This is a genomic window from Pseudomonas sp. AM4(2022), assembly GCF_036346515.1.
GTDB lineage: Bacteria > Pseudomonadota > Gammaproteobacteria > Pseudomonadales > Pseudomonadaceae > Aquipseudomonas > Aquipseudomonas paracarnis.
The window spans coordinates 285,551-342,550 of the sequence record NZ_JAOTNW010000001.1; the positions used below are offsets into that span (position 1 = coordinate 285,551).

Below are 57,000 nucleotides of genomic sequence, written 5' to 3' on the forward strand. Positions count from 1 at the left end.
TGAAGACTGGGCCTCGCAGAACTTGCTGGCTGTGGAAGTGCAGGGCCCCGAAGCGGGCGCTGCAGCGCAGAAGGTTGAAGCGAAAATTTGCACACGCAACGTATTTCCAAGCGGTGGTCAGCAGACCGCCCAACTCGGAAAGTGAGGTTACCTATGCAAAAGTTATTGCTCCCTGGCCTGCTGGGCCTGGCCATGTTCGCAGGTTCCGTCAATGCGGCGGCGCCACTGCGTCCGCCCCAGGGCTATTTCGCACCGATCGAAGCGTTCAAGACCGGCGACTTCAAGAATGATTGCGACAGCATGCCAACGCCCTACACCGGGCCGTTGCAGTTTCGCAGCAAGTACGAAGGTTCCGACAAGGCCCGTTCGACCCTGAATGTGCAGTCGGAAAAAGCCTTTCGCGACAGCACCGCTGACATCACCAAGTTGGAAAAAGACACCAGCAAACGCGTGATGCAGTTCATGCGTGATGGCCGCCCGCAGCAGCTCGAATGCACTCTCAACTGGCTGGTGTCATGGGCAAAGGCCGATGCGTTGATGTCCAAGGACTTCAACCACACCGGCAAGTCCATGCGCAAATGGGCATTGGGCAGCATGGCCTCGGCCTATGTGCGCTTGAAGTTCTCCGAGTCGCAGCCACTGGCCAAGCACCCGCAGGAAGCCCAGCAAATCGAAGCCTGGTTCAACAAGCTGGCCGACCAGGTGGTGAGCGACTGGGACAACCTGCCCCTGGAAAAAACCAACAACCACTCCTACTGGGCCGCTTGGTCGGTGATGGCAACGTCCATCGCTACCAACCGCCGCGACCTGTTTGATTGGGCGGTGAAGGAATACAAGGTCGGCGTGAACCAGGTCGATGACCAGGGTTTCCTGCCGAACGAATTGAAGCGCCAGCAGCGCGCCCTGTCGTACCACAACTACGCCCTGCCGCCGCTGTCGATGATCGCCAGTTTTGCGCTGGTCAACGGTGTGGACCTGCGCCAGGAAAACAACAGCGCGCTCAAGCGCCTGGGCGACAAGGTGCTGGCCGGGGTGAAAGACCCGGACATCTTCGAGCAGAAGAACGGCAAAGAGCAGGACATGAAGGACCTCAAGGAAGACATGAAATTTGCCTGGCTTGAGCCCTTCTGCACCCTCTACACCTGCGCCCCGGAGGTGATCGAGCGCAAGCATGGCATGCAACCGTTCAAGACCTTCCGCCTGGGCGGTGACCTGACCAAGGTCTACGACCCGGCGCATGAAAAAGGCAACAAAGGCAGCTAGTCGCTGATCGTTCCCACGCTCTGCGTGGGAATGCAGCACGGGACGCTGTGCGTCCCAAAGCGTGGCGCAGAGCGCCACAAGAGGCATTCCCACGCAGAGCGTGGGAACGATCACAGCCTCCCCCGAAATCGTGGGGGGGTTTGGGGGGGGCTCTGGCCCTTGACTGTTGGTTAAACATGGAGAGATCGGGATGGTTTTCTCGTCCAATGTGTTCCTGTTTCTGTTCTTGCCGATCTTTCTCGGCTTGTACTATTTGAGCGGGCAACGCTATCGCAACCTGCTGCTGCTGATTGCCAGCTACGTGTTCTACGCCTGGTGGCGAGTGGACTTCCTGGCGCTGTTCGCGGCCGTCACGCTGTGGAACTACTGGATCGGCCTCAAGGTCGGTGCCGCCGGTGTACGCACCAAGCCGGCGCAGCGCTGGCTGTTGCTCGGCGTGGCGGTCGACCTGTGCATCCTCGGCTACTTCAAGTACGCCAACTTCGGCGTCGACAGCATCAACGTGATGATGAAGTCGGCGGGCCTGGAGCCGTTCATCCTCACCCACGTGCTGTTGCCGATCGGGATCTCGTTCTACATTTTCGAGTCCATCAGCTACATCATCGACGTGTACCGTGGTGACACGCCGGCAACGCGTAACCTGATCGACTTTGCGGCGTTCGTGGCGATCTTCCCGCACTTGATTGCCGGCCCGGTGTTGCGTTTTCGCGACCTGGCCGACCAGTTCAACAACCGCACCCACACCCTGGATAAATTCTCCGAGGGCTGCACGCGGTTCATGCAGGGTTTCATCAAGAAGGTCTTTATTGCTGACACCCTCGCGGTGGTGGCCGACCATTGCTTCGCCCTGCAAAACCCCACCACGGGCGATGCCTGGCTCGGCGCGCTGGCCTACACCGCGCAACTGTACTTCGACTTCTCCGGCTACAGCGATATGGCCATTGGCTTGGGCTTGATGATGGGTTTTCGCTTCATGGAAAACTTCAAGCAGCCCTACATCAGCCAGTCGATCACCGAGTTCTGGCGGCGCTGGCACATCAGCCTGTCCACCTGGCTGCGTGACTACCTGTACATCACCCTGGGCGGCAACCGCAAAGGCACCCTGACCACCTACCGCAACCTGTTCCTGACCATGTTGCTCGGTGGCCTGTGGCATGGTGCGAACATCACCTACATCGTGTGGGGCGCCTGGCACGGCATGTGGCTGGCGATTGAAAAAGCCATCGGTCTGAACACCGCGCCGCGCAGTTTCAATGTGCTGCGCTGGGCCTTCACCTTCCTGCTGGTGGTGATGGGCTGGGTGATCTTCCGCGCCGAAAACCTGCACGTCGCCGGGCGTATGTATGGTGCGATGTTCAGCTTCAGCGAGTGGTCATTGTCGGAACTCAACCGCGCCAACCTTACCGGCCTGCAAGTGGCAACGTTGGTAGTGGCCTACGCAACCCTGGCCTTCTTCGGCCTGCGCGACTTCTACACCAACCGCCCTGCCGACAAGGCCAAGCCAGCCGACCCGAGCCTGATCAAGGCCGTACCCGGCGATAACCCTGGCAGCATCTACGAGCCCGGTTTCAGCGTGGGCCGTGACGCTGCCGTGCAACCGGCCTACTGGACGGCTGACTGGCCACGCTACGCCATGCGCGCTGCGGTGCTGCTGCTGTTCGTGGCGTCGATTCTCAAACTGTCGGCGCAGAGTTTCTCGCCGTTCCTTTACTTCCAATTCTGAGGGAGCCGACCATGACCCGTTCATTACGCGTCCTCTACATAAGCCTGTTCCTGGTGCTGTTGCTGGCACTCGGCGCCTGGTCGCTGCGCAGCTTCTTTGGCTTCAGCACCAACGCCGATGCCACCGTGCTCAACGGTCGCTGGACCAAAGCCGTCGAGACCCACTACGACGACGAGTTCCCGATCAAGCGCCTGGGCACCAACCTGTGGGCCGCGCTGGACTACAAGCTGTTCAATGAAGGGCGCCCTGGCGTGGTGCTGGGCCGCGATAACTGGTTGTACAGCGACGAGGAATTCAACCCCGCCGTCAACGAAGACCAGAACCTGCAAGGCAACTACGCGCTGGTCGAAGGCGTACGCCAGAAGCTCAAGGCCCAGGGTATCCAACTGGTGATGGCGATCGTGCCGGCCAAAGTGCGCCTGTATCCGGAGCATCTGGGTGAAGTGAAACCGGCCAGCGTGCACGCCAACCTGTACCAGGACTTCCATGCCCGAGTGGCGGCGGACAACATTCCTGCTCCAGATCTGCTCGGCCCGCTGCAACAGGCCAAGCTCGCCGGCAAGCAAGTGTTCCTGCGCACCGATACTCACTGGACACCGGACGGTGCCGAAGTCGCCGCCAAGCAATTGGCCAAGGCGATTGCCGACAAGACCCCACTGAGCGGCGAGCCGCAGCGCTTTGTCACCGAGGCTGAGAAAACCGAGCCGCATAAAGGCGACTTGCGTTTATTCCTGCCCCTGGACCCGCTGTTCGAAAACCTGATGCCGCCTAAAGAGCCGCTGGAAAAACGTGTCACCCACCTGGCCGAAGAGAAAGGTGATGACGCGCTGTTCAGCGATAGCGAAACCCCGGTGGCACTGGTGGGCACCAGCTACAGCGCCAACCCCAACTGGAACTTCGTGGGTGCGCTCAAGCAAGCCTTGCACAGCGACGTAGTCAGCTACGCCGAAGACGGCCACGGCCCGATCCTGCCGATGCTCAGCTACCTCAAAAGTGACGACTTCAAGAACAGCCCGCCCCAGGTGCTGATCTGGGAATTCCCCGAACGCTATCTGCCCGTGAATAACGAAATCGGTGATGCCGACCCAGCGTGGGTTGCGCAGCTTAAACAAGCCGGTTCGCGCCAACAGAACATGGCAATCAATACATCTAAATCCGAGACGCCCGACCGGGCGCAAAACTGAAAGAGAGGTAACTCACATGACTTTCACTACAACTCCTCGTCGTCTCGCCAAGACCCTGGCCATCGCTGCCGGCCTGAGCTTCGTATCGATGTCCGCCTTTGCCGGTGGTGACGCCGCCCTCTACGGCCCAACCGCGCCAAAGGGTTCGAGCTTCGTGCGCATCTACAACGCCAGCAACCAGGAAGTCAGCGCCACCGTCGGCAGCACCAACCTCAGCGACGTTGCACCGTTGGCCAGCAGCGACTTCAGCTTCATGCCGGGCGGTGACTACAGCGCCAAGGTCGGCAGCCAGACCGTGCCGGTCAAACTCGCGGCCGACCACTACTACACCCTGGTCAACAGCGGCAGCGGCCAGCCGCAACTGATCGAAGAACCGCCGTTCAAGAACAAGCAGAAATCCCTGGTGCGCGTGCAGAACCTCAGCGACAAGGCCCTGACCCTGAAAACCGCCGACGGCAAGACCGACGTGGTCAAGTCGGTGGCTGCCAAGGGTCGTGGCGAGCGTGAGATCAACCCGGTGAAAGTAAGCCTGGCGTTGTATGACGGTGACAAGAAAGTCGGCGATGTGAAGCCGGTGGCGTTGGAACGCGGTGAAGCGGCGGTGCTGTACGTCACCGGTTCCGGTTCGAGCCTGTCGCCAGTCTGGGTGAAACGCCCAGTGTCGACCCGATAACTATTTCCCTGAGTTGACACGCCCCCTTGTGGGAGCTGGCTTGCCTGCGATGGCGGTCTTGAAGGCGCCATCGCAGGCAAGCCAGCTCCCACACTGACCGGGGTACAACTCAGGACCGAGACAAAAACAAGAGTGAAACGACAAACCTTCGTAGCTCTGACCCAAACTGATTCAAGGAGACACACCCATGATCCCAGTAATCCTTTCCGGTGGTAGCGGCTCACGTCTTTGGCCGCTTTCCCGTAAACAGTTCCCCAAGCAGTTCCTGGCCCTGACCGGCGAACACACTTTGTTCCAGCAAACCCTGGAGCGCCTGGTGTTCGAAGGCATGGACGCCCCCATCGTGGTCTGCAACAAAGACCACCGTTTCATCGTCAACGAGCAACTGAGCGCCCGCAAGCTCGAATGCCAACGCATCCTGATGGAGCCCTTTGGCCGCAACACCGCACCGGCCGTGGCCCTGACCGCGATGATGCTGGTCAACGAAGGCCGTGACGAGCTGATGCTGGTGCTGCCCGCCGACCACGTGATCGACGACCAGAAAGCCCTGCAACGCGCACTGGCCCTGGCCACGGTAGCCGCCGAGCGTGGCGAGATGGTGTTGTTCGGCGTACCGGCGACCCGTCCGGAAACCGGTTATGGCTACATCAAGTCCACCAACGATTCGCTGCTGCCTGAAGGCGTGAGCCGCGTGCAGCAGTTCGTGGAAAAGCCCGATGAAAAACGTGCGGTCGAGTTCGTCAAAAGCGGTGGCTACTTCTGGAACAGCGGCATGTTCCTGTTCCGCGCCAGCCGCTTCCTCGAAGAGCTGAAAAAGCATGATCCGGACATCTACGACACCTGCGTGCTGACCCTGGAGCGCAGCGAGCAGACCGCCGACACCGTGACCTTCGACGACGCCACCTTCGCCTGCTGCCCGGACAACTCCATCGACTACGCCGTGATGGAAAAAACCCAGCGCGCCTGCGTCGTGCCATTGGCCGCCGGCTGGAGCGATGTGGGCTGCTGGGCTTCGCTGTGGGCGGTGAACGATAAAGACGCCAACGGCAACGTCAGCAAAGGCGACGTGGTGATCCAGGACAGCCGCAACTGCATGATCCACGGCAACGGCAAGCTGGTCTCGGTGATCGGCCTGGACAATATCGTGGTGGTGGAAACCAAAGACGCGATGATGATTGCCCACAAGGACAAGGTCCAGGGCGTCAAGCAGATGGTCTCGACCCTCAATGACCAGGGCCGCAGCGAAACCCAGAACCACTGCGAGGTCTATCGCCCGTGGGGTTCCTACGACTCGGTGGACATGGGCGGGCGCTTCCAGGTCAAGCACATCTCGGTCAAGCCGGGCGCGTGCCTGTCGCTGCAGATGCACCACCACCGCGCCGAACACTGGATCGTGGTCAGCGGCACCGCCGAAGTCACCTGTGACGAGAACGTGTTCCTGCTCTGCGAAAACCAGTCCACCTACATCCCGATCGCCTCGGTGCACCGCCTGCGCAACCCGGGCAAGATCCCGCTGGAGATCATCGAAGTGCAATCGGGCAGCTACCTGGGCGAGGACGATATCGAGCGCTTCGAAGATATCTACGGGCGCTCGACACCGGTTGAACGTGGTGTATCGGTGAAAACTATCGCGCAGTAAAACAGTCGTACAAGAAGCCCTCGCCCAGCCCATTGCGTCCCCTATCCGCAGTGGGTTGGGTGGGGGCTTTTTATTGGGGATTTGTAGTGACGGTGCGGGCCTCATCGCAGGCAAGCCAGCTCCCACCTTCAACCGCGTATCCACTTTAGAATGTGATCAAAGGTGGGAGCTGGCTTGCCTGCGATGGCGCCCGTGCGGCCAACACAATGCTCAAGCTAACCAATCCCACCTACGCTTAAGTTAGGATGCTCGTTCCCTATTCGAGGTGGCCTCCATGTTCTTCGGCGTTCTCCTGATCATCACCTGGCTGATCCTGCTGCTGCGCTACCCGGCCAAGGCGCTGCCGGTTTCGCTGGCGGCTGCCGTCGGCCTGGGTTTCGTCGCCGTCTGGGTGGTATGGCTGGACAACCGCGAAGCCGCGCAATTGGCTCGCCTTGAGCTGCGCATTACTTACGCCCCGCAGGAATGCCCGGCCGACCGTCCTTTAAAACTGACCCTCAACAACGGCAACGACGTACCACTCACCGAACTACGCTGGCGCGTGGCCGCCTACGCACCGGGCGATACGGTCAACCTGGCCGACAACGTCTACGCCGCCCCACGCTATCGCGGCCCCGGCGAGCTACAGGCGGGCGCCACCTGGGATGACTGCCTGCCCACCCCGCCGCTGCGCTCTGGCTATCGCCCACAAACCCTGGAATTTCGCGCCGAGCACCTGCAAGGCAGTTTCTCGGACTGACAAAGGATGGACCCATGCCCAACGTACTGATCACCGGTTGCTCCAGCGGCATCGGCCGCGCCCTCGCCGATGCCTTCAAAGGCGCAGGCTTCGAGGTATGGGCCAGCGCCCGCCAACCCGATGACGTCGCCGCGCTTACCGCCGCAGGCTTTAATGCCCTACAACTGGACGTCAACGACAGCGCCGCCCTGCAACGCTTGTCCGAGCAGTGGGGCGAGCTGGATGTACTGGTCAACAACGCCGGCTACGGCGCCATGGGCCCGTTGCTCGACGGCGGTACCGAAGCGATGCAGCGCCAATTCGAAACCAATGTGTTTTCCATCGTCGGCGTGACCCAGGCGCTGTTTCCCGCCCTGCGTCGCAGCAAGGGCCTGGTGGTGAATATCGGCAGCGTTTCCGGGGTGTTGGTGACGCCGTTCGCCGGCGCCTATTGCGCATCCAAAGCCGCTGTGCATGCGTTGAGCGACGCCCTGCGCATGGAGCTGGCACCGTTTGGCGTGCGCGTGATGGAAGTGCAGCCCGGTGCGATCAATACAAGCTTTGCCAAGAATGCCGGCGCCCAGGCCGAATTGCTGATCCACGAACAGTCGCCATGGTGGCCATTGCGCGAGGGCATTCGTGCACGCAGCCAAGCGTCCCAGGACAAGCCAACCCCGGCCAATGAATTTGCTGCAGACGTGCTCAAGGCGGTGCAGCAAGTGCAACCGCCGCGCCTGTTGCGCTCGGGCAACGGCAGCCGGGCGCTGCCGCTGATGGCGGCGCTATTGCCCAAGGGGTTGCTGGAGAAGGTGTTGAGGAAGCGCTTTGGCTTGGGCGGTACGCTCTAAGCCTTCATGAAATCAATAAACGCCCGCACCTTCAGCGGCAAATGCCGCGTGTCCGGATACATCGCGTAAACCCCTTGCGGGGCAAAGCGGTGGTCCGCCAATAGGCGCACCAAGCGTCCCGCGTCAAGATCCTCCTGCACCAGCCATTGCGGCAAAACCGCCACACCGTGGCCACGCACGGCAAAGGCTTGGAGGACCGCCGCACTGTCCGCAACCAAGGCAGACGGGCCGGCTCGATAAGGGTGTTCGAGACCTGCCGGGTCGGTCACGCTCAGTTCGGTCAAGCGGCCGTGGCCCAGCCTGGGCAGCTGCTCCAACTCATCCAGGGTTTGAACTGCGGCAAACTGCGGCGCCGCGACGGCGAACACGTCGAATGTGGACAACTGCATGGCGCGGTGATTGGAGTCCATCAAGCGCCCAAGGCGAATCGCCAGGTCAAAACGCTCGGAGATCAGATCGGCGTGGGTGGAGGAGGTGGATAAGTGGATATTCAGGTCCGGGTGCAGGCGTCGAAAGGCTTCTACCGCCGGAGCAACTACGGCCAAGGCATATTCGACGGTGGTGGTGATGCGCAGGGTGCCTTTGAGCTGGGCATGTTCGCTACGGGCTTCTTCTATCGCCAGACGGGCCTCTTCGAGCATACGCGTGCAGCGCAGGTAGAAGCGTTCGCCGGCATCGGTGAGCGCCAATTGACGAGTGTTGCGGGTCAGCAGAGTGACGCCGAGTTCTGCCTCCAGGCGCTTGAGGTTGAAGCTGACCACGGCGCGAGTCTGGCCCAGCAGGTCCGCGGCAGCGGTGAGCGAGCCGGCCTCGACCACGGCCTTGAAAGTGTCAAAACGGTCCAGGCTGACCATGGTGGACGCCCTCCTTTGTCAAAATATTTTTGACAAACTAGCAGGCAAACCGGCGTATCCCAAACCCTGCGTGCGGCCTACCCTGCCGGCTTCACTCGCAGGAACGCGTTCATGACCTACCGCTCGAAAGTCGCCTGGATCTTTTTATTGGGTTTTGCCCTGGACCTGGTGAACATGTTTGTCGCCACCGTCGCCTACCCGGACATCGCCCGCGAGCTGCACGCCTCGGTCACGCAACTGGCGTGGATCAGCAACGCCTACATGCTCGGGCTGACCCTGATCATTCCCCTGAGTGTCTGGCTGGCAGCGATCATGGGCGAACGCACGCTGATCGCCACCAGCCTGCTGCTGTTCGCCGGCGCCTCGGTGATGGTGGGCCAGGCCGGTTCCATTGAGGCGTTGATAGGCTGGCGCGCAGTGCAAGGGCTCGGTGGCGGCTTGCTTATACCCGTGGGCCAGGCCATGGCTTACCGGCACTTCCCCGCCGCCGAGCGCAGCCATCTGACGGCGCGGGTGATGTCGGTGGCGTTGCTGGTGCCGGCGTTATCGCCAGCGTTGGGTGGGGTGATTGTCGACAGTGTGTCCTGGCGCTGGATTTTCTACGCCAACCTGCCCCTGGCCCTGATCACCCTGCTGCTGGCCTTGTTGTGGATAAAACCCGACGCGCCCCCCCGCGTGCGCCCACCTCTGGACCTGAGCAGCATTTTCAAACAGGTTGCCAGTCCGATGCTGCGCGTGGCGATGCTGGTCTACCTGTGTGTCCCCGGGGTGTTTATCGGCACGAGCCTGATCGCCATCCTTTATGTGCGCAGCCTGGGCTATGACGCTACCCAGACCGGCGCGCTGATGCTGCCCTGGGCGCTGGCCTCGGCAGTGGCAATCTACCTGAGCAAGAAACTCTTCAATCGCTGCGGCCCCAAATCCTTGCTGCTGGCGGGCATGGCGCTGCAATGCACTGGCATCCTGTTGCTCAACGAGCCCGCCCTGATCATTGCGGCCTACGCGCTGATGGGCCTGGGCGGCAGCCTGTGCAGCAGCACCGCGCAAACCCTGGCCTTTCTCGACATTCCCGCCGAGCGCATGGGCCATGCCAGCGCCTTGTGGAATATCAACCGTCAAGTGAGCTTCTGCGTCGGCGCCGCGGTGCTCAGCGCAATGCTGTCGGCCTTGGATTCCTTTGCCATAACCTTCACGATGGCGGCAGCCTTGACGCTGTTGCCACTTTTCGCAGTGCTGCGCCTGGATACCTCCAGGGTACGCGCACTGCTTCACCCCTCCAGCGAGCCTGACCATGATTGACTACAGTGATTTTTTTGAAGAAGTGATCCACACCCACGTCGAGATCGAGCAATGGTTTGCTGGGGTTGCGCCTCCCGGGACGTTGGAGAGTTTGCTCGCGCGCTTCTCACCCGAGTTCAGCATGATCGCCCCTGCGACTGGCACACGAGTGAATACGGCGGGTGTCATTGCACTATTCACCCGCCTGGACGGGATGCGTCCAGGGCTGAAAATCACCCTGAGTGAAATGACCGGTATCGACCGCCACGCACGCGGCGCCACGGTCACGTATCGCGAGCATCAGATTGACGACAGCGGCACCCAGACCGACCGCCGCGCTACCGTGGTTTTCGAAAAGCAGGCCAGTGGTGCGCTGTTGTGGCGGCACTTGCACGAGACTTTTATAGCGCCATGAGATAACCGCCCAGCCGCTTCCTACAAAAAACAGCGAATGGCCTGACATCATTACAAGGAAGCTATCCCCAGGCTCTTTCACCTCTGCTTAAGCACAGGTGAAAGAATGCCCAGCGATTTCCTGAGAAGCGGTGTGCCGGATGCGCACACCACGACTCGCCAACGACTGATCAGTCGGCTGAATCTGCCCAAACTCTATCGAACCATCGACGCCGACCCGGCCATCGTCGGGGCCGGCGTAGTGCATATCGGCAGTGATTATCAGGTAACAGTGCTGCGTGAGTTTGTACCGCTGTGCAGTATCAAGCCCAAGCGGGTGATTCTGCGGGAGCTGGTGGGCCCGATGATGACTGCCGATGAGTACGCGCACTGGATGGCAAACTCGCCACGCGAGTCGCAGATATGGCGCGAGGCAGCAGGGATGGCCCTAGCATGTGCTGGGGCTGTGATCGGGGTTATCGTTGCCAAGGCAGGCATCGGGTCAGCGCCTCTCAGTGCAGGTTCCAGCCTTGCAATCACTTACGTTGCTTATACAGCAGCCGCCGCCAGTGCTTTGCAATGTGGCAACGGCATATGGCGAACCTTCAAAGAGCTAACCAACCCGGCTGAAAACGATTACTACGACAGCCTTAGTTGGTACAGGGCAATGACAGTAGCTTTGGATGGCATCTCGCTGGTGGGTGCCGGCAGCACGACGTTTGTCACCGTAAAAACTGTCATGACGATCAAACATACGACAGGCCGTGACCTGAACGACATCCTGAGGCGTATGAGCCGCCAGGAACGAGCAAAACTGACAAACGAAGTCCTGCGTCTACAGAACTCTCGTCATCCTCAAGAAATTATTCGGTTAAAACAACTGGCCGGAACCCTTCCCAAGCGGTTCAGCAATACGCGCTTACGCCACGACCTTCTCAATCAACTCTCCGATCAGGTCGGTGCCGCTCTGGCAATGACCGGCAGCGGCTTTTCCGGCAACATCAACCCTATGCTTATTGGCATTTATGAAGAGTTCAACAGCCATGAGCAATGATATCGGTAACCCACAAGTTTCCCGAACGTTAAGCCGTTATATACGACGTTTTGCATTCATTGTGGGCATGGAGATATCAATGAGCTTAGGCAGTATTTCAGGCAACCTGTCACATAGCCTTCCGTATTACGTCCGAACTCATTATCTCCCTGGCGAATATGCGCTCGCAGCAGGCATGCTACTGCTACTGGCACTGTGCACGGGGCTAGCCTTCGTGGCGGTGGGTTTTCGTTCAGGGGCTTCACTGCTTGTCGGCATCGCGGCCCTGAACGCATTACTTTCGGCAGGCTATTTGGGGAACAACCCAGTGACTATGTTTGCAGTATTTGCGCTGGTTCAATCGCTGCTCGGCCTGCTGATCCTCAATACAAGAAACCACCGCCGCTTCGTCAGCATGCTGCGGGTAAAACGTCGACGAAAAGTAAGAGCCCACGCATAAACCTGAAGTAGTGTCCAATCTGCCCATCAAAGATCGAAGTTGACTACCGCGGCCACCAGCCTCCAGCTCACCGTTATACAATTTCCCAACAGAACTGAACGGACGCTATGAGTAGAGTCGCGCCGTTCAGATATCTCTTGGGTGACACCTATCAAGCCTCTTAGCAGATCGCGCTCCGGTCGGACGTTGTGCACGCTGTCCCTACTATTAATCACCGGCTGTTCGGTCGCGCCCTTGCCGGCGTTGACACCGTCCACGCCGCAGGCCTGGCGCAACTCGCCATCCGGCCTGGCGCAACATAGTCCTGACTTACATCAATGGTGGCGGGCCTTCAATGACCCCGAACTCGATGGGCTGGTGGATCGCGCACTGCGCAACAACCTGGACGTCGGCGCTGCCATCGAGCGGTTGCGGGCCACCCGTGTGCTCAGTCAGAGCGCACAAGCGCCTTACCTGCCCGCCCTGGGCGTGAAGACCCACGATGCGATCAGCCCTGATACCCGCACCTCGTATTTTCTGATCGGCTTCGACGCGCAGTGGGAGCTGCCCTTGTTCGGCACCCGGCAAAGTACCGATCGGCTGGCACAGGGTCACCAGTCGCGGGTGCTGGCCGATTTGCGCAGCGTACAGGTGTCGCTGGTTGCCGAAGTCACGCGGCAGTGGCTGGCGCTACGCGAGGCGCAACAGGTAGAAGGCGGCCTGGCCCGCCAGCGTGACCTGCTGCAGGAAAAACTCGCGCTGTTGCGGGTGCGTGAACACCTGGCCCTGGCCTCGCCCGCTGACGTCGCCGCCGCCCAGGCCGAACTGGCGCAGGCCGAGATGCGCCTGAGCACGCCGCGCCAACTGATCAACCGCCACGCGCAGCAGTTGGCGTTGCTGTCCGGGCAAGCCGAGCCGGATGCGCGCTGGCTGCTGCCGCAACCGCCGCCCACCCTGGGCCCATGGCAACTGACCCAGTTGCCGGCAGACTTGTTACGCACGCGCCCGGAAATCGCCAGCGCTGAAGCCGAGGTGCTGGTGGCCGCCGGGGAACTGGGCATCAGTCGCGCCGATATGTACCCGCGCCTGAGCCTGGGCACGTCGGTGCAGTGGTCCGTGAACATTGCCAGCAATCGCAAACGTACCCCCAGCGGCGACGCGATTTTCTCAGCCGGGCCGGGGATCAGCATTCCGTTGTTCGACTGGGGCCAGCGCGCCGCCACCGCACGCGCCAAGGATCACCAATTGAAGGCCGCCGTGCTGGATTACCGCAACGCGGTCCTGCAAGGCGTGACACAGGTCGAAATAGCGCTGGGTGACCTGGAGCAAGCGCGATTGCGCGAGCAAGCCGCACGCCAGGTGAGCGTCGCAACGCAAGCGCATCTGCGCGCCTTGCAACAGCGCGCGAACCTGGGACTGATGAGCACTCTGGACCTGACGAGCGCCGAGTTCGAGGCGCAGCAGGCCCAGCAACAGGCCGACAGTGCCAGCCATGAACGCGGGGTCGCCTACATCGCGCTGTACAAGGCGCTCGGTGGCGCGCCGTTACCGACGGACGCCTTGAAGGAGGTTGACTGATGGTCGCACTCGCCCGTCTGACCTTGCTGCATGAATGGCGCCGCTTCCTGCCGGCGATGATCGCCGTGGGCTTCGCCGGCTTGCTGCAACTGTTGCAGGCCGCCCTGGTGCTGGGCATCTTCGGCAGCGCCAGTGTGTATATCACCGGCTCCACGGCCGACCTGTGGGTGGGTTACCCCGGCACCCAAAGCGTCAACCTCGGCCGGCCAATCGACGCTGGCGTGGAGATGCGCTTGCGCATGGACGCCGACGTCCTGCGTGTGGAACCGTTCCGCTGGGTCGATGCCGATTGGCGTGGCGCACGGGACACCGGCGGCGTCTCGGTGTTTGTCTCGGGTATTGATGCGGGGCCACAGGGCCTGATGTTCGAACGCGCGCTGCCGAAGGCGCTGCGTGCACGCCTGGATGAACCCGGCGCAGTGATCGTCGACCGTGCCGACCTGGACAGCCTGGGCGTTAACCTGGGGGACACCGCGACCATCAACGGTCATCGCGTGCACGTGGTCGGCGTGACCAGCGGCCTGCGTGCCTTGGGCGGGGTGAATGTGCTGGCGTCGCTGGCCACTGCCCGGCAACTGGACTCCAACGCCACGGCAGACCGCATCACCTACCTGGTGGCAAAGGTGCGAGACCCCGCCCAGGCCGAAGCGGTGGCCGCACGCCTGGGCGACGGCGCTGCATTCGGCAGCTACGCGGTCTGGACCGCACAACAGTTCGCCCAGCGCTCGCAGCTGTACTGGATGTTCGACACGGGCGCCGGTGCCGGCGTGCTGTTCCTCGCGGCCATCGTGTTTCTGGTAGGCGCGGTGATCACCAGCCAGACACTGGTGGCGGCGGTGGTCGGCTCGATCCGCGAATACGCGACCTTGAACGCCCTGGGCGTCGGTGTCACGGCACTGCGCAAAGTGGTGATGGAGCAGGCATTCTGGGTCGGGGCCCTGGGGTTGCTGGGCAGTTCGGTGCTCGCCGGCCTGCTCTTTGCGCTCGCCGGCTACTACAACGTGCCGGTGCAACTCTCCCCCGTCGCAGCCCTGGCGTGCCTGCTGCTGAGCATGACCCTGGCCCTCGTGTCAGGCCTGGCGGCCATCCGCACCTTGCGCCACGCCGACCCGGCCAGCCTTCTGAGATAACCCATCCATGCGCCTCCTCAATTCGGCAATGCCCGTCACCCTTCACGCCAGCGGAATCGGCAAATCCTTTACCTCAGGCAGCATCGTCACGCCCGTGCTGCATGACATCAGCCTGGCGATATACCCTGGCGAGCTGACCCTGATCTCAGGGCCATCGGGCTGTGGAAAAAGCACCCTGCTCGCGATTCTCAGCGGCTTGCAGCGCCCCGACCAAGGCAGCGCAATCGCCCTCGGGCAAGACCTGGCCCAGCTCGACAGGCGCGCCCTGGAGCAATTTCGCCTGCGCCACACCGGGTTTGTGTTCCAGGGCTTCAACCTGTTCCCGGCGTTGACTGCCCTGCAGCAGGTGGAACTGCCCTTGAGTTACCTCGGGCTGCCTGCCAAGGTGATACAGCAGCGCGCCATCGAGGCGCTGGAAGAAGTCGGCCTGGGTGCACGCCTGAAACTGCGCCCGGCGCAATTGTCCGGCGGCGAGAAACAGCGCGTGGCTATCGCTCGCGCAGTGGCCAAGGCGCCCGAGTTGCTGTTCGCGGACGAGCCGACCAGTGCCCTGGACGCCACCAACGGTCACATCGTGATCGACATCCTCCATCGCATTGCCCGCACCCGCGGCACCACGGTGCTCTGCGTCAGTCACGACCCCCGTTTGATCAGCAACGCCGATCGGGTGCTAGCCATCGAAGACGGCCGCATTCTCAACGACACTTCCCCTGCCCTCCAACCGGCGCTGGGCGTCGGTCCCCAGGAACACTTTGTATGAAACTACGTCTGTTTCGCCCCTGGTTAGCCTTGGGTAGCGCCCTGCTGTTGCTCAGCGCCTGCTCCCGTGAAGATGTCCCCGCCAAGCCCACCGCCTCGGCCCCGGCGTACCTCGCAGTAGCGCGCGGGCGCATCGATGTGGAAGGTGGCTTGCTAAAGCTCGGCGCCACCCGTGACGGTGTGGTTGCCGAGGTCAAGGTCAATGAAGGCGAGCCGGTCAAAAAGGGCCAGTTGCTCGCCACGCTGGACAGTGAACCGGCGCAACTGGTGGTGGCGGCCGCGCTGGGTGAACAGCAACAGGTGCAGGTGCAGGCCAGGCAACTGGCACGCCAGCTCAAGTTTGCCGAGCAGCGCGCCACGCGCCTGGCCACGGCCGCTGCCGCAGGTGCGGGCGATAATCAGAGCGCAGACGAAGCCCGCGAGGCGGCCGAGCGCTTGCGCGATGCGCTTGAACGGAACCAGAGCGACGCCCAGGCCGCAGCAAGAAAACTCACCGCGGCACGCTACGAATTGACCTTGCGCAGCCTGCGTGCACCCATAGACGCCAAAGTCGTGCGTCGCCTGGTTCAACCTGGCGCCGCCGTGTCCGCTCAATCTGGAACGGCATTCATCTTGCTGCCCGACCAACCACGCATCGTACGTGCCGAGCTGAACGAGTCATTCACCGGTGCGGTGGTTGTGGGCATGAAGGCCGAAGTCTCAGACGACAACGGCAACGGTTCTGCACCGCTGACCGCCCATGTGGTGCGCATCAGCGCGGTGCTGGGCAACAGCACCCTGGAGGACGACCCCCAAGTCAGGGCCAATATGCGCACGGTCGAATGCATATTGGCCTTCGATCAACCGCCGCCGGATTCACTGCGGGTGGGGCAGCGCATGCTGGTGCGGTTCGGGCCCTAGGACGCTTCAAAGCTGTGAAGGGTTGACGATCACGGTGCAGGTAATCCCGGCCGCCAACAACACGCCCTCCGGCACGTCATCAATGTGAATCCGCACCGGCACACGCTGGGCCAAGCGCACCCAGTTGAAGGTCGGGTTCACATCGGCGATCAGTTCGCGGCTCTCGGGGTTATCGCGGTCGTAAATGCCGCGCGAGATGCTTTCCACATGGCCCTTCAAGGTCTCGCCGCTCATCAGCTGCATATCGGCTTTGTCGCCCACCTTCACGTGGGGCAGTTTGGTTTCTTCGAAGAAGCCATAGACCCAGAACGAGTTCATATCCACCACGGCCATTTTGGCTTCGCCGATGCGCGCATAGTCGCCACGATGCACGTTGAGGTTGGTGACGTAGCCGTCCACCGCCGCCAGCACTCGCGTGCGCTTCAAGTTGAGTTCGGCGGCCTCCAGTTGCGCCAGGGCGTGCTGATAATCGGCCAGGGCCGATTCGGCGATGTTGCTGGCGTCGTCACGGTTTTCCTTGGAGATTACCAGGGCGTCCAGGTCGGCGCGGCGGTGCGCGTTGACCTTGCGCATTTCCCAGGTGGCCTTGCGTGAGGCCACCAGCGATTGCGCTTGCTTGACGGCAATACGGTAGTGCTCGGGGTCGATCTGCATCAGCAGGTCGCCTTTTTTCACCAACTGGTTATCGCGTACCGGCACGTCCACCACTTCGCCGGTGACGTCAGCCGCCACATTGATAATGTCGGCGCGCACCCGACCATCGCGGGTCCACGGCGTTTGCATGTAGTGCACCCACAACGTGCGGCCAATCCAGATCGCCAACGCCAGAACCAGCAAGGTGGCGAGCAGGCTGAAAAACTTTTTCATCGGGGCATTCTCAACGGTAGACGCTCAGCGCCAGGGCGCCGAACAGGCAAGCGAACAGGCTCAGGCGCAGCAGCGCCGGGTGCCAGAAGAAACGGTACAGGTCGAACCCGGCCAGGAAGCGGTCAACCGCCCAGGCCAACCCCGCTGCGATCAAGAACATCAGGGTCATGGTCGGCATGTAGATGCCGTGGAATGCAATTTCACGAGGCATTCGGGGCTCCTTTGAGGGCGGCCAGAGGTGATTGCGGGTCGAGCAACGAGGTGCGAATAAAGTGCAGGTAGCTCTTCACCCGGCGCAGGGCCGAGGTGTCGAAGTGCGGGGCGAAGGGTTCGTCGGTGGCCTGCACGCGGCTGATCGCATGGTCGACGGCAATCAACCCGCGCTCCAGGTTGCTGGCGCTGGGTTGCAGGAACAGCCGCACCAGCGAGCGCCCCATCACGCGGATCGCCTGGCGCCACGGCTGGGATTCGGCATACGCCGGGTGCACCGGCAGGATCGCCTGCTCCTTGCGCAACTCGATGATTGCGTGGCCGACCTCCAGCACCACGAACATCCAGCGCAGCAAATCGCGTTGCACCTGCGGCTGGCCGGCCGCGAGGCCATACGCCTGGTGCAGCAGGTCGCGGGTGCGGCTTTCAAAGCTCGACGCCAGGCCCTTGAGCTTGCCGCTAATGGCATACACCACTTGCTCACGCAGGTCTTGCTCCAGGCGGCGCCACAACCAGCGGCTGTTGGGCGGCAGAATGATCGCCCCCGCCGCCGCGCACACCAGCATGCCGATGACCATGGCAATGTAGTCGTTGATAAAGGTGTAAGGGTTGTAGACCGTGAGATTATCCGGCACCGAGCCGGTGCTGAAGAAGATCAGCAGGCCCACACCCACACCGGCATATCGCGGGCGTGAAGACAGAAAGGCCCCGAAGATGATCACCGGTGCGAGCATCACGCACAGCAGCGGGAAACCGTCGATCCAGGGGAACACGAAGAACATTTCGACAAAGCCGACCAAGGCGCCGATCAAGGTGCCGCAGGCCATCTGGAACGCCATGCGCTTGGGGTTGGGCGTGGCGGCAGACAGGCCCACCGTGGCCGCCGCGATCAGGGTCATGGTGGCGCCGCTGGGCCAGGCTGTGGCCACCCAATAACTGCCCAGCACAACCAGGATAAACGAGGCGCGCACACCGGCAGCGGCACAGGCCAACCAATTGGTTTTTGGCGTGTAGGCTTCGTGCCAGTCTTCCCGCGCATGGCGGTGGTCGGCCAGGGATGCGTGGGTTTGCGCGTAGTTGTGCAGGTCGTCGACGAAGCGGTACAGCAGCTCGTAGGCGGTGTGGAAATCCAACTGCTCGGCGTCCGTCGGGTTGTCTTCCTGGAAGCTCGCCCGCAGGCTGCGCACCTTGGCGGGCAGGCCGTCCTTGTAGGCGCTCAGTTGGTCGACCAGGCGCGCGGCATCCGGGCTGGTGAGGGCGCGGCCAGAGAAGCTGTCGAGCACTTCGGCCAGGTCTTGCAGGCCGGGCTTGATCGCTGCCACCACATGGTCGGCCTCATCGGTGCGCAAGCGTTCAAGCAATTGGTGCAAGGCGTTGAAGCGTGTGGTGATGCTCATGAATTCACTGTTGAGACGACTGAGCCGCCCGTTGCGCCGACGCATGTGCGGGTCTTCGAACACGGTGACGCTGCGCAAGCCTTCCAGGCCCACGGCTTCGGCAATAAAGCGCACGTTGCTGGCCTCGAAGCCTTCCCGTTGGCTGCGCCCGCGCAGGCCATCGGTCACAAACAGCGCGAACACACCGAAGCGCTGGTACAGCGCGTTGCGCATGGCGGCGCTGGAGGTCTGCGGCAGGATAGCGGCGCTGACCAGTGTCGAGCACAGTATCCCCAGGGAAATTTCCAGCACTCGCCATACCGCCGCCATAAAAGCGCCGTCCGGGTGGGCCAGGGCCGGCAGGCCGACCATCGCCGCGGTGTAGCCGGCGAGCACGAACCCATAGGCGCGAAAGTTGCGGTTGCGCGTGGCGCCAGCGGTGCAAATGCCCACCCAGATCGCCAGCGCCCCCAGGAACAGTTCGGTGTTCTGCGCAAACAAAGCGATCAACAGCACCATCACCGCCGAGCCTGCCAAGGTTCCGAGGAAGCGATAGAAACTCTTGGCGAACACCTGGCCGCTCTGGGGCTGCATCACGATAAATACGGTGATCATCGCCGTGCGCGGTTGCGGCAGTTCCAGGCGCATGGCCAGCCACAGCGTCAGGAACGCGGCGACCAACACTTTGAAGATATACACCCAGGTCACGCCATCACTGCGTGCCCAGTCGAAGAAACCACGGCGCCACTCAAGGGAATGCAACCAGCGCAGCGGTGCAGGCAAGGGAGTCATGAAGGCCTACTCAGTGATCAAACACGGCGAGCACCGCCGCAGTCTTGCTTGGGAGTGTCTTGGCATCCGTGGGCACATCGTCGCCAGCGCCGAGGCCGCCGCCCAAGGCGGTCACCAGTTCGGCATGGGCGCTCAGGCGTGCCGCCTGCACCTGTTGTTCGATCTGCTGCTGACGAAACAACAAGGTTTGGGCGTTGAGCACGTTGAGGTAGTCAGTGAGGCCACGTTGATAGGCGATCATGGCGATGTCGTAGGTTTTCTGCGCCGAGGCCACCGACTGCGCGGCGAAGGCCGATTGCTTGTCCATGGACTCGCGGCGGATCAACTGGTCGCTGATGCCCTTGAGCGCATTGACCAGAGTCTGGTTGTACTGGGCCACCGCGATGTCGTAGCCGGCACTGGCTTCACCCAGTTGCGCACGTAGACGGCCGCCGTCGAAGATCGGCAAGGTGATCGCCGGGCCGACGTTGTAGTTGAATTTCTTGCCGGCCAGAAACTCCAGCATGCCGCCGCCGGTGGCCATGTAGCCGAGGCTGCCGACCAGGTCGACGTTGGGGTAGAACCCGGCATGGGCTACATCGATGCCCCGTGCCTGGGCCGCAACCTGCCAGCGACTGGCAACCACGTCCGGGCGTTGGCCGAGCAACTGCGCGGGCAGGCTGGAAGGCAACTTCAACGGCGCGGCGAGGGCCAGGGTCGGGCGCTGCAATTGCGCGCCCTCCCCCGGGCCCTTGCCGGCCAACGCCGCCAGTTGGTTACGGCTCAGGGCGATTTCCTCGTCCAGGGCATCCAGTTGGCGATGGGTCTCCGGCAGCGGGGTTTCGGCTTGGCTGACGTCAAAGTGAGTGCCGATCCCGGCGCTCAGGCGTTTGTTGGCCAGGTCCAGGATCTGCTGTTGCTGGGCCAGGGTGGCGGCCGCGATGTCGCGGTTGGCGTACTGCAACGACAGCTGGATATAGGCGCGCACCACGTTGTTTTGCAGTTCGAGCTGGGCCAGGCGCGCTTCGGCGGCACTCATGTGCGCCAGGTCGACGGCGCGTTCGGTCGTGTTGCTTTCCCGGCCCCACAGGTCGAGGGCGTAGCTCAGGCCCAGGGACGAATTGTTGTCCCAGGTGTTGGCGCCGCTCAATTGGCCGGGGCCGTAGAACTGATCCTTGGGCCAGTTGTGACGCTTGAGAGTGGTGTCGCTGTTGATCTGCAGCGACTCGGCCGACTCTGCCACCCCGGCCAGCGCCCGGGCTTGGCGTACGCGGGCGGCGGCCACGGCCAGGCTGGGGCTGTTGCGGGTGGCGAGTTCGACCCAACGGTTGAGCTGCGGGTCGCCGTAGGCCTGCCACCATTGGGCGGTGGGCCAGTGGGCGTCGCGGGCGGCGCTCTGGATCGCGGCGTCGGTGGCCAGGGTATTGGCGTTGATCGCCTGGCCTTGCGGGGCGATTCCTCCGGTGCCGATGCAACCGCTGATGACTGACGTTAAAACCCAAACACTGAGAGTCTTCAGCTCTCTGCTGATGCGACGCGGCACGGCAAGCGAATTCCTGAGAGGGTGTTGCGGGAGAGGTGGCGCAATTCTAGGCGGCGCCAGGGAGGACGATAAGCTGGCATTCCTGTGAATCTTTGTTACCGTTCAGGCGATAATCCGTTGGTAGGGATCACTGAAAGCGTAACTTTCTGTCACAATTTGCTATCTCCCTTGAGAACACTCCATGGACACTTTGCAAAACATGCGCGCCTTCAGTTGTGTGGCCGAAGCCGGCAGCTTCACCGCCGCCGCCGTGCAACTGGACACCACCACGGCCAACGTCTCGCGCGCGGTCTCCAACCTTGAGGCCCACCTGCAAACCCGCTTGCTCAACCGCACCACCCGACGCATCGCGCTGACCGAAGCGGGCAAACGCTATTTGCTGCGCTGCGAGCAGATCCTCGCCTACGTCGAAGAGGCCGAGGCCGAGGCCAGCGACGCTCACGCGCGCCCCGCCGGGCAGTTGAAAGTGCACACCATGACCGGCATCGGTCAGCATTTCGTCATTGACGCCATTGCCCGCTACCGCCGCACCCATCCTGACGTGACCTTCGACCTGACCCTGGCCAACCGCGTACCGGACCTGCTCGACGAGGGCTACGACGTGTCCATCGTGCTGGCCAGCGAACTGCCGGACTCAGGTTTCGTGTCCCAGCGCCTGGGCATCACCTACAGCATCGCCTGCGCCTCGCCGGACTACGTCAAGGCCAAGGGCTGCGCACAGCGGCCCCAGGACTTGCTCAACCATGCGTGCCTGCGCCTGGTCAGCCCGGTGGTCCAGCTGGACAAATGGACCTTCAACGGCCCTGAAGGCCAGGAAAGCGTGGCGATCAACAGCTCACCGTTCCTGGTGAACTCGGCCGACGCGATGAAAACCGCGATCACCAGCGGCATGGGCGTCGGCCTGCTGCCGGTGTACGCCGCCATCGAAGGGCTGCGCAACGGCACTCTGGTGCGGGTGATGCCGACCTACCGCTCCCAGGAGCTGAACCTGTACGCCATCTACCCCTCGCGCCAATACCTGGATGCAAAGATCAAGACCTGGGTGGAATACCTGCGCGGCTCGTTGCCGGAGATTCTGGCGGCGCACCAGGCGGAGTTGGTGGCGTATGAGTTGAGCGGTGGCTTGGGTGGTGCTCGCTTGAGTAATTGAGCCACGCATGCGGTGACCTGTTTTTGAGCAGGTCACCGCGCGCCTTGATAGAAGGCATCACCGGACCGTAAAGGTCGTCCAGTTAGAGGTTTCTTTGTCGTCGATGAAATAAAGACAAAGCCCAAGCTCGTTTTTATGCAATTTTTCAATATTTTCCTTGGGCACCGTAACAACATAAGGTTTCACCTCGTTCACCGTAACGGTCTCGTTATAGTCGCCATCCGACGGCGTATTGCTGAACAGATGCAAAACGAACTCCTGACCCACCCGCATAGTGTCGTAATCCACCCCAACCTTCAGCCCGGTCTCAGGTATGCGGTCGACGTACAACTCACCATTGACGATCAATTCAATCGTGGGTGCCTTCGGCAAAGCCTCGTCAGGCTCGCTACGTCTTTTTCCAGCGGCTACCAAATCCCTGATTCGCTTTATCTCATCGTCGATATTCATAAGAGCGATCTCCTATCTAAGAAGGCATTAACACCGGCCTTGAAAAACAAGAATAGGCGCTCACGCATTGACCGAACAGCCCGTACTTTTCACAGTTGACAGGTATTCAAACCAATGAAACAACAGTGCGTGCGATTAAAACCCTGCAAAACTTTCATCGGGAATGTTAGCGTGCTCAGCATTCTTCAGTAGTCGATGAGCCCGCCTGCCATGAAAAAGACTGTCCTGGCCTTCAGCCGTATCACCCCACCGATGATCGAACGCCTGCAACAGGATTTCGAGGTGATCGTGCCCAACCCCAAGCTGGGTGACATCAATGCTCAGTTCAATGAAGCCCTGCCCCATGCCCATGGCTTGATCGGCGTGGGCCGCAAGCTGGGCCGCGAGCAGCTTGAAAGCGCGAGCAAGCTGGAGGTGGTGTCCAGCGTGTCGGTGGGCTACGACAACTACGACGTGCCGTACTTCAACGAGCGCGGAATCCTCCTCACCAATACCCCCGATGTGCTCACCGAGAGCACTGCCGACCTGGCCTTTGCGTTGCTGATGAGCAGCGCCCGCCGCGTGGCCGAACTGGATGCCTGGACCAAGGCCGGCCAATGGAAAGCCAGCGTGGGCGCGCCTTTGTTTGGTTGCGATGTGCACGGCAAGACCCTGGGCATCGTCGGCATGGGCAATATCGGCGCAGCCGTGGCGCGGCGTGGGCGCCTGGGCTTCAATATGCCGATCCTTTACAGCGGCAATAGCCGCAAGACCGCGCTGGAGCAGGAACTGGGCGCGCAGTTTCGCAGCCTGGAGCAGTTGCTGGCCGAGGCGGATTTCGTCTGCCTGGTGGTGCCGTTGAGCGACAAGACCCGTCACCTGATCAGCACCCGCGAGCTGGGGTTGATGAAGTCCAGCGCGATCCTGATCAATATCTCCCGAGGGCCAGTGGTGGATGAGCCGGCGCTGGTCGAAGCCCTGCAAACCCAGCGCATTCGTGGTGCAGGGCTGGATGTGTATGAAAAGGAACCGCTGGCTGAATCGCCGTTGTTCCAGCTGAGCAATGCGGTGACCCTACCGCATATTGGTTCGGCCACCGGTGAAACCCGCGAAGCCATGGCCAACCGCGCTTTGGATAACCTGCGCAGCGCCCTGCTTGGCCAACGCCCGCAGGATCTTGTGAACCCGCAGGTCTGGAAGGGCTGAGACATCCTGTGGCGAGGGAGCTTGCTCCCGCTGGGCTGCGAAGCGGCCCCAAAAGCTTGGGAGCGCTGCGCACTCCAGCGGGAGCAAGCTCCCTCGCCACAACAAGCGTGTTGCTACAGTTTTCGGGGCCAGGGTCGATAACGGTGTATAGATCGTCATCCCTGATCCACAGAAGGTTTTTATGTCCACCACCAAAGCCCGCGCAGACTCACTCTCGCTTCTGCTCTTTACCTTGCGCAGCGGCAAGCTGATGGCCATCAACCTGTTGAAAGTCAGCGAGATCATCCCCTGCCCGCCGTTGACCAAGCTGCCGGAGTCCCACCCGCACGTCAAAGGCATTGCCACCTTGCGCGGCGCTTCGTTGTCGGTGATCGACTTGAGCCGCGCCCTGGGTGAAATGCCCTTGCAAGACCCGGACGGCGGCTGCCTGATCGTCACCGATGTCAGCCGTTCCAAACAGGGCCTGCACGTGCAGGCGGTGAGCAAGATCGTGCATTGCCTGACCACCGATATCCGCCCGCCGCCCTACGGCTCCGGCGGCAATCGGGCGTTTATCACCGGGGTTACCCAAGTGGAAGGTGGCCTGGTGCAGGTGCTGGATATCGAGAAAGTCATCCACGGCATCGCCCCGGCACCGATTGAAGCGGCTCCGACCGACCTGACCATGGAAGAAGCCGAAGTGCTGGGCAACGCCCGCATCCTGGTGGTGGACGACAGCCAAGTGGCTTTGCAGCAATCGGTACACACCCTGCGCAACCTCGGCCTGACCTGCCACACCGCCCGCAGCGCCAAGGAAGCCATCGACGTGTTGCTGGAGCTGCAAGGCACGGTTGAACAGATCAACGTGGTGGTGTCGGACATCGAGATGTCTGAGATGGACGGCTACGCCCTCACCCGCACGTTGCGCGAAACCCCGGATTTCAAGGACCTCTACGTGCTGTTGCACACCTCCCTGGACAGCGCGATGAACAGCGAAAAAGCGCGCCTGGCCGGTGCGGACTCGGTACTCACCAAGTTCTCATCCCCAGAACTGACCAAATGCCTGGTGGTCGCCGCCCAAACCGTGGCGCAAAAGAGCCTGTAAGCCTTGGCCGAGTATTACCAGTTGCTGCGTCGCGACCTCACCGGCAGCCTGCCCGCCCCGCAGTGGCCAGCGGATACCCGGCTGGATCATTATCGCGATGAGCTGGCCCCGGCGATCCATGCCGTGCTGCGCATGACCCAGGACCAGGGCGGCGGCCGTGTCGGCCACCTGGAGGAGTGGCGCCAGCAGTTCGTCACCGATGCCGAGTACGACCCGACGCTGTGCCTGGTGGCCAGCAACCACGACGGTGTTCTCGCAGTGGCCCAATGCTGGACCAGCGCCTTTATCAAAAACCTGGCCGTACACCCCTGTGCCCAAGGCCAAGGGCTGGGCCGCGCCTTGCTGCTGCACAGCTTCCAGGTGTTCAAGCAGCGCGGCGAACCCTATGTGGACCTCAAGGTGCTGGAGAGCAACCTACGCGCCCGGCACCTGTATGAAAGTGCGGGCATGCGGTTTGTGCTTCGCGACATCGTACCCAAGGGCTGACCCTCACTGGCGCATAACTTGCTTCCAGAGCCCCTGAGCGGTAGATAGAGGTAAAAACCCGTCACCCCTCAAGCGTGCCCTCTGACCTTGCCTGGTGACAGATCCGCCATGAACACACACTTTTCCTGCGTCGGTTGCGGCAAATGCTGCAGCGACCATCACGTGCCCCTGACCCTCGAAGAAGCCCGCATCTGGGCGGCGGACGGCGGCAACGTCATCGTTCTGGTCGAGGGCTTTCTCAGCAATGGCCTGGGCCTGCCCCTGCAACAACGGGAACACGCCGAGCGCCGCTCAGTGGTCGTGCCTAGCGGCAATACCGAGGCGTTTGTGGCAATTACCTTTGCCGCCTACAACGCAGGACGCTGCCGGAATCTTGACGAAGACAACCGCTGCCGCATCTACGAACGGCGCCCGCTGGTGTGCCGCATCTACCCGATGGAGATCAACCCGCATATCCCGCTGAACCCGAGCGCCAAGGACTGCCCGCCGGAATCCTGGGAGCAAGGCCCCGCGCTGATCGTCGGTGGCGAGTTGATGGACGCGCAACTGGCCGAACTGATTCGCCGTTCACGCCAGGCCGACCGTGATGACGTGCAGACCAAAGAAGCGGTGTGCGCGTTGCTCGGCATCCACACGACCGCGCTCAAAGGCGACGGGTTTACCGCGTACTTGCCGGATATGCAGGCGTTTGCCCAGGCCATTGAACAGGCGGTTGAACAGCCGGTAGTGGCCAATGAATGGGTGTTTCATGTGTCCGGGATGGACATCGCTGAACAGGTGCTGGATGCCGGGGCGCAAGTTGCCACTGAGGTGCCGGCCAATTATGCGTTTATCTCGTTGAGGGCGGCTTAGGCCGCTGCGGCCTCATGACGGTTTGGGTATCGACTCAACTTCAGCGCGACGCTGGACCTGTGGCGAAGGAGCTTGCTCCCGTGACGGCCTACCATTCGACGCCAATTTCCCCGACGCCCCTTGATGCCACATATGGGTTGCGGGGTGTCAGGTAAAAGTCCTTGGCTGTCATACCGTCATCGCAGGCAAGCCAGCTCCCACATTTTGAGCTCTGCGCGTCAGGTAGATAGGCGCCGGCAGTCAGGCCATCACGGGAGCAGAGTTGCATTCCCACATTAGCGATCATGGACGGGCAGGCAATACATCGAGGCGATAGGGCTGGAGGATGCGCTGGTATTCGCCATTCTGCATCAGTTGCTCAAGCGCGTGGTTTAGCTCATTACGCAACGCGGTATCGGTTTTTCGCACCGCAATCGCCACGCTATTACCCAACAGGCCAGACGACACAGGCGGCCCCATGAAACTGAAGTCCAGGCCTTGGGGCGTGTCTAGCAGCGCTTCACGGATCTCCACGGCACCTTGAAGGGACGCGTCAATATCGCCCGAAACCAGGCTCTGCACCAGTTGGTCGTTGAGCCAGAAACTCCTGATGATTACCCCTGCCGGCGCCCACTGCGACAGGGCAAAGGCTTCCCGATTACTGCGCACCAGCACCCCGACACGCTTGCCCCTGAGCGACCTTCGCTCAGGGCGCAGGCCCGAGGTTTTACGCGCCACCAGCCGAGTGGTGATCGGGTAGAGATCATCAGTAAAACTCACCCGTCGCCGCCGACTGCAGGTGGGCGCCATGCCCATGATCGCGTCGAACTGCCGGGCTTCGAGGGCCGGGAAATTTTCCATGACAACCTGGTCAACCCAGGTACAGCGCACGTTGAGTTGCTCGCACAGGGCATTGCCCAGCTCGATATTCAGACCCACCAATTGCCCTTGGGAATTGCGGCTTTGAAAAGGAGGAAAATGCGCAGCGACGGCGAAACGGATTTCACGCTGCGGTTGAACGTCGGCGGCAACGACACTTGTCGAGAGCAAGAGGGCAAGCACCGCACAGAGGTGTATCAGGGCCACGGGAATGTCCTTTTCCGGAAAGCTGACTCACCACGCCCCGATGAGCGTCATCGGGACGAAGCAAACGCTGTGCAAGCTTTCAAGAATCGGTCGCGGACCTACAAGCAGAAATTTCTACGGGCAATGTAGGCAACAGCCTATAACGCACACACAGTTTTAATCTCAGCGTTTACCCATGGACCGGCGAGTGCCCGGAGGCGCCATGCCTGGCGTCTTGGTATGGCCGTTCTTGGCGCCGCCTTTGTACCAGGGCTGGCTGGCATGCTTGGCGCCAGCCAGCTCACCCGGTTTGAAGGGGAACTTGAACGCCGGAATCTCGGTTTTTTCAACGCCGTCGGCGGTGGCCGAATCGACGAGGTCAGCCGCGTCGACAGGGGGTTGGGTTGGGGAAGTCATAGGGGCTCCGGCGCAGCTATAGGTGTAAAAGCGCGAGTATACGGGGGCAAAGCGGCAAGCGGTAAGCCTCAAGCCACAAGTAAGAAGCGCTAGCTGTCGCGGCTGTCAGTTTGGCGTCACCGTGCTGACCGTATTACCGGGCTATAAAGCAGCTACCCAACCTTCAACTGGCAGCTTGCAGCTTAAAACGTGCAACTACGCCCCGGCCCCTCCCATGCAGATAAAACGAAACACGGCCCTGATGGTGGGCGTCCTCTTGATACTGGCGGTGGCCGCCTGGGCCGTAACACGGCCTGCCAAGCCCCGGCTGGCTGCGCCCACGGCGATCCCGGTACGGGTGGTGAGCGTCGCGCAACAGGACGTTCCCAGGTTTGTCAGCGGCATCGGCTCAGTGCTGTCGTTGCATAGCGTGGTGATTCGCCCGCAGATCGACGGCATCCTCACCCAGCTGCTGGTCAAGGAAGGCCAATCGGTGAAGGCCGGCGACTTGCTGGCGACCATCGATGACCGTTCGATCCGCGCCAGCCTCGACCAAGCCAGGGCGCAATTGGGCGAAAGCCAGGCACAGTTGCAAGTGGCGTTGGTCAATCTCAAGCGCTACAAAGCGCTGAGCATCGACGACGGCGTGTCCAAACAGACCTATGACCAGCAACAGGCGCTGGTCAACCAGCTCAAGGCCACCGCGCAGGGCAACCAGGCGGCCATTGATGCGGCTCAAGTACAACTTTCCTATACCCAGATTCGCTCACCTGTCAGCGGTCGCGTGGGCATCCGCAATGTGGACGAAGGCAACTTCCTGCGCATGAGCGATACCCAGGGGCTGTTCTCAGTCACCCAGCTCGACCCGATTGCCATTGAGTTTTCCTTGCCGCAGCAGATGCTGCCGACCTTGCAGGGCCTGATCGCTGCCCCAACGCGGGCCACCGTCGACGCCTACCTGGGCGCCGACACCGACAGCCAGACCGGCGACCTGCTCGGCGAAGGCCACCTGAGCCTGATCGACAACCAGATCAGCTCCACCACCGGCACCCTGCGCGCCAAGGCCGAGTTCAGCAACCCGGCGCATAAGCTATGGCCGGGGCAACTGGTGACCATCAAGATCCAGACGGCCCTCGACAAGAACGCCCTGGTGGTGCCGCCGACCGTGGTGCAGCGTGGGCTGGACTCACATTTCGTGTACCGCGTAAGCGCTGACAAAGTCGAGGTGGTGCCGGTGCAGGTCGCCTACCAGAACAGCGACATCAATATCATCAAAGGCGTGCAGGCCGGCGATGTGCTGGTCAGCGATGGGCAATCGCGGCTCAAGGCCGGTGCGCAGGTGGAGGTGCTCAAGGAGCCGCCGCAAGTGATCCACACCGCCAACGCCCAGGTGCAGCCATGAGTGCAAGCCGGTCGCCCTCGGCCTGGTGCGTTGATCACCCGGTCGCCACCCTGCTGTTGACCTTCGCATTGGTGTTGCTGGGGATTATTGCCTTCCCGAACCTGGCCGTCGCGCCGCTGCCGGAAGCGGAATTCCCGACCATCCAGGTCACCGCGCAACTACACGGCGCCAGCCCGGACACTATGGCCTCATCGGTGGCCACGCCTCTTGAGGTGCAGTTCAGTGCCATCCCCGGCATGACCCAGATGACCTCCAGCAGCGCCTTGGGCTCCAGCCTCTTGACCCTGCAGTTCACCCTGGAAAAAAGCATCGACACCGCCGCCCAGGAGGTCCAGGCCGCGATCAACACCGCGTCCGGCAAGTTGCCCAGCGACATGCCGAGCTTGCCCACCTGGAGGAAGGTCAACCCGGCGGACAGCCCGGTGTTGATCCTCAGCGTCAGTTCCAGCAGCATGCCCAGCACCGAGCTGAGCGACTACGTGGAAACCCTGCTGGCGCGCCAGATCAGCCAGATCGACGGCGTCGGCCAGATCAACATCACCGGCCAGCAACGCCCGGCGATTCGCGTGCAGGCGTCCCCTGATAAGCTCGCGGCCATCGGCCTGACGCTCGCCGATATACGCCTGGCCATCCAGCAGTCGAGCCTCAACCTGGCCAAGGGCGCGATCTATGGCGAAAACAGCGTGTCCACCCTGTCGACCAACGACCAGCTGTTTCACCCGGAGGAATACGGCCAACTGATCGTTTCCTACAAGGACGGTGCGCCGGTTCAACTGCGCGATATCGCCAACGTCATCAACGGCTCGGAAAACGCCTACGTACAAGCCTGGTCCGGCGATACCCCAGGGGTGAACCTGGTGATTTCGCGCCAGCCTGGCGCCAACATCGTCGACACCGTCGAGCGCATTCAAGCCGAGCTGCCGCGCCTGCAAGGCATGTTGCCGGCCTCGGTGCAGGTCAGCGTGTTGACCGACCGTACCAAGACCATCCGCGCCTCACTGCATGAAGTGGAAATGACCCTGCTGATCGCCATCCTGCTGGTGGTGGCGGTGATGGCGTTGTTCCTGCGTCAACTGTCGGCGACGCTGATTGTGTCTGCGGTGCTGGGTGTCTCGCTGGTGGCCAGTTTCGCCCTGATGTATGTGATGGGGTTCAGCCTGAACAACCTGACCCTGGTGGCCATCGTGATCGCCGTGGGCTTTGTGGTGGACGATGCGATTGTGGTGGTGGAGAACATCCATCGGCACCTGGAGGCTGGCCTGGGCAAGCGCGAAGCGGCGATCAAGGGCTCCGGCGAAATTGGCTTTACCGTGGTGTCCATCAGCTTCTCGCTGGTAGCAGCGTTTATTCCGCTGTTGTTCATGGGCGGTGTGGTCGGGCGGTTGTTCAAGGAATTTGCGTTGACGGCCACCGCGACCATTCTGATTTCAGTGGTGGTTTCGCTGACATTGGCACCGACGCTGGCCGCCTTGTTCATGCGTGCCCCTACCCACCCTGCCCACGCCAAACCCAGCTTCAGCGAACGCCTGCTGGCCGGCTATGCGCGCAACCTGCGCCGTGCCCTGGCGCACCAACGCAGCATGGTCGCGATCTTCGTGGTAACCCTGGCCCTGGCGGTGGTCGGCTATGTGTTTATCCCCAAGGGGTTCTTCCCGGTGCAGGACACCGGTTTTGTGCTCGGCACCAGCGAAGCAGCGGCCGACGTGTCGTACAAGGACATGGTCGCCAAACACAAGGCCCTGGCCGAGATCGTCAAGGCCGACCCGGCGGTGCAGGCGTTTTCCCATTCGGTCGGCGTCACCGGCAGCAACCAGACCATCGCCAACGGCCGCTTCTGGATCGCCTTGAAAGACCGCAGTGAGCGCGATGTGTCCGCCAGCCAGTTCATCGACCGCATCCGCCCCCAACTGGCGAAGGTGCCGGGCATCGTGCTGTACCTGCGCGCCGGCCAGGACATCAACTTGAGCTCCGGCCCCAGCCGCGCCCAGTATCAATATGTGCTCAAGAGCAACGACGGCCCGACGCTGAACACCTGGACCCAACGCCTCACCGAAAAACTGCGCGCCAACCCGGCGTTTCGCGACCTGTCCAACGACCTGCAACTGGGCGGCAGCATCACCCACATAAGCATCGACCGCCAGGCCGCCGCACGTTTCGGGCTGACCGCCACCGATGTCGACCAGGCGTTGTACGATGCCTTCGGCCAGCGCCAGATCAACGAGTTCCAGACCGAGATCAACCAGTACCAAGTGATACTTGAACTGGACAGCCAACAGCGCGGCAAGGCCGAAAGCCTCAACTTTTTTTACCTGCGCTCGCCATTGACCAATGAAATGGTGCCGCTGTCGGCACTGGCCAAGGTCGACCCGCCCACGGTCGGGCCGTTGTCCATCAGCCATGACGGCATGTTCCCCGCCGCCAACCTGTCGTTCAACCTGGCGCCCGGCGTGGCCCTGGGCGACGCGGTGATTATGCTCGACCAGGCCAAGAACGAAATCGGGATGCCGAGCACAATCATCGGCAACTTCCAGGGCGCGGCCCAGGCGTTCCAGAGCTCGCTGGCCAGCCAACCCTGGCTGATCCTCGCGGCGCTGGTAGCGGTCTACATTATTCTGGGTGTGCTGTATGAGAGTTTTGTGCACCCGCTGACGATCATTTCCACCCTGCCCTCGGCGGGCCTCGGTGCGCTGATCATGCTGTGGCTGCTGGGCCAGGACTTTTCGATCATGGCCTTGATCGGCCTGGTACTGCTAATCGGCATCGTGAAGAAAAACGGTATCTTGATGATCGACTTCGCCCTGGAGGCGCAGCGGGTACGCGGGCTGCCGCCCGAAGATGCGATTTATGAAGCCTGCGTGACACGGTTCCGGCCGATCATCATGACCACCCTTGCCGCGTTGCTCGGCGCAGTGCCGTTGATGCTCGGCGCTGGCCCGGGGGCGGAGTTGCGCCAGCCGCTGGGCATCGCGGTGGTCGGTGGCTTGCTGGTGAGCCAGGCGCTGACGCTGTTCACCACGCCGGTCATATACTTGTACCTTGAACGTTTTTTCCACAGGCCCAAACCAGCGCTGACGCTGGCGACCACACACTGAGGCGGTCATGCGCGTCCTGATTATTGAAGATGAAGAAAAAACCGCGGACTACCTGCACCGCGGCCTGACAGAGCAAGGCTACACCGTCGATGTGGCCCGTGAAGGCATTGAGGGCCTGCACCTGGCGCTGGAAAACGATTACGCCGTGATCGTGCTCGACGTGATGCTGCCCGGCCTGGATGGCTTCGGTGTATTGCGCGCCTTACGCGCCCGCAAGCAGACGCCGGTGATCATGCTTACCGCGCGCGAACGCGTGGAAGACCGCATCCGCGGCCTGCGCGAAGGCGCCGACGATTATCTGGGCAAGCCGTTTTCGTTCCTGGAACTGGTGGCCCGCCTGCAAGCCCTGACCCGCCGCAGCGGCGGCCATGAACCGGTGCAGGTCACCGTCGCAGACCTGTGGATCGACCTGATCAGCCGCAAGGCCAGCCGCAACGGTGTACGCCTGGACCTGACCGCCAAGGAGTTCTCGCTGCTCAGCGTATTGGCGCGGCGCCAGGGCGAGATCCTGTCCAAGACGGCGATTGCCGAGATGGTCTGGGACATCAATTTCGACAGCGATGCCAACGTGGTGGAAGTGGCGATCAAGCGCCTGCGCGCCAAGCTCGACGGGCCGTTCGAACACAAGCTGCTGCACACCATTCGCGGCATGGGCTATGTGCTGGAGAACCGCATGCAGGAAAACCACAGTGGTCGCTAATTCCATCGCCCTGCGCCTGAGTGGCATGTTCACCCTGGTGGCGCTGCTGATCTTTCTGTTGATCGGCGGCGCGCTGTACCAGCAGGTCGACCGTGGCCTGGGGTTGTTGCCAGGTGCCGAGTTGGATGCGCGCTACAGCGTGCTGGAATCGTCGATCAATCGCTTCGGCACGCCGGAGCATTGGGTCAAGATCAGGTCCAAGCTCAAGCTGTTGGGGGAAGAAGACAAGCGCATCCGTTTCTGGGTGGTCAGCAGCGACCCGAGCTATGAATACGGTGAGCCGGACGCACAGGTTCGCGCCTTTGCCGAGGGCGCCACGGGTAAGCGCGACCTGCGCCTGCCGGGTCACGATTATCCCTTCAAGGTGCTGGTCAGCCAGTTTGCAGCCAAGGACCAACGCCCGGCGTTGCGCTTCATGATCGCTATCGACACGGAAAACTTCCGCGCCACCCAGCACCACTTGCTGGTGGCATTGGTCAGCCTCGCGCTGGTGGGTGTAATACTGGCGGCGCTGTTGGGGTTCTGGGTCGCGCGTATCGGCCTCAAGCCCCTGGGCAAACTCTCGGATGAGGCGCAAAAGCTTGCGCCGCCGAAACTCTCCGGACGCCTGCATCTGTCGCCGCTGCCGCCGGAATTGAGCCAATTCGTCAACTCGTTCAACGCCACCCTCGACCGGGTTGAACAGGCGTATTCGCGCCTGGAATCGTTCAACGCCGACGTTGCCCACGAACTGCGTTCGCCGCTCACCAACCTGATCGGCCAGACCCAGGTTGCCCTCACTCGCGGCCGGTCGGCAGAGCAATATTTCGAGGTGCTGCAATCGAACCTGGAAGAGCTGGAACGCCTGCGCTCGATCATCAATGACATGCTGTTCCTCGCCAGCGCTGACCAAGGCAGCAAGGCCACCAAGCTGATCGAAAGCGCCCTGGCCGATGAAGTGGCCACCACCCTCGACTACCTGGACTTCATCCTCGAAGACGCCCAGGTCGAAGTGCGCGTGCACGGCGATGCCGTGGTGCAGATCGAAAAAGCCCACCTGCGTCGCGCACTGATCAATCTACTGAGCAATGCCGTGCAACACACCGCGCCGGGGCAAGTCATCGACGTGCACATTGAAGTGCAGGCACACCAGGTGACGATTGGCGTGACCAACCCCGGCGAGGCCATTGCCAGCGAACACTTGCCACGCCTGTTCGAACGCTTCTATCGGGTGGATGCCTCGCGCAGCAACAGCGGGGCCAATCACGGGCTGGGGCTGGCGATCGTCAAGGCGATTGCGTTGATGCATGGGGGGGATGTGTTTGTGCGCAGTGAAGGCGGTGGCAATACGTTTGGTATCACCCTGCCGGTCTAGATCGTAAGAACGCTTGAGTCAAATGTGGGAGCGGGCTTGCTCGCGAATTCGGTGTATCAGTCAATATATCTGTAACTGACACACCGAATTCGCGAGCAAGCCCGCTCCCACACTTTGATCGAAGTACATCCGCACTGTTGCGATTTGGGCAATAGTTATTATCTTGTTACACTCTGTATCGCAGCGCTCGCCTGCGTTACTTTGACGCACCGATGAGCGCGACGGCAAAGACAGCTGACCCGCTTACCCGAATTTCCCTCGACTTATTTCCAGGGCTCTACACTGGGAATCTGTCTTAAAGCCGCTGACTTCAGCGGCTTTTTTTTGCCGTAAAAAAAGGCCGGGCACACCCTCACGACACTGGCCGTTATGGATTGACCAAAGGAGCTTTACCGGTGAAGAACTCGCTGACGTTCACCCCGTTATTCCTCGCGATTGCAGCAACGATCGCACCTCTCGCCCAGGCGGCAGACACTTCCTCCACAGACGGTTTCGTCGAAGGCTCCCACCTCACGATCAACACTCGCAACTACTACATGAACCGCGACCGTCGCGACATCCATCAAGATGACAGCAAGGAATGGGGCCAGGGCTTTATCGGCACCTTCGAATCCGGCTACACCCAGGGCACCGTCGGCTTCGGCCTGGACGTCAATGCCATGCTCGGCCTGAAGCTCGACGGCGGTGGCGGTACGGATGGTTCCAGCATCCTTCCGTATGGCAGCGGCAACGGCAAAGCGCCGGGTTCGTTCTCGACGGCCGGCGGCACCTTGAAGCTGCGCGCCTTCGACACGGAACTGAAAGCCGGCGACCTGTTCCTCAACAACCCGGTGATCGCCGGCGGCATGACGCGCATGTTGCCGCAGACGTTCCGTGGCGTGAGCCTGACCAACCACAGCTTCGACGGCTGGATGATCGAAGGCGGCCAGGCCAGTTTCACCAAGCTCTACAACCAGAGCGGCCATCGGCGCATCGGCACCAGCTACGGCACGCTGCCCGCCAACACCGACAGCCAGCACCTGGACTGGGCTGGCGTGTCGTTCAGCGGGATTGATGGGTTGACCAGCAACCTGTACGCCTCCGAACTAAAGGACGTATGGCACCAGTACTACTACGACCTCGAATATACCTACGCCCTCAATGATCTGGTCAGCCTGACCCCCGGCCTGCACTACTACCATACCCAGGACACCGGCCAATCGCTGCTGGGGGATATCGACAACAACACCTACAGCCTGCATTTCACTGTAGGCGTGGGCAACCACAGCGTCACGGCCACCTATCAGCGGGTCAACGGCAACACGCCGTTCGACTACATCACCCAGGGCGACAGCGTGTACCTGGACAACTCCCAGCAGTACTCGGATTTCAACGGGCCCAACGAGCGCTCCTGGAAACTCAAGTACGCCTACGACTTCGCCGGCCTCGGCGTGCCCGGCCTGACGTCCGCCGTGTCGTACATCAGCGGCAAGACCGACCTGACCAAGGTCGACCCCAACAGTCGCGGCTACAGCAACTGGTACAGCGCCGATGGCAAGGATGCCAAGCACTGGGAGCGCGATATCGACCTCAAATATGTGGTGCAGGGCGGCAAGGCCAAGGACTTGGCCGTGCGCCTGCAATGGGCGACCAATCGCGGCAGCAATGGCTACTCGGCGGTGGACCGCGATGTGGATGAGTATCGCGTGATCGTGGATTACCCGATCAACGTGTTCTGAATACAGGTAGGAGCGAGCTTGCTCGCGAAAAACGTTAACGATAACGCGTGCTTCCTGAATAAACGCGGCGTCTGTGAGTTTTTCGCGAGCAAGCTCGCTCCTACAGCCATATTCAAGAGTTGCTACTACGCTAAGGGCATTCTCAACGCAGAAGTATGCCCGATGAGTTCAAGCCCTACCCGCCCCAACCGCCGCCCGGAGCGCCTGCTGATCCTGGGCAGCACGCTCACGGTGTTGCTGATCTTGGGGGTCGTCACTGCGCTGCTGATTCGTGAACATGCCAACACCCTGCAGACGGCCAAGCGCACCGCCAACACCATCACTCAATTGATCGACGCTGACGTACTGCGCAATGTCGAACTTTACGACATGGCCCTCAAAGGCTTGATCAGCGCCACCGAGCGCACTGACCTGCAGGACGTCTCAGAGAGTATTCGCCACCTGGTGCTGTTTGATCGTTCCGCAGCGGCGCCCTACAAGGGCGATATCCTGCTGTTGGACCCGACCGGCGAGGTGATTGCCGATTCGTCCCTGCTCACGCCGAAGCTGGGTAACTTTGCCGACCGGGATTATTTTCAGGTACACCGCACCAACCCCGACCTGGGCTTGTATATCAGTCGCCCGTTCATGGCGCGCTGCCAGTGTGCCGATCCTTGGCGCATCGCGTTCAGCCGTCGCGTTTCGTCACCGGATGGGCGCTTCCTGGGAGTGGCGGTCGCGTCCATGCGCCTGTCGTACTTTCATCAGTTGTTCAGCAGCTTGAACATCGGCAGCAACAGCACCATCAACCTGCTCAACCACCAAGGCATCCTGCTGGCGCAAGAGCCTCTGCTGGAAGTAGATATCATCGACAAGGACCTGAGCCAGCGCCCGAATGTGGCGCGCATGCTGCGCGAGCGGGACGGCAGCTTCCAAAGTATCTCCAGTGTCGATCGCCAGGCACGGCTCTACAGTTTTTCTAATGTGGGCAACTTGCCGCTGATCGTGGCAGTGGCCTTGTCCAGCAATGAAATGTTCGCACCCTGGCGGCGTGCGGCGTGGCTGGTCAGCATTGCCACGGGGGTGTTGTGCGTGGGCCTGTTGTGGCTGACCTGGGCACTGTGCATGGAGCTGCGCCGTCGCCATCGGGCTGAACAGGTGCTGTCAGAACTGGCAGCCACCGACGCACTTACCGGCCTGGCCAACCGTCGCACGCTGGACGAACGCTTGCGGCTGGAATGGGACCGGGCACAACGCTCCACCGAGTCGTTGAGCGTGCTGATGATCGATGTTGACTACTTCAAGGCCTTCAACGACCGCCACGGTCACCAGGGCGGCGATGAGGCCTTGCGTGTAGTTGCGCATGTGATCGCCAGCCATATCCGCCGCCCTGCCGACCTGGCGGCGCGTTATGGTGGTGAAGAATTCGCGGTGGTGTTACCCAATACCGACGCCAAGGGGGCTTGGGTGATCGCCGAGCATATCCGCGAGGGTGTCCAGCACCTGCCGAGAGTGGCCGGGGATGAGCAGCCGATCACCGTAAGCATCGGCCTGAGTACCTGGCAGAAGCACAGCCGTATTTCCCTTGAAGACCTGCTGCTCAAGGCTGACCAGGCGTTGTATCAGGCCAAGCACAGCGGCCGAAACCGGACAATGGATGTTTCAAAGACCTCAAACTGATGAGGTCAATTGTGGGAGCTGGCTTGCCTGCGATCGCGGTGGGTCAGCTACCTATAAGCTAACTGGCAGGCCGCTATCGCAGGCAAGCCAGCTCCCACATTTGGATATTCGTCAGGCATAAAAAAAGGCCACCCGAAGGCAGCCTTTCAAAACTAAAGAAAGAGAGTTGTTACTTACACCGCCGCAACGGGACGCATGTAAGAGATCGGTGCGGTGCTGGCGTCTTCGAAGGTCACGACTTCCCAAGCATCTGTCTGCTCAATCAACTTGCGCAGCAGCTGGTTGTTAAGGGCGTGGCCCGACTTGAAGCCTTTGAACTCGCCTATCAGGCTATTGCCCAGCAGGTAGAGGTCACCGATTGCATCGAGGATCTTGTGCTTCACGAATTCGTCTTCGTAGCGAAGGCCGTCTTCGTTCAGTACACCATCCGCGTCGACCACAATGGCGTTTTCCACGCTGCCGCCGAGTGCGAGGTTGTGCTTGCGCAGGTACTCGATGTCACTCATGAAACCAAAGGTACGGGCGCGGCTGACTTCTTTTACGAACGAAGTGCTGGAAAAATCCACGCTTGCACTTTGGGTGCGGTCACGGAATACCGGGTGATCGAAATCGATCTCAAAGCTCACTTTAAAGCCTTCGAACGGGACGAAGGTGGCGCGCTTGTCGCCGTCTTCTACTGTCACTTCCCGCAGAATGCGAATGAACTTCTTGGCTGCGTCCTGTTCTTCCAGGCCGGCAGATTGAATCAAGAATACGAAGGGTCCAGCGCTGCCATCCATGATCGGGACTTCGGACGCGGAGAGCTCGACGTAGGCGTTATCGATGCCCAGGCCAGCCATGGCCGAGAGCAAGTGCTCCACCGTGTCCACTTTGACGTCACCGTTGACCAGAGTGGTCGACATCGTGGTTTCGCCAACGTTTTCCGCGCGAGCAGGAATCTGCACCACAGGGTCCAGGTCGGCACGAACAAACACGATGCCGGTGTCGACAGGTGCGGGCTTGAGGGTCAGGTATACCTTCTCCCCGGAGTGCAGACCTACACCTGTGGCACGGATAATATTCTTCAGGGTGCGTTGTTTAATCATGGCTTGGACCGCTTCAGCGCAAATTGCGAACTGGTATCAACAAAGGCTGGCGATAATAACAGACCAGACCTTTGCTGAACACCAATCACCTTCATAGCCCTGATACATTCCATTAATCGGCCTGACGACGCAGGAATGCCGGGATGTCCAGATAGTCCAGGTCATCTTGCGGATTCGGGCTACGGGACGCCGCAGCACCGGCCTGAGCCTGGTTGCGCATCACGGTCGGACGATCCAGGTCACGGTAGTTGACCGACGGCAGCTCCTGGCGAGCAGGGGCTGGAGCGGCAGCTGCCTGGCTGGCCTGGCTGGTGTGCAGGGTGTTGTCGATGACCTTCACAGGCTTCTCGATTTTTGCACCCAGGCCGGTCGCAACCACGGTCACATGCAGTTCATCACGCATGTCCGGATCGATAACGGTACCCACCTTGACCATGGCGTGCTCGGACGCGAAGGCTTCGATGATGCTACCCACGTCGGAGTACTCACCCAGGGACAGGTCGGGACCTGCGGTGATGTTCACCAGGATGCCGCGTGCACCTTGCAGATTCACGTCTTCGAGCAACGGGTTGCGGATGGCCGCTTCGGTGGCTTCGCGTGCACGGTTCGGACCGCTGGCGCAGCCAGTGCCCATCATCGCCATACCCATTTCGCTCATGACCGTACGTACGTCGGCAAAGTCGACGTTGATCATGCCTGGGCGCTTGATGATGTCGGAGATACCGCGAACGGCACCGGCCAGTACATCGTCAGCCTTGGCGAAGGCGGACAGCAGGCTGGCATCCTTGCCCAGGATGGTCAGCAGTTTCTCGTTGGGAATGGTGATCAACGAGTCGACGCTTTCAGACAGCAGACGGATACCTTCGTCGGCGATCTGCATGCGCTTGCGGCCTTCGAACGGGAACGGACGCGTCACGACAGCAACGGTCAAAATCCCCATTTCCTTGGCCACTTCGGCAATGATCGGTGCAGCACCGGTACCGGTACCGCCGCCCATGCCGGTGGTGATGAACACCATGTTGGTGCCTTGCAGCACTTCGGCAATACGCTCGCGGTCTTCCAGGGCGGCTTGACGGCCGACTTCCGGATTGGCGCCAGCGCCGAGGCCCTTGGTCACCGCTGTGCCCAATTGCAGGATGGTCCGCGCGCCGATGCTTTTCAGCGCCTGGGCATCAGTGTTGGCGCAGATGAACTCAACGCCTTCAATGTTGCTCTTGACCATGTGGTTGACAGCGTTGCCGCCGCCACCGCCGACACCGATTACTTTGATAACCGGGCTAGCGGGGATGTTGTCTACGAGTTCAAACATTTTCCCTCTCCTTTCGTTTTCTCTAGTTTTTTCGCCTACTGCTTGTTGCGGGTGCTGCGGTGTCGCGGTAAATCTTTAGAAATTGCCTTTTACCCAAGCCTGCAGACGCTCGAACAACGGCGCTTTCGCCTCGTCGTCACTGCGGTAGCTGTCACGGATGCTCGGGCCCGACAGGGAGATGCCGTCGGTCTGCTTTTGCAGCCCGTACAACAGCAAGCCCACACCGGTGGAATAAATCGGGTTGCGCACCACGTCGCCCAGGCCTTTCACGCCATGGGGCACGCCCAGGCGCACCGGCATGTGGAAGATCTCTTCGGCCAACTCGACCGCGCCTTCCATCTTCGAGGTGCCACCGGTCAGCACAATGCCGGCCGGGATCAAATCTTCGTAGCCGCTGCGGCGCAGTTCAGCCTGGATCAGGGTGAACAGCTCGTCGTAGCGTGGCTCGACCACTTCGGCCAGGGCCTGGCGCGACAGCTCGCGGGGCGGACGATCACCGACGCTTGGCACCTTGATGGTCTCGCCGGCACCGGCCAGCTTGGCCAGGGCGCAGGCGTAGCGGATCTTGATTTCTTCGGCGTACTGGGTCGGTGTGCGCAGCGCCATGGCGATGTCGTTGGTGACTTGGTCGCCGGCAATCGGGATCACGGCGGTGTGACGGATCGCACCCTCGGTGAAGATCGCGATGTCGGTGGTGCCGCCGCCGATGTCCACCAGGCACACGCCCAGCTCTTTTTCGTCGTCGGTCAGTACCGAGTAGGCCGAGGCCAACTGCTCGAGAATGATGTCGTCGATTTCCAGGCCGCAGCGGCGCACGCATTTTTCAATGTTCTGTGCGGCGTTGACGGCGCAAGTCACCACGTGAACCTTGGCTTCCAGACGCACGCCCGACATGCCCAGGGGCTCGCGCACGCCTTCCTGGTTGTCGATCACGTAGTCCTGCGGCAGGGTGTGCAGCACGCGCTGGTCCGCCGGGATCGCCACGGCCTGGGCGGCGTCGAGGACACGCTCAAGGTCGGCCGAGCTGACTTCACGGTCGCGGATCGCCACGATGCCGTGAGAGTTCAGGCTGCGGATGTGGTTGCCCGCCACGCCGACGAACGCTGAGTGAATCCGGCAACCGGCCATTAGCTGCGCTTCTTCGATAGCGCGCTGGATCGACTGCACGGTGGACTCGATGTTCACCACCACGCCCTTCTTCAGGCCCCGGGACGGATGCGTGCCAATACCGACGATTTCGATCGCGCCGTCTTCCCCGACCTCGCCCACCAGCGCCACCACCTTGGAGGTGCCGATATCGAGACCGACGATCATTTTGCCGCTTTGCACGTTTGCCATGGGTCCTGCCTCTTCTTAATTCTTCGCGACAGCGGGTTGTGCTGCCGTGGGCGCAGCCGGTGTACGCCAGCCGACGGCCAGGCCGTTGGCGTAACGCAGGTCGACGCTCGCAATGTTCGTAATCTGTTCTTTCAAGGTTTTTTCATAGATGGCAATAAAGCGGCGCATCTTTTCCACCAAGCGGTCGCGTCCCAGCAACAACTCGATGCCCGGGCCGGAACTGCCTGCCCCGGTCGTCAAAAACCAGCTGCCCCGCTCACGCAATTCCAGGCGTGCAATGGAGAAGCCCAGTGGCCGCAGCATCTGGCTCAAGGCCTGGTACTGCTGCATCACTTGCTGCTGCGCCCGCTGCGGCCCGAACAGCTGCGGCAGGTGTTCATAATTGGCCAGCTCACGCGGGGTGAACGCCTGGCCCTGGTTGTTCAACAGCGCTTCATCGCCCCAACGGGCCACGGGCAGTTGTTCTTCCAGGCGGATCGTGACTTGGTCCGGCCATACACGGCGAACTTCGGCATGGGCGATCCACGGCATTTGTTCCAGCTCCGAGCGCATGCCAGCCAGGTCGATGGTAAAGAAGCTCGCCGCCAGGTATGGGCCGATGCGCTGCTGTACCGCTTGTTGGCTGATGTAGCTCAGGTCGCCCTGCACGCTGATCTTGGTGATCGGCCGGTCGGCATACGGCAACAGGCGCTGCGCGCCTTCGTACGTACCAAAGCCCAACACCACCAGCAGCACCGGCCAGAACAGCGCCTTGATAAAACCAAAGTTGGCTTTTGGCAGGCGCGAAGACATCGGCTCTTTAGCCACCATTCGGCTTGCACCCCGTGGCACCGGCTTGCGGCTCGGTGCTTGTGGGGGCTGATGACGAAGCGATGCGCCGTTCATGTGTTTAGCCTCTTGGCTCAATGCTGTCGGCCAGGATCGCCAGCACTAACTGCTGGAAATCCAGACCGGCGGCACGGGCTGCCATGGGAACCAGGCTGTGGTCGGTCATGCCCGGTGCGGTGTTGACTTCAAGGAACCAGAAATTCCCTTGGTCATCCTGCATCACGTCTGCCCGCGCCCAACCGGCGATACCCAGCGCCTCACAGGCTTTCGCCGTGAGGTCCATCAATTCTTGTTCCTTGGTTGCTTCGAGGCCGCATGGGATCCGGTACTGAGTATCGGAAGCCAGGTACTTGGCGTCGTAGTCATAAAAGGTGTGGGGCGTGCCCAAAGCGATGGGAGGCAATACCTGGCCACGCAGGGTGGCGATGGTGTACTCGGGACCGGAAATCCACTGTTCCACCAACACTTGCGAATCGTAGGTACTTGCCGCTTTCCATGCGTCGATCAATTCGGCGGCCGAGTTCACTTTGGCCATGCCGATACTGGAGCCTTCATGGGCTGGTTTGACGATCAAAGGCAGGCCCAGTTCCTTGGCTGCAGAAATACAATCGTCTTCACTGCACAGTACCGCGTGACGCGGGGTCGGAATGCCCAGGCTGTGCCACACCTGCTTGGTGCGCAACTTGTCCATCGCCAAGGCCGACGCGAGGATGCCGCTACCGGTGTAAGGGATGCCGGCGCATTCGAGCAGGCCCTGCATGCTGCCGTCTTCACCGCCGCGGCCGTGAAGAATGAGAAAGGCGCGGTCGATCTTTTCGGCCTGCAGGCGGGCGAGGAAATCATCGCCCACATCGATACCGAAGGCATTCACGCCAGCACTTTGCAGCGCCTCAAGCACCGCATTGCCGGACTTGAGCGACACTTCGCGCTCGGCGCTCTTGCCGCCGAACAGCACGGCCACGCGACCGAAGTCGGCAGGCGCAAGGGTGGAAAACAGGGAGCCGTAGTCAGTGGTCATTTCGACTTCCCCTTGGCGGCGGCTGCAAACAGCGGGCTCGCCAGCAACTTGGGCGCAAGGCCACCGATATCACCGGCGCCCTGGCACAGCAGGATGTCACCGGCACGCAGCAGCGGCTTGACGATAGGCGCCAGGTCCACGCCACGCTCGATGTAGATCGGGTCCAACTGGCCGCGCTGGCGGATGCTGTTGCACAGCTTGCGGCTGTCAGCGCCCGGGATCGGTTCTTCACCGGCCGGGTAGACTTCCATCAGCAGCAGCACGTTGGCATCGGCCAGTACATTGACGAAATCGTCGTACAGGTCACGGGTGCGGCTGTAGCGGTGCGGCTGGTACACCATCACCAGCCGGCGCTCCGGCCAGCCACCGCGCACGGCCTTGATCACGGCCGCCACTTCGGTCGGGTGGTGGCCGTAGTCGTCCACCAGCATCACGTCACCGCCTTCAACCGGCAGTTGGCCGTAGACCTGGAAGCGACGGCCCACACCGGCAAAGCGCGACAGGCCCTCGACGATGGCTTCATCGCTGACGCCTTCATCGGTGGCAATGCAGATGGTCGCCAGCGAGTTCAGTACGTTGTGGTTGCCCGGCATGTTCACCGACACGTCCAGCGGCTCGCGGTCGGGGCGCAGCACGGTAAAGAAGGTTTGCATGCCTTCTTGGCGCACATTGATTGCGCGCACGTCGGCATCTTCGCTGAAGCCGTAGGTCACGGTCGGGCGCTTGACCTGGGGCAGGATTTCACGCACCACCGGGTCGTCCAGGCACACCACCGCCAACCCGTAGAACGGCAGGTTGTGCAGGAAGTCGACGAAGGTTTTCTTCAATTTGTTGAAGTCACCGTCGTAGGTCGCCATGTGGTCTTCGTCGATGTTGGTGACGACGGCGACCAGCGGTTGCAGGTGCAGGAAGCTCGCGTCACTTTCATCGGCTTCGGCGATCAGGTAGCGGCTGGTGCCGAGCTGGGCATTGGTGCCAGCTGCATTCAGGCGGCCACCGATGACGAAGGTCGGGTCCAGGCCACCGGCGGCGAACACCGAGGCGATCAGGCTGGTGGTGGTGGTCTTGCCATGGGTACCGGCGACGGCGATGCCGTGGCGATAGCGCATCAGCTCGGCGAGCATCTCGGCACGCGGCACCACTGGAATACGGCGTTCAAGGGCAGTGGCCACTTCCGGGTTGGAGGTGTTCACGGCGCTGGACACCACCAGCACGTCGGCCTCGGCAGCGTTCTCGGCACGGTGGCCGATGAAGATCTGCGCACCGAAGGACTTCAGGCGATCAGTGACCGGCGACTCTTTCAAGTCCGAGCCGGACACCTGGTAGCCCAGGTTCAGCAACACTTCGGCAATCCCGCACATGCCCACGCCACCGATACCGACGAAGTGAATACGGCGGATGCGGCGCATCTCGGGTTGCGGCATGGCTTTCTGATTCTCAACCATGGGCCACCTCCAGGCAGATATCGACCACGGTGCGGGTTGCGTCAGGTTTGGCCAGGCGGCTTGCGGTGCTCGCCATGCTGTTGAGTCGTTCCGGTTGCATCAAAACCTCGGTCAGGCGTGCGGCCAAATCGGCGGCGCCAGTCGTTCTTTGCGGCAGCAGGAAGGCAGCGCCCTCCCCGGCCAAATATTCGGCGTTGCGGGTCTGGTGATCGTCGATGGCGTGGGGCAAAGGCACCAGCAAGGACGGCAGACCGGCGGCCGCCAGTTCACTGACGGTCAGCGCACCAGCGCGGCAGACCACCAGGTCGGCCCAGCCATAGGCTTGGGCCATGTCTTTGATGAAGGGCTGTACATTGGCCTCTACACCGGCCTCGCGATAACGCGCGGCGGTGACTTCATCGTGGTTCTTGCCGGCCTGATGGAAGATCTCCGGGCGCACATCCTCAGGAAGTTGCGCAACGGCTTCAGGCAGCAATTTATTCAGTGGCTCGGCGCCCAGGCTTCCGCCCAGGATCAGCAGGTGAGCCTTGCGCCCCGCCAACGCGTCACGCGCAATGGCCATGAACAGTTCGGTACGTACCGGGTTACCGGTGGTGCGAAGCTTGTCGGAGGCGGCGAAGGTTTTCGGAAAGGCTTCACACACCCGCGCGGCCAATGGCACCAGCAGGCGGTTGGCGGTACCGGCGACGGCGTTCTGTTCGTGAACGATCACCGGCACGCCCGCGAGTTTCGCCGCAACGCCACCAGGGCCGGTCACATAACCGCCAAAGCCGAGCACACACACCGGCTTCAACTCGCGAATGATCTTGCGCGCCTGCATGACCGCCTTGAGCAACACGAACGGCGCCTTGAGCAATGACAACTTGCTCTTGCCACGCAAACCGGTGACGTTGATCAAATGCAGCGGCAAGCCGGCATTGGGCACCAATTCGTTTTCGATGCCACGGGGCGTACCCAGCCAGTGCACGGTGTAGCCACGGTTCTGGAATTCACGGGCGCAGGCCAGGGCCGGGAACACATGGCCCCCGGTACCGCCCGCCATGATCAGCACGTTAGCGCCCATGGGTCGGCTCCTCGGCGAAGTCGCTTTCGCTGAACTCCATCTCTTCGCTGCCCAGGTGGGTGCGACTCTCCCACTCGATACGCAGCAACAAGCCGAGACAGGCGCAGCAAATCACCAACGAACTGCCGCCGTAACTGAGGAACGGCAAGGTCAGGCCCTTGGTCGGCAGCAGGCCGACGTTCACCCCGATGTTGATCAGGAACTGGCCGATCCACAGGAAGGCCAACCCATAGGCAACGTAGGCGGCGAAGAACTGCTTGGCCTTCTCGGCCCACAAGCCGATGTACATGGCGCGCACGCAGACGAATACAAACAACGCAACGGTGCACAGCGAACCCACCACACCCAACTCCTCGGCCAATACCGAGAACACGAAGTCGGTGTGGGCTTCCGGCAGGTAGAACTGCTTCTGCACACTGTTGCCCAGGCCCACACCCAGCCACTCGCCGCGACCGAAGGCGATCAGCGCCTGGGTCAACTGGTAGCCGGAGCCGAACTGGTCGGACCAGGGGTCGGTAAAGGTGATCAGACGCGCCATCCGGTAGGGTTGCGCCTGTACCAGGATGGTCACGGCCGCCACCGCCAGCACCACCATCAAGGTGAAGCGGAACAGCCCGACCCCACCCAGGAACAGCATCGCGGCGGCGGCGCCCATCATCACCACCGTTGCCCCGAAGTCGGGCTCCATCAGCAGCAGGCCAGCCATGGGCAGCAGCACGATGAACGGCTTGAAGAAGCCCATCCAGCTTTCGCGCACTTCTTTCTGACGGCGCACCAGGTAACCGGCGAGGTAGATCACCACGAACACCTTGGCGATTTCCGAAGGCTGCACGTTGAACGCGCCGAAGCCGATCCAGCGCATCGAACCGTTCACCTCGCGGCCAATGCCCGGCACGATCACCATGACCAGCAAGCCGAACGCACCGATCAGCATCAGCCAACCCAGGCGTTGCCAGGTGGCAATCGGGATCATCATGGTGACGATGCAGGCGCCCAGGCCGATCACCAGGTACACCAGGTGGCGGATCATCATGTACAGCGTGTTGCCCGACTGCACGGCAGCCACTTCGGAGGACGCCGAGGTGATCATCACCAGGCCCAGGCCGAGCAGTGCCAGGCAACCGGCGAGCATAGGAAAATCAAGGTCAATGCCGCGCCCGGTAATGATCGGCGACGGGTATGGCTTGATGATGTTTCTCAGGTTGAGGCTCATGCCAAAGCCTCCACGGCGCGGGCGAACAGTTGGCCGCGCTCTTCATAGTTCTTGAACATGTCGAAGCTGGCGCACGCGGGCGACAGCAACACCGCATCGCCAGGCTGGGCCAGGGCTTTGCACTGGGCAACGGCGTCGTCCAGGGAAGCTGCGCGTACTTGCGGCACAGCGTCACCGAGGGCGGCGACGATCAGGTCCGAATCGCGGCCCATCAGCACCACGGCACGGCAATGGGCGGCCACTGGAGCTTTAAGGTCCTTGAAGTCGGCACCCTTGCCATCACCACCGGCGATCAGCACCAGCTTGCCGTCGATATCGGCACCCAGGCCTTCGATGGCCGCCAGGGCTGCACCGACGTTGGTGGCTTTGGAGTCGTTGTAATAGCTGACGTCATTGAGGTCGCGCACCCACTGGCAGCGATGCTCAAGCCCGGCAAACGTGCGCAGGCTCGCGAGCATGGCGTCGAATGGCAGGCCAACCGCGTGACCGAGCGCCAAGGCCGCCAGGGCATTGGACTGGTTGTGTGCGCCACGGATTTTCAGTTCGCGTACCGGCATCAGGTTCTGGAATTCGAACGCCAGGTACTTCTCGCCGTTCTCTTCACGAATGCCAAAGCCTTTGAAGTCCGGTTTGCCCAGGCCGAAGGTCCAGCAGGGCATGCCCTCGCCTATCAGCGGACGGCTCAGGGCATCCTGGCGGTTGACTACAAATTGCTTGGCGCCACGGAAGATCCGGTGCTTGGCCAGGTGATAAGCCGGCAGGCCGCTGTAGCGGTCCATATGGTCTTCGCTGACGTTCAATACCGTCGCCACTTCAGCGCCCAGGTCGTGGGTGGTTTCCAACTGGAAGCTCGACAATTCCATCACGTACAGCTCGACGTCGTCGCTGAGCAGGTCCAGCGCCGGCACGCCAAGATTGCCGCCGACGGCCACACGCTTGCCCGCCGCCGCTGCCATCTCGCCGACCAGGGTGGTGACGGTGCTTTTGGCGTTGGAACCGCTGATGGCCACGATCGGCGCCTTCGCGTTGCGTGCGAACAGGTCGATATCACCAGACAGCTTCACGCCACGGGCCGCAGCCGCTTGCAGGGCCGGTGTCGCCAGGGCCAGGCCCGGGCTCACGTAGAGCTCGTCGGCACGGCACAGAAACTCGACATCCAGCTCGCCACAACGCACTTCCACGTGCGGGTAGTCACGGCGCAGCGTGACCAGCTCCGGTGGATTTTCCCGCGTATCGGCCACGGCAAACGACGTGCCCCGGTTCGCCAGGAAGCGAACCAGGGACATGCCGCTCTTGCCGAGGCCGACAACAATGCGGAAGTGGTCTGAAGCGATCAGGGACACTCGTTTCTACCTCAGTTTCAGGGTGGCAAGGCCGACCAGTACCAGAATCACGGTGATGATCCAGAAGCGGACAATCACGCGTGGCTCGGGCCAGCCCTTGAGTTCAAAGTGGTGGTGAATCGGCGCCATGCGGAACACGCGGCGCCCGGTCAACTTGAAGGACGCCACCTGGATGACCACCGACAGGGTTTCCATCACGAACACGCCGCCCATGATGAACAGTACGATTTCCTGACGAACGATCACCGCGATAGTGCCCAGAGCGGCTCCCAGCGCCAGTGCGCCGACATCGCCCATGAAGACTTGTGCCGGGTAGGTGTTGAACCACAGGAACCCCAGGCCGGCACCGATCAGCGCGCCGCAGAACACGATCAACTCACCGGCGCCCGGTACATAAGGGATCAGCAGGTATTCAGCGAATTTCACGTTACCGGAGAGGTAGCAAAAGATGCCAAGCGCGCCGCCCACCATCACCGTCGGCATGATCGCCAGGCCGTCGAGGCCATCGGTCAGGTTCACCGCGTTGCTGGAGCCGACGATCACGAAGTAGGTCAGCACCACAAAACCGACACCCAGTGGGATGCTCACATCCTTGAGCATCGGGATGATCAAGGTGGTTTCCACGGCACTTGGCGCGGTGGTGTACAGGAAGATCGCGGCGGCCAGGCCGAACACCGACTGCCAGAAATACTTCCAGCGGCTTGGCAGCCCCTTGGAGTTTTTCTCGATCACTTTGCGGTAGTCATCCACCCAGCCGATGGCGCCGAACAGCAGGGTCACCAGCAGCACCACCCACACGTAGCGGTTATGCAGGTCGGCCCAGAGCAAGGTGCTGACGCCGATGGACGACAGGATCAGCGCGCCGCCCATGGTCGGAGTACCGGACTTGGACAGGTGCGACTGCGGGCCGTCATTACGAACCGATTGACCAATTTGCAGGTTCTGCAGGGTGCGGATCATCCACGGCCCTAAAAACAGCGACAAAGACAGCGCGGTCAGCACACCCAGGATCCCGCGCAGGGTCAGGTACTGGAAGACCGCGAAGCCTTTGTGGAACTGTTGCAGATACTCAGCCAGCAGCAGCAGCATTAATGTTTCTCCGTACTTGAGCCACACAAGGCTGCGACGACGTTTTCCATCACCGCGCTGCGCGATCCCTTGATCAAAATGGTTGTGTGTTTGTCATGTTCAGCCGCCGTCAACGCCTGGATCAATTCAGCTTGCGTCGCAAAATGCCGCGCACCGGGACCGAAGGCGCTCACGGCGTGAGTCATGTTCGGGCCGACCGCGTAGAGCGCGTCGGCCTTGCCGCTGGCGTAGGCACCCACTTCGCGATGGGACTGTTCGGCCCAGTCGCCCAGCTCGGCGATATCGCCCAGCACCAGTACTTTGCGGCCATCGAAACCCTTGAGCAGATCTATGGCGGCGCAGACCGAGGACTGGTTGGCGTTGTAGGTGTCATCAATCACGCGCATGCCGTTGGCAGCCAATTGCGCCACAGTGCGGCCCTTGACCGGCTGCACCGCGCCCAGGCCTGTAGCGATACCGAACAGCGACACGCCCAGGGCATGGGCGGCGGCGGCGGCGGCCAGGGCGTTGGCAACGTTATGGTTGCCCAGCAGGTTCAGCTGCACATGTTCGCTGCCTTGCGGGGTATGCAAGGTGAAGGACGGGCAACCGCGGGCGTCGACGGTGATATTTGAAGCATGGAAGTCGGCCGCGGCATTGAGCACCGCAAACGTCAGCACCTTGCGACCGGCGGCGCGTACACGCCAGGTCTCGAACGCCTTGTCATCCAGGTTCAGTACCGCTGTGCCCGAGGCGTTGAGGCCTTCAAGGATTTCGCCCTTGGCTTCGACGATTTTTTCCGGACCACCGAACTCGCCGACATGGGCGGTACCGGCGTTGTTGATGATCGCCACGTGAGGCTGGGTCAGCGCCACGGTGTAGGCGATTTCGCCGATGCGCGAAGCCCCCAGTTCAATCACTGCCGCCGTATGTTCCGGGGCCAGTTCGAGCAGGGTCAGCGGTGCGCCGAAATCATTGTTGAGGTTGCCACGAGTCGCGAGCACCGGCCCGCGCGTACGCAGGACGCCAGCAAGCAGTTCCTTGACCGTGGTCTTGCCGCTGGAACCGGTAATGGCCGCCACCGGCTTATCAAAAGCGGCACGGTTAAGCGCACCCAGTTGGCCCAGGGCCAGGCGGGTATCGGCTACCAGCAATTGCGGCAAGGCAGAATCGGCCACTTCACGCTGCACCAGGGCACCGACGGCACCTTTGGCGGCAACGTCGTTGAGGTAGTCGTGACCATCGAAACGCGGGCCGGCCAGGGCGACAAACAGCTGCCCCGGCTGGATGTTACGGCTGTCGATACTGACGCCGTTGAATGTGCAGTCGCTCGACAGCACACGGGCCGACAGGGCCTGGGCCAGTTCGCTGAACGTCATCGCTTTAAGCATGGGCGACCTCCCAGGCGGTCAGGGCGTGATCCGCCTCGACCAGATCGGAGAAGGCATGGCGCTCACCGTTGATTTCCTGATAGTCCTCGTGGCCTTTACCCGCGAGCACCACTACGTCGTCCGCGCCGGCACTGGCGATCAGCTGGGCAATGGCGGCGCCGCGACCAGCCACAAACGTGACCTTGGAGGCGTCTTTGAAACCGACACGGATGTCGTCGAAAATCTGGCTCGGGTCTTCGCTGCGCGGGTTGTCGTCGGTGACGAGTACGCCATCGGCCAAGCGCTCGACAATTTCGGCCATCAATGGGCGCTTGCCGCGATCGCGATCACCGCCGCAACCGAACAGGCACAGCAATTTGCCTTTGGCATGTGGGCGCAGGGCTTCGAGGACTTTTTCCAGGGCATCCGGTGTGTGGGCGTAATCGACCACCACCAACGGTTGCGTGCCGCCACCCAGGCGCTGCATGCGACCGGCCGGGCCTTCCAGCTTCGGCAGTACCCGCAGGATTTCATCCAGGGCGTAGTCCAGGCCCAGCAATGCACCGATAGCGGCGAGCACGTTGCTCAGGTTGAACCGCCCGAGCAAGGTGCTGCGCAAGTGGTGCTCGCCCTGCGGCGTCACCAATGTGGCACGCACGCCTTCATCATTGAATTGGGCTTCGCGGCAATACAGGTAGGCACTGGCATCTTGCAGGCTATAGCTGATCAGGCGCGCGTCGCTGTCTTCGCCCGCCAGTTGGCGGCCAAACGCGTCGTCGAGGTTGACCACCCGGCACTTCAGGTCATTCCAGGCAAACAGCTTGGCCTTGGCGGCGGCGTACGCCTCCATGGTGCCGTGGTAGTCGAGGTGATCGCGGGACAGGTTGGTCATCACCGCCACATCAAAGGCCAGAGCAGTGACACGCCCTTGGTCCAGACCGTGAGAAGACACTTCCATGGCAACCGCCTTGGCGCCGGCCTTTTTCAGGTCGGCCAGGGTCGCTTGCACGGCAATCGGGTTTGGCGTGGTGTGCAGGCCGCTTTGCAGCGCGCCATAGAAACCGGTGCCGAGGGTGCCGACGATGCCGCAGTGCTGACCCAGCAGGTCCAAAGCCTGGGCGACCAATTGGGTCACGCTGGTCTTGCCATTGGTGCCAGTCACGCCCACCAGGTTGAGCTGGCGGCTCGGGTCACCGTAAAAACGCCCGGCGATGTCAGAAAGCTGCGCAGCCAGGCCCTTGACCGGAATCAACGGCACATCGGTGATCGGCAGCACGGTGGCGCCTTGCACTTCATAGGCAACCGCAGCCGCACCGCGTTGCAGGGCATCGGCGATATGCGCACGGCCATCGAGCTTGCCGCCGGGTACCGCCAGGAACAGGTCACCGGCACGCACATTGCGGCTGTCCAGGGTCAGCTCACGAATCAGCAGATCGTGGCCGGCATGGGCAAAAATCTTGTTCAGACTAAGAGACATCAGCCGCGCCCTCCATTGGCTTTGACAGCGGCAGCCGGTGGGCCGGCGTTGGCTTGTTGAGTCGGCGGCAGGTTGTCCGGCGTGATGTTCATCAGACGCAGGGTGCCGGACATCACTTTGCTGAACACCGGCGCCGAAACCAGGCCACCGAAGTAACCGGCTTTACTAGGCTCGTCGATCACCACGACGATGGCGTAGCGTGGATCGCTCATCGGGCCAAAGCCGGCGAACAGCGAACGGTAGGAGTTTTCGGCATAGCCCTTGGTGCCCACCGAGGTCTTACGGGCCGTACCGGACTTGCCTGCAACGTGGTACGCCGGCACCTGGGCGCGGAATACGCCACGCGGTGCTTCGATCACTTGTTGCAGCATTCCCTGGATGGTCTTGGCGACTTTTTCCGGAATGACCTGGTTGGCTTTCGGCGGTTCATCCACATGGATCAGGCTCAGCGGCACCATGCGACCGTTATTGGCCAACACCGAGAAAGCGTGGGCCAACTGGATGGCGGTCACCGACAGGCCATAGCCATAGGACAGCGTGGCAGTCTCGGCCTTTCTCCACTCGCGGTAGTTCGGCAGGTTGCCCACGCGCTCGCCCGGGAAATCGAGGCCGGTGGGTTGCCCCAGACCGATTTTTTGCGCCAGGTGATAGATCGTTTCGCCGCCAATGTCGAAGGCAACCTTACTCATGCCCACGTTACTGGAATTGATCAGGATGCCTGTCAGATCCAGCACCGGACCTTCGCTGCGGGATACGTCACGAATGGTGTATTTGCCAAGTTGCAAGGTGCCTGGGTAAACCTCGACCTTGTCGGTAGGTTTCCAGCGCCCGGTTTCCAGGGCAGCGCTCATGGAGATGGCTTTCATGGTCGAACCGGGCTCGAACACGTCGATCATCGCGCGGTTACGCATCATCGCCGGCTGCAGGTTGCGACGGTTGTTGGGGTTGTAGGTCGGCTGGTTGACCATGGCGAGGATCTCGCCGGTCTTCACGTCCATGATTACCAGGCTGCCGGCCTTGGCGCCATTCTCGATGATCGCGTTACGCAGCTCGCGGTTGGCCAGGTATTGCAGACGCAGGTCAATCGACAACGCCAAGGGCTTGCCGGCCTTGGCGTTCTTGGTGACCTGGACGTCCTTGATCAGCCTGCCGCGCCGATCCTTGATGACCTGCCGCTTGCCCGGAACTCCGGCCAGCCATTCGTCGTAGGCCAGCTCAACGCCTTCGCGACCATGATCATCGATATCGGTAAAGCCGACCATGTGCGCGGTGGTTTCACCGGCCGGGTAGAAACGACGAAACTCCTCGATGCCGTAGACACCGGGGATTTTAAGGTCGAGCACCTGCTGGCCTTGCTCGGGTGTGAGCCCGCGAACCAGATAGATGAATTCCTTGTTGGCCTGGGCTTCGAGGCGATCGGTCAGGGCCTTGCGGTCCTGGCCAAGGGCGGCGGCCAGTTCGGGCCACTTGTCCTTGGCAACTTGCAGCTCTTTAGCGTTGGCCCACAGCGTCGTCACCGGGGTACTGACGGCCAGGGGCTCGCCGTTGCGGTCGGTGATCAGGCCGCGGTGTGCAGGAATTGGAATATGCCGCAGGCTGCGGGCGTCACCCTGGCCGATCAGGAAGTCGCGGTCGACGACCTGCAGGTCGAAGATACGCCAGACAATCGCGCCCACCATCAATGCCAGCAAGCCCAGCATCAGGCGGAAGCGCCATGGGTAGAGTGCCCCTTCGAGCTTCATCATGGCGCCACCATGCGGACTTCAGCCGCGCCAGGGATGTGCATCTTCAATTGTTCGGTGGCCAGCACTTCGATACGGCTGTGAGCCGTCCAGGTGCTTTGCTCGAGGATCAACCGGCCCCACTCTGCCTGGGCTTTATCACGCACGCTCAATTCCCCGTAAAGGGTATTGAGCAACTGACGGTTCCAGTGGGCGCTGTAGGACACCGCAATCGCGGATACCAGCACGCCGACAAACAGCAGCAACATAAAGAAGCTGCCGCCCGGGAGGGGCTTGGCGAAAAGCTTGCTCACCGCAATTTCTCCGCAACACGCATGACAGCGCTACGGGAACGTGGGTTGGCCTTGAGTTCGGCTTCGGAAGCGAACTGCGCTTTGCCATGGATTTTGATTTTCGGCACGAAGGCTTCGAAACGCACCGGCAGGTTACGCGGCAGGTTATCGGATTCGCCCTTGACCAGACGACGCATGAACAGTTTGACGATGCGGTCTTCCAGGGAGTGGAAGCTGATCACCACCAGGCGACCGCCCACTTCCAAAGCATCCAGAGCGGCTTCGAGGCCGGCTTCCAGATCGCCCAATTCGTTGTTGACGTGGATGCGCAGGCCCTGGAACGCGCGGGTAGCCGGGTTCTTGCCCTTTTCCCAGGCAGGGTTGGCGACCTTCAGCACTTCGGCCAGGTCCGCAGTGCGTTCGAACGGCTGGATTTCGCGGCGCTCGACCACGGCACGCGCCATGCGACCGGCGAAGCGCTCTTCACCGTATTCCTTGAACACACGGGCGATTTCTTCCACCGGCGCGGTGGCGATGAACTGTGCAGCACTGACCCCACGAGTGGGATCCATACGCATGTCGAGGGGGCCGTCGTTCATGAAACTGAAGCCGCGCTCCGGGTCATCGAGCTGTGGCGAAGACACGCCCAGGTCGAGCAGAACCCCGGCCACCTTGCCCGCCATGCCGCGCTCGGCAACTTCGGCACCCAGCTCGGCAAAGCTGCGCTGCACAACGACAAAGCGGCCGTCTTCGGCCGCTAGCGCTTGCCCGGTGGCAATCGCTTGAGGGTCTTTGTCGAACCCGAGGAGTTTGCCGTCGGACCCGAGCTGGCTGAGTATCAACCGGCTATGCCCGCCCCTGCCGAATGTGCCGTCGACATAGCAGCCATCCGCGCGTACGGCGAGAGCCTCGACGGCTTCGTCAAGCAGTACGGTGATGTGGTTAAAGCCGCTATCAATAGTCACAGGATCAAATCACGCAGTTCATCAGGCATGGCGCCCGGTTGTTGAATAGCAGCCAGGTCCGCTGCAGACACAGCATCCCAGGCATCTTCGTCCCACAATTGGAACTTGTTCAGTTGGCCTACCAGCATTGCGCGCTTGTCGAGCTTGGCGTACTCGCGCAGTCGCGGCGGCACCAGGAAACGACCGCTGCCATCGAGTTCAAGGTCAACGGCATTACCGATCAGCAAGCGCTGGAGGCGGCGGTTTTCTTCACGCAATGAAGGCAGCGCACGCAACTTGGTTTCAATCAACTCCCACTCATCGAGGGGGTAAACACACAAACAAGGGTCAACGGCGTCAATCGTGATGATTAACTGGCCTGAACTTCGCGAAATGAGCTCGTCACGATACCGGCTCGGCATAGCGAGACGGCCTTTTGCATCGAGACTGATAGCGTTAGCTCCGCGAAACACAGATGCGTTTCTCCAAATTTTAGCGTTTTACGTTCAAAAAACCCACTTTGTGCCACTTTCCGCCACTTGCGCACACTATAGGAATGCGCCTACCACACCGTCAAGGCGCGGATTCAAGGAAAAGCCTTACAGAACGGAGATTTAGGAGGGTAAAAGGAGGAGAAACGAGAGTTTGGCGATGTTTTTGACTCAACAACAGCAAATAGCTCAAAGAGCTAGGGCCTAAAGTTAAAGTAATTTATTAAGAGTAAGATTTTTTTGGTATTACGAAGATGCATCTGCCAATGATTTGGCAGGGAGGGATTCTTGCGCTACTACCGGGTTTGCGCTCGAGAGTCGAACGCAAGGAAAAAAGGTGGAGAGTCGATCTGTAAGCCGGGTTCTGTCTTGAACAGTCATTCGTCTACGATGGCCATCACTGGACATCTTTAGCAACCTACCCGGTCCCAGCGCGGGCCACGCCTTGGGACCCTATTTGGTCTTGCTCCAAGTGGGGTTTACCTAGCCACGAACTGTTGCCAGTCGTGCGGTGCGCTCTTACCGCACCTTTTCACCCTTACCGGCACCGAAGTGCTTAGGCGGTTATTTTCTGTGGCACTTTCCGTAGGCTCACGCCTCCCAGGCATTACCTGGCACTTCGCCCTATGGAGCCCGGACTTTCCTCCCCCCCCTAATTTTCATAGAGGGCAGCGACTGTCCAATCGACTCTCCGCCGCGAAGGTTAACGGCACGGCGGCTTGAGGACAAGTATTAAAAGTGCGGCATTGCCATCACGTTCAGACGAAATACAGATTTGCCCCTGGAACTATTCGACCTTCTGCTTATCGAGCGCGACCTGATACAACACATTCTTGCGCACGCCGGTAATTTCCGCAGCCAGGGCAGCGGCGCGCTTGAGGGGCATTTCCTTGAGCAACAAGTCAAGGACGCGCATGGCCTCGCTGCCCACTGCGTCTTCATTCTCAGGCGCGGTCCAGCCTGCTACCAGCACCACGCATTCGCCACGTTGTTGATTGCTGTCGCCCTCTACAAACGCTCGCAGCTCCTCCAGTGGCAGCCCCTTGAGGGTTTCGAAGGTCTTGGTCAACTCCCGGGCCAGCAAGGCCAGGCGCTCACCGCCGAACACCAGTTCCATGTCTTGCAGGCATTCAAGGATGCGATGCGGGGCCTCATAGAAAATCAAGGTGCGCGGCTCTTCTTTGAGTGCCTGCAGACGCGCCCGACGCCCTACGGCCTTGGCGGGCAGGAAGCCTTCGAAGAT

The 57,000-nt window shown here is 61.4% G+C and carries 52 protein-coding genes and 1 other RNA gene (2 of these 53 only partly in view); 27 read left to right on the top strand and 26 right to left on the bottom strand.

Going from position 1 to position 57,000, the window contains the following annotated elements; translation table 11 throughout:
* From ODQ19_RS01225 to ODQ19_RS01260, 8 genes are all read left to right on the top strand, one after another.
* A protein-coding gene (locus ODQ19_RS01225; protein WP_330209152.1) for an alginate O-acetyltransferase crosses the window boundary here: on the top strand, positions 1–145 show its end. 1,304 nt of this gene lie to the left of the window's left edge; only the last 145 of its 1,449 coding nucleotides appear in the window; the start codon falls outside the window, past its left edge; it ends in the stop codon at positions 143–145.
* A gap of 8 nt (positions 146–153) precedes the next feature.
* Complete coding sequence (locus ODQ19_RS01230) at positions 154–1,263, top strand: mannuronate-specific alginate lyase (RefSeq protein WP_330209153.1); 1,110 nt, start codon at positions 154–156, stop codon at positions 1,261–1,263.
* A gap of 190 nt (positions 1,264–1,453) precedes the next feature.
* Complete coding sequence (locus tag ODQ19_RS01235; protein ID WP_330209154.1) at positions 1,454–2,986, top strand: MBOAT family O-acyltransferase; 1,533 nt, start codon at positions 1,454–1,456, stop codon at positions 2,984–2,986.
* 11 nt (positions 2,987–2,997) lie between these two features.
* On the top strand, positions 2,998–4,170 hold the full coding sequence (locus ODQ19_RS01240) for an alginate O-acetyltransferase (protein ID WP_330209155.1): 1,173 nt from the start codon (positions 2,998–3,000) through the stop codon (positions 4,168–4,170).
* A gap of 16 nt (positions 4,171–4,186) precedes the next feature.
* The gene (locus tag ODQ19_RS01245; RefSeq protein WP_116667209.1) at positions 4,187–4,843 is read left to right on the top strand and encodes an alginate O-acetyltransferase AlgF; all 657 of its coding nucleotides are present in this window, start codon (positions 4,187–4,189) and stop codon (positions 4,841–4,843) included.
* A gap of 187 nt (positions 4,844–5,030) precedes the next feature.
* Complete coding sequence (locus ODQ19_RS01250) at positions 5,031–6,482, top strand: mannose-1-phosphate guanylyltransferase/mannose-6-phosphate isomerase (protein ID WP_330209156.1); 1,452 nt, start codon at positions 5,031–5,033, stop codon at positions 6,480–6,482.
* 274 nt (positions 6,483–6,756) lie between these two features.
* On the top strand, positions 6,757–7,221 hold the full coding sequence (locus ODQ19_RS01255; RefSeq protein ID WP_330209157.1) for a multidrug transporter: 465 nt from the start codon (positions 6,757–6,759) through the stop codon (positions 7,219–7,221).
* Between the two features lie 14 nt (positions 7,222–7,235).
* Positions 7,236–8,048 (top strand): SDR family oxidoreductase, encoded by an 813-nt coding sequence (locus tag ODQ19_RS01260; RefSeq protein WP_330209158.1) that lies wholly within the window; start codon positions 7,236–7,238, stop codon positions 8,046–8,048.
* On the opposite strand, the gene ODQ19_RS01265 is transcribed toward ODQ19_RS01260, so the two are convergent.
* Entirely contained in the window at positions 8,045–8,902 is an 858-nt protein-coding gene (locus ODQ19_RS01265) for a LysR family transcriptional regulator (protein WP_116667205.1), read from the bottom strand. The genes ODQ19_RS01260 and ODQ19_RS01265 overlap by 4 nt on opposite strands.
* 111 nt (positions 8,903–9,013) lie before the next feature.
* Here ODQ19_RS01265 and ODQ19_RS01270 point away from each other — a divergent pair, with 111 nt between their 5' ends.
* From ODQ19_RS01270 to ODQ19_RS01305, 8 genes are all read left to right on the top strand, one after another.
* Complete coding sequence (locus ODQ19_RS01270) at positions 9,014–10,201, top strand: MFS transporter (RefSeq protein WP_330209159.1); 1,188 nt, start codon at positions 9,014–9,016, stop codon at positions 10,199–10,201.
* Complete coding sequence (locus ODQ19_RS01275; RefSeq protein ID WP_330209160.1) at positions 10,194–10,595, top strand: DUF4440 domain-containing protein; 402 nt, start codon at positions 10,194–10,196, stop codon at positions 10,593–10,595. The genes ODQ19_RS01270 and ODQ19_RS01275 overlap by 8 nt, the downstream gene beginning before the upstream one ends.
* 105 nt (positions 10,596–10,700) lie before the next feature.
* A complete protein-coding gene (locus tag ODQ19_RS01280) occupies positions 10,701–11,627 on the top strand; it encodes an NAD synthetase (RefSeq protein WP_330209161.1) in 927 nt (308 codons plus the stop codon).
* Positions 11,617–12,066, top strand: a complete 450-nt coding sequence (locus tag ODQ19_RS01285; protein ID WP_330209162.1) for a hypothetical protein — start codon at positions 11,617–11,619, stop codon at positions 12,064–12,066. Before ODQ19_RS01280 ends, ODQ19_RS01285 begins: the two co-directional genes overlap by 11 nt.
* Positions 12,067–12,300: 234 nt before the next feature.
* The gene (locus ODQ19_RS01290; RefSeq protein ID WP_330209163.1) at positions 12,301–13,623 is read left to right on the top strand and encodes a TolC family protein; all 1,323 of its coding nucleotides are present in this window, start codon (positions 12,301–12,303) and stop codon (positions 13,621–13,623) included.
* The gene (locus tag ODQ19_RS01295; RefSeq protein WP_330209164.1) at positions 13,623–14,753 is read left to right on the top strand and encodes an ABC transporter permease; all 1,131 of its coding nucleotides are present in this window, start codon (positions 13,623–13,625) and stop codon (positions 14,751–14,753) included. The genes ODQ19_RS01290 and ODQ19_RS01295 overlap by 1 nt, the downstream gene beginning before the upstream one ends.
* 7 nt (positions 14,754–14,760) lie before the next feature.
* Positions 14,761–15,513, top strand: a complete 753-nt coding sequence (locus ODQ19_RS01300; RefSeq protein ID WP_330209165.1) for an ABC transporter ATP-binding protein — start codon at positions 14,761–14,763, stop codon at positions 15,511–15,513.
* Positions 15,510–16,412, top strand: a complete 903-nt coding sequence (locus tag ODQ19_RS01305; RefSeq protein WP_330209166.1) for an HlyD family secretion protein — start codon at positions 15,510–15,512, stop codon at positions 16,410–16,412. The genes ODQ19_RS01300 and ODQ19_RS01305 overlap by 4 nt, the downstream gene beginning before the upstream one ends.
* A 6-nt stretch (positions 16,413–16,418) precedes the next feature.
* On the opposite strand, the gene ODQ19_RS01310 is transcribed toward ODQ19_RS01305, so the two are convergent.
* From ODQ19_RS01310 to ODQ19_RS01325, 4 genes are read right to left on the bottom strand one after another with little or no spacing between them, the layout of a single operon-like run.
* Positions 16,419–17,279 (bottom strand): HlyD family secretion protein, encoded by an 861-nt coding sequence (locus ODQ19_RS01310; RefSeq protein ID WP_330209167.1) that lies wholly within the window; start codon positions 17,277–17,279, stop codon positions 16,419–16,421.
* 10 nt (positions 17,280–17,289) lie between these two features.
* Positions 17,290–17,490: a DUF1656 domain-containing protein gene (locus ODQ19_RS01315; RefSeq protein ID WP_003188711.1), complete on the bottom strand. Its 201-nt coding sequence runs from the start codon at positions 17,488–17,490 to the stop codon at positions 17,290–17,292.
* On the bottom strand, positions 17,480–19,657 hold the full coding sequence (locus ODQ19_RS01320) for an FUSC family protein (protein WP_330209168.1): 2,178 nt from the start codon (positions 19,655–19,657) through the stop codon (positions 17,480–17,482). The genes ODQ19_RS01315 and ODQ19_RS01320 overlap by 11 nt, the downstream gene beginning before the upstream one ends.
* A gap of 10 nt (positions 19,658–19,667) precedes the next feature.
* Positions 19,668–21,179 (bottom strand): efflux transporter outer membrane subunit, encoded by a 1,512-nt coding sequence (locus tag ODQ19_RS01325; protein ID WP_330209169.1) that lies wholly within the window; start codon positions 21,177–21,179, stop codon positions 19,668–19,670.
* Between the two features lie 181 nt (positions 21,180–21,360).
* On the opposite strand from ODQ19_RS01325, the gene ODQ19_RS01330 reads away from it, so the two are divergent.
* Positions 21,361–22,329, top strand: a complete 969-nt coding sequence (locus ODQ19_RS01330) for a LysR family transcriptional regulator (RefSeq protein WP_034134550.1) — start codon at positions 21,361–21,363, stop codon at positions 22,327–22,329.
* A 57-nt stretch (positions 22,330–22,386) separates the two neighbouring features.
* On the opposite strand, the gene ODQ19_RS01335 is transcribed toward ODQ19_RS01330, so the two are convergent.
* Positions 22,387–22,779 carry a hypothetical protein gene (locus ODQ19_RS01335; protein ID WP_330209170.1) on the bottom strand — a complete coding sequence of 131 codons (393 nt, stop codon included), beginning with the start codon at positions 22,777–22,779 and terminating at the stop codon, positions 22,387–22,389.
* Between the two features lie 210 nt (positions 22,780–22,989).
* Here ODQ19_RS01335 and ODQ19_RS01340 point away from each other — a divergent pair, with 210 nt between their 5' ends.
* The 4 genes from ODQ19_RS01340 (at position 22,990) to ODQ19_RS01355 (ending at position 26,386) form a co-directional block, all read left to right on the top strand.
* Entirely contained in the window at positions 22,990–23,964 is a 975-nt protein-coding gene (locus ODQ19_RS01340; RefSeq protein ID WP_330209171.1) for a 2-hydroxyacid dehydrogenase, read from the top strand.
* Between the two features lie 181 nt (positions 23,965–24,145).
* Positions 24,146–25,048: a chemotaxis protein CheV gene (locus tag ODQ19_RS01345; protein WP_330209172.1), complete on the top strand. Its 903-nt coding sequence runs from the start codon at positions 24,146–24,148 to the stop codon at positions 25,046–25,048.
* Positions 25,049–25,051: 3 nt separating this feature from the next.
* The gene (locus ODQ19_RS01350; protein WP_116667192.1) at positions 25,052–25,534 is read left to right on the top strand and encodes a GNAT family N-acetyltransferase; all 483 of its coding nucleotides are present in this window, start codon (positions 25,052–25,054) and stop codon (positions 25,532–25,534) included.
* Between the two features lie 108 nt (positions 25,535–25,642).
* Positions 25,643–26,386, top strand: coding sequence for a YkgJ family cysteine cluster protein (locus ODQ19_RS01355; protein WP_330209173.1), 744 nt, complete (start codon positions 25,643–25,645; stop codon positions 26,384–26,386).
* A gap of 282 nt (positions 26,387–26,668) precedes the next feature.
* On the opposite strand, the gene ODQ19_RS01360 is transcribed toward ODQ19_RS01355, so the two are convergent.
* Entirely contained in the window at positions 26,669–27,451 is a 783-nt protein-coding gene (locus tag ODQ19_RS01360; protein ID WP_330209174.1) for a transporter substrate-binding domain-containing protein, read from the bottom strand.
* A gap of 162 nt (positions 27,452–27,613) precedes the next feature.
* Entirely contained in the window at positions 27,614–27,847 is a 234-nt protein-coding gene (locus ODQ19_RS01365; RefSeq protein WP_032903355.1) for a hypothetical protein, read from the bottom strand.
* Between the two features lie 214 nt (positions 27,848–28,061).
* On the opposite strand from ODQ19_RS01365, the gene ODQ19_RS01370 reads away from it, so the two are divergent.
* The 6 genes from ODQ19_RS01370 to ODQ19_RS01395 all read left to right on the top strand — a co-directional run bounded on the left by ODQ19_RS01370 (position 28,062) and on the right by ODQ19_RS01395 (position 37,751).
* Positions 28,062–29,228, top strand: a complete 1,167-nt coding sequence (locus tag ODQ19_RS01370; RefSeq protein ID WP_330209175.1) for an efflux RND transporter periplasmic adaptor subunit — start codon at positions 28,062–28,064, stop codon at positions 29,226–29,228.
* On the top strand, positions 29,225–32,320 hold the full coding sequence (locus ODQ19_RS01375) for a multidrug efflux RND transporter permease subunit (RefSeq protein WP_330209176.1): 3,096 nt from the start codon (positions 29,225–29,227) through the stop codon (positions 32,318–32,320). Before ODQ19_RS01370 ends, ODQ19_RS01375 begins: the two co-directional genes overlap by 4 nt.
* 7 nt (positions 32,321–32,327) lie before the next feature.
* Complete coding sequence (locus ODQ19_RS01380; RefSeq protein ID WP_014716981.1) at positions 32,328–33,020, top strand: heavy metal response regulator transcription factor; 693 nt, start codon at positions 32,328–32,330, stop codon at positions 33,018–33,020.
* A complete protein-coding gene (locus ODQ19_RS01385) occupies positions 33,010–34,374 on the top strand; it encodes a heavy metal sensor histidine kinase (protein ID WP_116667185.1) in 1,365 nt (454 codons plus the stop codon). The genes ODQ19_RS01380 and ODQ19_RS01385 overlap by 11 nt, the downstream gene beginning before the upstream one ends.
* Positions 34,375–34,769: 395 nt before the next feature.
* Positions 34,770–36,092, top strand: coding sequence for an OprD family porin (locus ODQ19_RS01390; protein WP_330209177.1), 1,323 nt, complete (start codon positions 34,770–34,772; stop codon positions 36,090–36,092).
* A 162-nt stretch (positions 36,093–36,254) separates the two neighbouring features.
* Positions 36,255–37,751 carry a sensor domain-containing diguanylate cyclase gene (locus tag ODQ19_RS01395; protein WP_330209178.1) on the top strand — a complete coding sequence of 499 codons (1,497 nt, stop codon included), beginning with the start codon at positions 36,255–36,257 and terminating at the stop codon, positions 37,749–37,751.
* 173 nt (positions 37,752–37,924) lie between these two features.
* On the opposite strand, the gene lpxC is transcribed toward ODQ19_RS01395, so the two are convergent.
* The 18 genes from lpxC to rsmI all read right to left on the bottom strand — a co-directional run.
* Complete coding sequence (gene lpxC, locus ODQ19_RS01400; protein WP_003171886.1) at positions 37,925–38,836, bottom strand: UDP-3-O-acyl-N-acetylglucosamine deacetylase; 912 nt, start codon at positions 38,834–38,836, stop codon at positions 37,925–37,927.
* Positions 38,837–38,948: 112 nt separating this feature from the next.
* The gene (gene ftsZ, locus ODQ19_RS01405; protein ID WP_003188685.1) at positions 38,949–40,145 is read right to left on the bottom strand and encodes a cell division protein FtsZ; all 1,197 of its coding nucleotides are present in this window, start codon (positions 40,143–40,145) and stop codon (positions 38,949–38,951) included.
* Positions 40,146–40,220: 75 nt separating this feature from the next.
* Positions 40,221–41,483, bottom strand: coding sequence for a cell division protein FtsA (ftsA, locus tag ODQ19_RS01410; protein WP_003188682.1), 1,263 nt, complete (start codon positions 41,481–41,483; stop codon positions 40,221–40,223).
* Between the two features lie 15 nt (positions 41,484–41,498).
* The gene (locus ODQ19_RS01415; RefSeq protein ID WP_032893516.1) at positions 41,499–42,368 is read right to left on the bottom strand and encodes a cell division protein FtsQ/DivIB; all 870 of its coding nucleotides are present in this window, start codon (positions 42,366–42,368) and stop codon (positions 41,499–41,501) included.
* 4 nt (positions 42,369–42,372) lie between these two features.
* The gene (locus ODQ19_RS01420; RefSeq protein WP_014716974.1) at positions 42,373–43,329 is read right to left on the bottom strand and encodes a D-alanine--D-alanine ligase; all 957 of its coding nucleotides are present in this window, start codon (positions 43,327–43,329) and stop codon (positions 42,373–42,375) included.
* Positions 43,326–44,774 (bottom strand): UDP-N-acetylmuramate--L-alanine ligase, encoded by a 1,449-nt coding sequence (murC, locus tag ODQ19_RS01425; protein ID WP_034134894.1) that lies wholly within the window; start codon positions 44,772–44,774, stop codon positions 43,326–43,328. Before murC ends, ODQ19_RS01420 begins: the two co-directional genes overlap by 4 nt.
* Positions 44,767–45,837 (bottom strand): undecaprenyldiphospho-muramoylpentapeptide beta-N-acetylglucosaminyltransferase, encoded by a 1,071-nt coding sequence (gene murG / locus ODQ19_RS01430; RefSeq protein ID WP_003188675.1) that lies wholly within the window; start codon positions 45,835–45,837, stop codon positions 44,767–44,769. Before murG ends, murC begins: the two co-directional genes overlap by 8 nt.
* The gene (gene ftsW / locus ODQ19_RS01435) at positions 45,827–47,050 is read right to left on the bottom strand and encodes a putative lipid II flippase FtsW (protein ID WP_003188673.1); all 1,224 of its coding nucleotides are present in this window, start codon (positions 47,048–47,050) and stop codon (positions 45,827–45,829) included. Before ftsW ends, murG begins: the two co-directional genes overlap by 11 nt.
* On the bottom strand, positions 47,047–48,393 hold the full coding sequence (murD, locus tag ODQ19_RS01440; protein ID WP_330209179.1) for a UDP-N-acetylmuramoyl-L-alanine--D-glutamate ligase: 1,347 nt from the start codon (positions 48,391–48,393) through the stop codon (positions 47,047–47,049). Before murD ends, ftsW begins: the two co-directional genes overlap by 4 nt.
* A 6-nt stretch (positions 48,394–48,399) precedes the next feature.
* Entirely contained in the window at positions 48,400–49,482 is a 1,083-nt protein-coding gene (gene mraY, locus ODQ19_RS01445) for a phospho-N-acetylmuramoyl-pentapeptide-transferase (RefSeq protein ID WP_003188670.1), read from the bottom strand.
* Entirely contained in the window at positions 49,482–50,852 is a 1,371-nt protein-coding gene (locus ODQ19_RS01450) for a UDP-N-acetylmuramoyl-tripeptide--D-alanyl-D-alanine ligase (RefSeq protein WP_330209180.1), read from the bottom strand. The genes mraY and ODQ19_RS01450 overlap by 1 nt, the downstream gene beginning before the upstream one ends.
* On the bottom strand, positions 50,845–52,308 hold the full coding sequence (locus ODQ19_RS01455) for a UDP-N-acetylmuramoyl-L-alanyl-D-glutamate--2,6-diaminopimelate ligase (protein WP_116667178.1): 1,464 nt from the start codon (positions 52,306–52,308) through the stop codon (positions 50,845–50,847). The genes ODQ19_RS01450 and ODQ19_RS01455 overlap by 8 nt, the downstream gene beginning before the upstream one ends.
* Positions 52,308–54,050 (bottom strand): peptidoglycan D,D-transpeptidase FtsI family protein, encoded by a 1,743-nt coding sequence (locus ODQ19_RS01460; protein WP_164699553.1) that lies wholly within the window; start codon positions 54,048–54,050, stop codon positions 52,308–52,310. The genes ODQ19_RS01455 and ODQ19_RS01460 overlap by 1 nt, the downstream gene beginning before the upstream one ends.
* Positions 54,050–54,343 carry a cell division protein FtsL gene (gene ftsL / locus ODQ19_RS01465; protein WP_003188663.1) on the bottom strand — a complete coding sequence of 98 codons (294 nt, stop codon included), beginning with the start codon at positions 54,341–54,343 and terminating at the stop codon, positions 54,050–54,052. The genes ODQ19_RS01460 and ftsL overlap by 1 nt, the downstream gene beginning before the upstream one ends.
* On the bottom strand, positions 54,340–55,287 hold the full coding sequence (gene rsmH / locus ODQ19_RS01470; RefSeq protein ID WP_003188661.1) for a 16S rRNA (cytosine(1402)-N(4))-methyltransferase RsmH: 948 nt from the start codon (positions 55,285–55,287) through the stop codon (positions 54,340–54,342). The genes ftsL and rsmH overlap by 4 nt, the downstream gene beginning before the upstream one ends.
* Positions 55,284–55,739 carry a division/cell wall cluster transcriptional repressor MraZ gene (gene mraZ, locus ODQ19_RS01475; RefSeq protein ID WP_003171868.1) on the bottom strand — a complete coding sequence of 152 codons (456 nt, stop codon included), beginning with the start codon at positions 55,737–55,739 and terminating at the stop codon, positions 55,284–55,286. Before mraZ ends, rsmH begins: the two co-directional genes overlap by 4 nt.
* 355 nt (positions 55,740–56,094) lie before the next feature.
* Positions 56,095–56,448, bottom strand: an RNA gene (gene rnpB, locus ODQ19_RS01480) — RNase P RNA component class A.
* Between the two features lie 96 nt (positions 56,449–56,544).
* Positions 56,545–57,000: the 3' portion of a 16S rRNA (cytidine(1402)-2'-O)-methyltransferase gene (rsmI, locus tag ODQ19_RS01485; RefSeq protein WP_202691132.1), read on the bottom strand. Its footprint extends 450 nt past the window's final position; only the last 456 of its 906 coding nucleotides appear in the window; its start codon lies beyond the right edge, outside the window; the stop codon is at positions 56,545–56,547.

Bases quoted from the DNA above. Each gene is read 5' to 3' on its own strand.
- ODQ19_RS01230 (WP_330209153.1), top strand. From the start codon at position 154: ATGCAAAAGTTATTGCTCCCTGGCCTGCTGGGCCTGGCCATGTTCGCA.
- ODQ19_RS01235 (WP_330209154.1), top strand. From the start codon at position 1,454: ATGGTTTTCTCGTCCAATGTGTTCCTGTTTCTGTTCTTGCCGATCTTT.
- ODQ19_RS01240 (WP_330209155.1), top strand. From the start codon at position 2,998: ATGACCCGTTCATTACGCGTCCTCTACATAAGCCTGTTCCTGGTGCTG.
- ODQ19_RS01245 (WP_116667209.1), top strand. From the start codon at position 4,187: ATGACTTTCACTACAACTCCTCGTCGTCTCGCCAAGACCCTGGCCATC.
- ODQ19_RS01250 (WP_330209156.1), top strand. From the start codon at position 5,031: ATGATCCCAGTAATCCTTTCCGGTGGTAGCGGCTCACGTCTTTGGCCG.
- ODQ19_RS01255 (WP_330209157.1), top strand. From the start codon at position 6,757: ATGTTCTTCGGCGTTCTCCTGATCATCACCTGGCTGATCCTGCTGCTG.
- ODQ19_RS01260 (WP_330209158.1), top strand. From the start codon at position 7,236: ATGCCCAACGTACTGATCACCGGTTGCTCCAGCGGCATCGGCCGCGCC.
- ODQ19_RS01265 (WP_116667205.1), bottom strand. From the start codon at position 8,902: ATGGTCAGCCTGGACCGTTTTGACACTTTCAAGGCCGTGGTCGAGGCC.
- ODQ19_RS01270 (WP_330209159.1), top strand. From the start codon at position 9,014: ATGACCTACCGCTCGAAAGTCGCCTGGATCTTTTTATTGGGTTTTGCC.
- ODQ19_RS01275 (WP_330209160.1), top strand. From the start codon at position 10,194: ATGATTGACTACAGTGATTTTTTTGAAGAAGTGATCCACACCCACGTC.
- ODQ19_RS01280 (WP_330209161.1), top strand. From the start codon at position 10,701: ATGCCCAGCGATTTCCTGAGAAGCGGTGTGCCGGATGCGCACACCACG.
- ODQ19_RS01285 (WP_330209162.1), top strand. From the start codon at position 11,617: ATGAGCAATGATATCGGTAACCCACAAGTTTCCCGAACGTTAAGCCGT.
- ODQ19_RS01295 (WP_330209164.1), top strand. From the start codon at position 13,623: ATGGTCGCACTCGCCCGTCTGACCTTGCTGCATGAATGGCGCCGCTTC.
- ODQ19_RS01300 (WP_330209165.1), top strand. From the start codon at position 14,761: ATGCGCCTCCTCAATTCGGCAATGCCCGTCACCCTTCACGCCAGCGGA.
- ODQ19_RS01305 (WP_330209166.1), top strand. From the start codon at position 15,510: ATGAAACTACGTCTGTTTCGCCCCTGGTTAGCCTTGGGTAGCGCCCTG.
- ODQ19_RS01310 (WP_330209167.1), bottom strand. From the start codon at position 17,279: ATGAAAAAGTTTTTCAGCCTGCTCGCCACCTTGCTGGTTCTGGCGTTG.
- ODQ19_RS01315 (WP_003188711.1), bottom strand. From the start codon at position 17,490: ATGCCTCGTGAAATTGCATTCCACGGCATCTACATGCCGACCATGACC.
- ODQ19_RS01320 (WP_330209168.1), bottom strand. From the start codon at position 19,657: ATGACTCCCTTGCCTGCACCGCTGCGCTGGTTGCATTCCCTTGAGTGG.
- ODQ19_RS01330 (WP_034134550.1), top strand. From the start codon at position 21,361: ATGGACACTTTGCAAAACATGCGCGCCTTCAGTTGTGTGGCCGAAGCC.
- ODQ19_RS01335 (WP_330209170.1), bottom strand. From the start codon at position 22,779: ATGAATATCGACGATGAGATAAAGCGAATCAGGGATTTGGTAGCCGCT.
- ODQ19_RS01340 (WP_330209171.1), top strand. From the start codon at position 22,990: ATGAAAAAGACTGTCCTGGCCTTCAGCCGTATCACCCCACCGATGATC.
- ODQ19_RS01345 (WP_330209172.1), top strand. From the start codon at position 24,146: ATGTCCACCACCAAAGCCCGCGCAGACTCACTCTCGCTTCTGCTCTTT.
- ODQ19_RS01355 (WP_330209173.1), top strand. From the start codon at position 25,643: ATGAACACACACTTTTCCTGCGTCGGTTGCGGCAAATGCTGCAGCGAC.
- ODQ19_RS01365 (WP_032903355.1), bottom strand. From the start codon at position 27,847: ATGACTTCCCCAACCCAACCCCCTGTCGACGCGGCTGACCTCGTCGAT.
- ODQ19_RS01370 (WP_330209175.1), top strand. From the start codon at position 28,062: ATGCAGATAAAACGAAACACGGCCCTGATGGTGGGCGTCCTCTTGATA.
- ODQ19_RS01375 (WP_330209176.1), top strand. From the start codon at position 29,225: ATGAGTGCAAGCCGGTCGCCCTCGGCCTGGTGCGTTGATCACCCGGTC.
- ODQ19_RS01380 (WP_014716981.1), top strand. From the start codon at position 32,328: ATGCGCGTCCTGATTATTGAAGATGAAGAAAAAACCGCGGACTACCTG.
- ODQ19_RS01395 (WP_330209178.1), top strand. From the start codon at position 36,255: ATGAGTTCAAGCCCTACCCGCCCCAACCGCCGCCCGGAGCGCCTGCTG.
- lpxC (WP_003171886.1), bottom strand. From the start codon at position 38,836: ATGATTAAACAACGCACCCTGAAGAATATTATCCGTGCCACAGGTGTA.
- ftsZ (WP_003188685.1), bottom strand. From the start codon at position 40,145: ATGTTTGAACTCGTAGACAACATCCCCGCTAGCCCGGTTATCAAAGTA.
- ftsA (WP_003188682.1), bottom strand. From the start codon at position 41,483: ATGGCAAACGTGCAAAGCGGCAAAATGATCGTCGGTCTCGATATCGGC.
- ODQ19_RS01415 (WP_032893516.1), bottom strand. From the start codon at position 42,368: ATGAACGGCGCATCGCTTCGTCATCAGCCCCCACAAGCACCGAGCCGC.
- ODQ19_RS01420 (WP_014716974.1), bottom strand. From the start codon at position 43,329: ATGACCACTGACTACGGCTCCCTGTTTTCCACCCTTGCGCCTGCCGAC.
- murC (WP_034134894.1), bottom strand. From the start codon at position 44,774: ATGGTTGAGAATCAGAAAGCCATGCCGCAACCCGAGATGCGCCGCATC.
- murG (WP_003188675.1), bottom strand. From the start codon at position 45,837: ATGGGCGCTAACGTGCTGATCATGGCGGGCGGTACCGGGGGCCATGTG.
- ftsW (WP_003188673.1), bottom strand. From the start codon at position 47,050: ATGAGCCTCAACCTGAGAAACATCATCAAGCCATACCCGTCGCCGATC.
- mraY (WP_003188670.1), bottom strand. From the start codon at position 49,482: ATGCTGCTGCTGCTGGCTGAGTATCTGCAACAGTTCCACAAAGGCTTC.
- ODQ19_RS01450 (WP_330209180.1), bottom strand. From the start codon at position 50,852: ATGCTTAAAGCGATGACGTTCAGCGAACTGGCCCAGGCCCTGTCGGCC.
- ODQ19_RS01455 (WP_116667178.1), bottom strand. From the start codon at position 52,308: ATGTCTCTTAGTCTGAACAAGATTTTTGCCCATGCCGGCCACGATCTG.
- ODQ19_RS01460 (WP_164699553.1), bottom strand. From the start codon at position 54,050: ATGAAGCTCGAAGGGGCACTCTACCCATGGCGCTTCCGCCTGATGCTG.